The sequence below is a fragment of the Nocardioides sp. genome (assembly GCF_030149505.1).
GTDB lineage: Bacteria > Actinomycetota > Actinomycetes > Propionibacteriales > Nocardioidaceae > Nocardioides.
On record NZ_JASBRN010000021.1, the window covers coordinates 1 to 40,513 of the forward strand.

Below are 40,513 nucleotides of genomic sequence, written 5' to 3' on the forward strand. Positions count from 1 at the left end.
TCGACGTGCTGGCCCGCGCCCAAGCCGTCGACACCATCGTCGAGGAGGTGACCACCGAACCCGACCTCCAGGCCCTCACAGCCTGACTGACACCCCCAACCGAGGGATCAACCTCGTACACCACCCCAGCGGACTTGACCTGGCTAAAGCCTCACTACTGTCCTGTCTGCCCACCCGGCTGGGGCCTCCCTTCAGCGAGTGGAAGGCACCATCCAGCATGACATCAGCAGAAGCGCCCGAGCAGGTCTACGGCGGCATCGACACCCACGAAGACACCATCCACGTCGCCGTGGTCAACGACCGCGGCCACGACCTCGAGGACCGCGAGTTCCCCACCAGCCCGGCCGGCTACAAGCGGGCGCTCGCGTTCATCGCCAGCCACGGCGAGCCGATCGCGATCGGCATCGAGGGGACCTCCTCCTACGGCGTCAGAATCACGACTGCGGCCGTCGCCGAGGGTCTGGTCGTGGTCGAGGTGATCCGGCCGGAACGGGCAGAGCGTCGCCGACTGGGGAAGTCGGACCCGATCGATGCCTACCAGGCGGCGCGGGCCGCGATGGGCAGCCACCGGGTCGCGCCGGTGAAGAACACCGCCGCGATCGAAGGTATCCGCGGTTGCACAACGCACGCCGCTCGGCGATGAAGGCCCGCACGTCGGCGATGCGGCAGATCCATCAGCAACTCGTCACCGCCCCGAGCGCGATTCGGGAGAAGTACCGCGACCTGTCCAGCGACAAACGGCTCGTCGTGTTGGCCCGTATGCAGGTGCCAGCGAACCGGACTCCGGTCGAGCGGGCCGTGCTGTTGGCGCTCAAGACGCTGGCGCAACGCTGCAACGAGCTGCTGCGTGAGCACGAGCGCCTCGGGGCCGAGCTCGACAAGCTGGTCACCGAAGCCAACCCCACCCTGCGCGCGGCCTACGGCGTCGGACCGGACACCGCCGCCCAGTTGCTCCTCACCGCTGGCGGCAACCCTGAGAGGCTCAGGTCCGAGGCGGCGTTCGCGGCACTCTGCGGCGCGAGTCCGATCCCGGCGTCCTCGGGCAAGGTGACCCGACACCGTCTCTCACGCGGTGGGGACCGGGCGGCGAACAACGCGCTGTACCGGATCGCGATGGTTCGGTTGGCCAGCGACCAGCGAACCAAGGACTACGTCGCACGGCAGCGCGAGGCCGGGTTCAGCAATAAGGAGATTCTGCGCAAGCTCAAGCGCGCCATCGCCCGCGAGGTCTTCCGGCTCCTGACCACGCCGGTCGCCGTGCCGGGCGTTGATGACCTACGACCGCTGCGGCAGTCCAAGAACATCACACTCACCGCCGCGGCGAACAATCTCGGCGTCTGGCCGGCCACCATCAGCGAGCTGGAGCGCGGCATCAGGCGCAACGACACACTCGCGAAGAGCTACCGCGACTGGCTCCTCGCTGCTTGAACTGAGTGGGACTCTGCCGACTTGCGCTGTAGAACCGAAATTGCGCCCGCAACCGGGCGAATGTCAGCCCACTCGGTACGGTGCCGTGGCATCGATCGCTCACAGCCAGCCGACAGCGAAGGGAAGTGCGGATGCAGATCCTCGTGGCGGGTGGAACCAACTTCATCGGTCGCTCCATCGTGTCCACCCTAAGTCGTCACCACACCGTGAGCGTTCTCAACAGAGGTAGTCGTCCGGTCGCCGACGGTCGAATCCGGCACCTAATCGCAGATCGAAACGAGCCCGACGTCCTGCGCGAGCTCTTCGCGGACAGCGATGCGTTTGACGTCGTGGTCGATGTATCCGCCACGGATCCGAATCACGTTCGCGGACTCCTCGGCGGGCTCGGGGAGCAACTGCCGCGTGCGTACGTGCTGATCAGTTCAGCGGCGGTCTACACGCCTGGAGCTGCCTATCCAATCCGTGAGGACTCGCACGTTGGCGGCGACCCTGTCTGGGGCGGCTACGGCGAGGACAAGGCCGCATGTGAGGAACTGGTCCGGGCCTCCGGAATTGAGGAGGTAACAATCCTCCGCCCGCCCTACGTCTACGGACCCGAAAACAATGAGGACCGCGAGAAGTGGCTCTGGGCGCGAATGGCGGCGGGTGAGCCGATCTTCGTTCCGAGTGACGGACGCGCATTGATCCAGTTCTGCCATGTCGACCACCTCGCCAGCGTCGTAGAGGAGGTCGTGGACCGAAGGGCAACGCCAGGAACGTACAACGTCGGCACTGCCACTTCTTACACGTTCAACGACTATCTCGCGCTGCTCGCCGAGGTCAGCGGGCATCCTGCCCACCTCCTTCACACCGGGGAAGCAGCCGTCGCGGCTAGGAGCTACTTCCCGTTCCGGGACATGGACCTCGTGCTCGACATGGATCGACTCACGCGCGTGGGATTAGCTACCGGCCCGGACCTTCGGACGGGACTCCAACAGACGTGGGAATGGCTGAAGAGGTCAGGCGTCCCAGACTACGTGCCTACCAAGCAGGAGTCGGAATGGGCAAAAGCACTCCTTGACGGCCAATAGGAGCATCACTTCGCTGTCGGACCGGCGAAGGGCGACGGGGGCAATGTCGTCAGGAGTCGGCTGGCCGGACAGGGTCTCTGGTCCGCCTGGTCGACTCGGGGTAGGAGCTCAGGAGCCATTGCACGCGGGAGAGCGCTGCGCGGAGGGCGCGCTCCTCGCGGTAGGTCACTGCGGATTCATCCAACCGTCCCTTGAGTTGGTCGACCTGGCGCTCAAGGTGCCCGGCGGCACTGATCGCGCGCTTCCGGCATGCGGCGGAGCAGAAGAGTTGGGGCCTCCCACGCTGGCCCGACCAGTGGATGCGAGCGGGGCAGTCAGGGTTGTCGCAAGCTCGGCCAGCGGCCATCTCCACCTCGGCGTGCACATTTGTAACTCCGTCTGCCATGGGCGACTCCATTCTGGCTTGGGTGCTCTGCATGGTTTGGTCCCCTGCGTCGGCGGCGCCAGACGGCTAGGACGAGCGAGACCGGGCGTTAATTGTGCACCCCAGGCGCACATTTGGCGACCAAGGAACAGTAAGAATAGAACTCATAGAGCCTGACGCATGCCAGTAAATGGGCGGTCGATCCCTTGCCGCAATGCCATTGCCGGGCCTACTCTCAAGCGAGTCGACAGAGGTGAGAAGCGCCCTCCCCAGAGATGGGATGGGGCGCACCCGCAGCAACGGGCACGCCCCTGAACGACTCCCGATGCACGCTTGAAAGCGAGGGAATCGCCTTGCGTGATTCTAGTGGCGACGACTGGCGATGGTCAGCCCCCAGGCCAACCGGTACGGCGTGGACCTTCCGGACCGCGGGAAACGCCGGAGTGTGGAGCTGGGACGACGGCGCGCCGGATCCCCGGTTGCTCCTCCCAGTGCGGAGACCTCGCTCGGGTGCCTTGAGCCGACACATCCCGGTTCGGGCATTCAGCATGACCACCGGCGCCCACATCGCTCTGGAGTCCGGTCTCGAGCACGACCTACTTCGCCTGCTTGACCGCGACGGGGACGCCTCGTGGCTGGTGCCCCAGCCATGTCGAGTCGAGTGGCCATTGGATGGGCGAACGAAGGGGCACGTCCCCGATCTGCTCACTGCAGACCGGGCGGGGGCCGTGACAGTGTGGGACGTCAAGTCCCCCGATCGAGCTCACTCGCCTGCGTTCGCCGCCGTTGCGGAGCTCAGCTCCGACGCCTGCCGGGAGGTCGGTTGGGCCTACCGGGTCTTCACCGGGCTGACGCCGGTCCATCGGCACAATCTGTTGTGGCTGCACGGTCACAGACACAACCCGGCGGGCAACCCTCACCTCGAGGCGGAAGTCCTCCAAGAATGCGCATCGGGGGCGGTCCTGGGAGCCGTCCTTGGCGCGTCGTCCCCGGAGCGTCGTGCGGTCGTGTGGCATCACGTCTGGACGGGCAAGATCCGGGTCGATCTGAGCCAACCGTTGACCGCGGCGACGTTGGTCGTGGCATGACCAACATGCATGGTCTTCTGCAGCTGGCGGTTGGTGCCCGCATCCTTGGCGATGACCGGTATCTCCTGGTCGTTGCCGTTGGACGTCACGCCGTCACGGTACCCACCCGAGTCACATTTCCGAATCTCCTGCGCGGCCGCAGCGACGCATGCTCTACTGCATCCCGAGCCCCAGGTGACCCGAGACGCCTGGGGCTTTCCCCTAGGGTCAGGCACCCCACCGGGCCGGCTATCGCCCAGCCGTCCCGGCCTTGATCCGCCCGGAGCGAGAACAGGTCCCCGTCCTGCTCGAGGCCGGGGACCTGTCTCTGGGCGCTCAGCGCTTCGCGCCGACGATCACTGCGTCAGCACCTGGGCCTCACCGATGCGGATCGGCAGCGGCTCGGTGGTGATGTCGAACTCGATGGTTCCGGACTGGCCACCACCGCTCCACTCGACGACCCAATGGCTCGTGGCGGTGACCTGGTAGGCGTCGTCTGGCTGGTCGTCGCTCATCTGCTCGTAGCGGTGCCCGCACGTCGGGGAGTCCTGTTTGCCGTAGCGGTCCTCGTACGGGGTGCCGGGGCCGGTGCAGGTCTTCTTGGTGCCGTCGCCCATGTCCCACACGATGCTCGACACCTTCGCCGTGGCGGTGACCGAGACCGGGCCTTGGCTGGCTGAGGCCGTGATCGGCCCGTAGGTGTTCGGCGCCTGGTCCTCGACCCACATCCACACCGGCAGGCCGACCAGGCCGACGCGATCGGGCCCGGGCTCCGGGACGATCCCGATCGTGATCGGGTCCAGGTTCATGGAGGCGATAGCACGTTGGGCGAGGACCGCGGGGTCGATCAGTGTCTCGCCGGCCTCCACCCATACCGGTTGATTCGATCCCAGGTAGCCAGCCGGCTGGATGCAGTTATGCCAGTCCCCGTCCTGGTCAGTCTGTCCCGGCGGCGGAGCCGGCTGAGGCGACACGGGCGTCGGAATGACGTAGCAGGCGTTCTTGCTACTCCACTGCCCGCCACCCAATGAGCACGGGATCTCACTGCCTGCGTACGTGCACGTCGACGAGCCGCCGCCGGGGTTCTGGCCGCCGCCGCCAGGATCGCCGCCGCCGTTCTCGCACACCCACTTCACCTCGTTGGTGATGGGGTCTACCACCTGAGTGCACTGGCCATCGCCCTCGGCCGCCGCCAACGGCACGGGAGCGACCACGAGCCCGACCAGGGCCACGATCGCGGCCGCCACGACTCGCGCTAGCACGATTCCTCCAGGAGGCCGTTCTGCTCGCTGACGAGCCAGCGGCCCTTCTCCTTCACGAGCGTGTACTCGATCGGGAGCGGGTTCGGCACCGGCTTGCCGTCGGGGCCGGTCGGCTCTGGGACGAGCTGGCCAGCCTTGTTGGTGCGCTCGACCCCCGACCGGTCCTCACAGTCGATGATGAGGATGTACGCGCCTCGGTCGCGCGGCTCCCCGAGCGTGTGGACGTACTCCCCGGTGACCTTGCCGCCGGAGCGCTCGATCGCTGAGACGTGCTGCTGGACGTTCAGGAACTCGCTGCCGGTGGCCACCTTGTTGAGGCGCTTGAAGTCGATTGTCGCCTGTCGGTAGAAGTCGTCCCGCACGTCGAGGTAGGCCGTCAGCTGCGCGGCCGCCTTCTCCTCATCCGTCTTCGGAGTCGGCGAGGCGGCGGGCGTCGTCGGTGATGGGGACTGGCTCGGGGTCTCCTGGACCGTGGGCTCGTTGTCGTCGCCGCCGCAGCCCGTGAGAGCCAGGGCGAGGGCGAGGGCCACTCCCCCGAGTGCGGAGTGGTGCTTCCTCATGCGGTGTCTCCTCCTGTGGTGGGCGGGGCCATGACGGATCGCTGGCTGACGTCGTTGGCGATGTGCTCGAGGTGTTCTTCGGCGGCGTCGACGAGCTCGGCGAGCGAGCCGTTGTCGGCCGGGTCGAACCCGAACTTCTTGTCGGCGTTGTAGAGCGTGCGGATGGTGTCGCGCACGAACACGGCCCGGGCGATGCGGCGGGCGTCGAGGTCGGCGTGGTCGGCGCCGGCCGCGGCGTAGCGGCCGGTGAGCTCTTGGTCGAACGTTGCCATGTGCTGGTGCTCCCTTCCCCGAGTCAGCTCGCGAGCCAGCCGTGCGTACGGATGATTGTCTTCGTGCGCTCCGACAGTTCCATGGGGGCGTCGCCGTCGTCGGACCGGTTGCAGATCTCCTCGCGCAGGATCCGGTCGGCCCCGAGCTCGTCGCCCTCGGCCTTCATGACGGCGGCCAGGCACAGGCGGGTGCTCTCCCCGTCGGGATCGGCATGGTTGGCGACGTAGGCGGCCGAGCGGGCCTTGACGAGGTCGCCGGCGGCGAGGGCCTCGGTGACCACGATGAGCGCGACGTCGGCGATCCAGCCGGGGACCATCAGGTCGAGGCGGTTCGGCAGGGTGGCGAGCCACTCCCAGCCCTCCTCACGCAGCTGGCTGAACGGCTGGGCCTCTCCGACCAGCTCGAGCGCGGTGCACAGGTCGGCGAGACCCTCCGCGCCACCGCGGGCTCGGCCGCGCTTACACAGCCGCTTGAACAGGTCGAGGTCGACGAGCAGGCCGTCGTCGACCTGGTAGACGTTGACCCCGGTGACCTTGGCCGCCGGCGCCTTGTCTGCGTACGGCAGGTGGTCCTCGCCGGTGCGGGGGTTGGTGCCGAGCCAGTCGCGCACGATGTTGGTGTAGTCGCGCACCTTGCCGTCGGAGATCGAGAACGCCTCACGGATCTGCTCGCGGGTGGCGCCCTGCTTGCGGTGCAGGGCCAGGAATGCCAGCAGCTCGGTGAAGTAGGGCTTGCGCTTGGCCAGCGCCTTGCCGTGGGTGCGGGCGGTGACCGGGCCGAGCAGGATGAGCCGCGGACGGTCGCAGTCGGTCGAGAACCAGTCGGCGATGTCCTGGTCGAGGGTGGGGTCCTTCTCCTCGACCTCGGCGCGGACGTGGGCGGGCACCTTGGGTGCGAGGACCTCGAGGTCCTCCTGGAGGATCGCGCTCTCCCGGATGTACTCCTCGTCCTCACCCTCGAGCAGGGAGGACATCGGCTCGTCGACGGCGTCCTCGGGGGTGTTGCGCGGCAGGGTGTACTCCCGGCGCAGCGCGCCGGCCTCGTCGGTGTAGGCCTCCCAGCCGTCGGTGGCGGTCTCGTCCACCGGGGTGTCGACGTACTCCGGGGTCTCGCTCTGGGCGTAGACCAGGGCGCATCCGCGAGCCTCGTCGCTGGTGAGCCCGACCGCGATCAGGTTGAGGCCGGCGTGCTCGAGGATGACGCGGCCGGTGTTGGTCATGTGCAGCACGGCGCCAGGAGTGTTGGGGCGCTCGCCGGCGACCACGATGGAGGTCGCGGACTGACCGACGTGATCGTTGACCAGCTGCAGCAGCTGCTCGAGGTCGGCGGGGTCTCCGGCCGCGGCGTCCAGCAGCAGCATCCGCGCGGGCCAGGTGTCGTCGTCGACGCTGCCGGTGCGGGCCGTGGACACGTCGGTGTCGTGTCGCTTCGCCCGGTCGACGGTGGTCACCGCCGCGGCGAGGATCTCCGCGGTTGCGGGCGTCCCGGCCGCGCCGGTCGGGTAGTAGGTGATCCGCTCGTCCATGGCCACGGTCTCCTCGGCCACGCCGATGCAGTCGACCTGGACGCGGCGCGACCACGGGTTGACGGCCAGCTGGGCGGCGAGGTGGCGGGCGAAGTCGCGGCCGTAGGTGGGGTCGCCGCTGATGGTCAGCGTGGAGAGCTCCTCGCAGTTCAGCAGCCAGGTCTCGCCGGTGTCGCTCATGCCTATGGTGGCCAGCAGCGGGTAGGGCGGTTCGACGTTGCCGGTGTCGGGACCGAGGTCCTCGAACGCGGTGTCGGTGGTGACGTGCCAGTGGGTCTGGTCGGGGCTGCCCACCCAGGGAGCGGGGACGTCGGCCGGAGCGCTGAGGTGCAGCGTCAGCTTGCCGTGCCCGAGCTCCACCGCGGCGAGCGGCGGCATCGTGGTGCCCTGGGCTCCGACCGCGGCCGCGAGGCGGCGCAGGGCCTCGTCGGCGAACTCCACGGTGGCGGCCGCGGCGGCGCCGGTCGCGTTCAGGGTCATCTCCACCGGCGCGAGCTCGGGCGGCGGGGCGGCGATCGCGCGGCCCGGCGGTCGGTTCCGGAAGGCGGAGCGCCGGCGCGACCGCAGGGCCATGAGCAGGGCTCCGGACAGCAGGACGCCCCCGCCGGTGAGACCGGCGAGGACCCAGGGTGCCTCGAGGATCGAGTCGTCGGTGTCGTCGACCTGGTCGACGGCGGCGGCCGGCGCCGCCGGCTCCTCGGCCTGCGGGACCTCGGGTGCGGCGGTCTCCGGCGCCGGGGTCTCTTCGGCGGCCGGCGGGGTCTCCTCGCCCGGCGGGTCGACCGGCGGCTGCTCGTCCTTGGGCTCCGCTGGGGTCTGCGGCTTGTCCTCGCGCGGCTGCGGCTGGTCCTGCCGGTCGTCGACCGGCGTCTCGGCGCCGGGGATGTTGAGCTTCCAGCCCACGTCGATCACGTCGGGGTCGGTCAGCTGGACTCCGCCTGGCTGGGTGATCGCGGTGGAGGCCTTGTAGATCTCCGGCCACCGGTCAGCGTCGCCGAGCTTGTCCTGCGCAATGTCGCTGAGGGTGTCGTTGGGCTGCACGGTGTAGCCGTGCGCCGGTGCTGCGTCGGCGGGCGCCGGCAGCTTGAGCACCCATCCGGGCTCGAGGAAGCTCGGCTGGGTGCCGAGCAGGTCGCGGTTGAGCTCGGCGATCTCCTTGTAGCGGGCTCCGTCGCCGAAGTGGTCCTCGGCGATCGACCAGAGGCTCTCCCCCGGCTTCACAGCGTGGTCGACGGTCTGAGGTCCCTGGCGCTCCTGCGTCGTCTCAGCCTTGACGTCCTGCCGGGCGGGTGCCTGCTGCGCAGCATGGTCGGCGCCGGCGGTGACGTGCCCCACCGTCGCCGGGGCCGCGGCGACCGAGCTGATCGTGGTTGCCTGCGCGGCGATGGGGGCGGCGATGAACAACAGGGCGGCCAGGCCGATCAGGCCGCGCGCTGCTGCCTGGGGCCGACCCAGGCCCGGCAGTTGGGGTGCCTGGACCTTGCGGAGCGCCGCGATGGCCTCCACGACGAGGCTGAGAGCCATGAAGGCCCACGCGACCCAGCCGATCACCTTGAACAGGCCGAGAACGAGCGTGCCGTCATCGGGCGCCAGAAGAGCGTTCTTGACGCTGTCCAGGGTTGGCATCTGCTCGGGGATCGGGCTGGCGCCGATCGCGAGGAAGAGGGCGGGCAGGCCGAGGACGATGCCCAGCACGGCGAGCGAGGCGGCAAGGCCCGTGAGTCGCTGGCCGATGGTGGGGTGGGGCGTGGTCATCGTTCGATGCCTCCTTCGGCGCGGATGAGCCGCGCGGACGCCTCCCCGGTGACCTGCATGGAGTCCAGGCCGATGATCCCGAGGAACTTGCTGGTGTAGGTGTCGGTGGTGGTGACGATCAGGGTGTCGCCGTTGACGACGCGCGCGGTCCCTTCCACGCCGGCGGCGTGGAGGTAGTCCTGGGCGGCGGCCTTGGCCGCGGCGATGTCGACCCGGAGGTCCTCACCGCGCACCGCGGTCGAACCCTGGACCTCCTGGGCGCCGGTGCGGGCGGCCTGGGCGGCGGCGCTGCGGGCCTGCTGCTGGGTGTGGACCTTGCCGCCGAGGTCGACGGCCATCCCCACGAGGATGATCATCGCGAAGGACGCGGTGGCGAACCAGACGCTGATGGAGCCGCGCTCATCGCGCGCACGGCGCGTTCCGAGGCGCCGCAGGTGGCTGATCATCGGCGCTCCCGGTAGGCGTCGACGGGGCTGCTGGCGGTCGCGGTGATCGTCCTGGTGCCGGGCAGACCGGGGATGGCCAGGTCGGCCACGTCGACCTTGCAGGTCACCGTGGCGGTCACCTGGGCGGTGGTGCCCAGCGGGGCGTTGAACCCCGCGGCGTTGACCGTGACGTTGGTGGTCGCGCACTGCAGACCCTGGTCGTTCAGGCTGCTGTTGGCCGCGGACTTGCCCGAGCTGATCGCCTCGCTCTGGGTCCGCTCGATGGACGCTGCTCGAGCTGCCTCGTAGGCGGCGGCCTCCACCGACTGCTTGGCGATCTCGACGCGTCCGCCGAGGATGATCATCGCGATGAACAGGCCGAAGGCCGGGACGCCGATCGCTGCCTCGATGGCCACGGATCCGCGCTCGTCCTGGCTGCGGTTGAAGGCGCGTGCCCAGATGCTCTGCCCCCTCATTCGGTGAGCCTTTCGACCGGGACGCTGGCGCTCTGCCTGACGGTCACCTGCCAGCCGGGGATCACGCTCAGCGACTTGCCGGTGACGATGATCGTTGCCGTTGTCGTGGTCCGTGACCCGGAGACGCTGGTCGACGTCATCACGTCAGAGCCGCCGGCGTCCTGGAGGAAGCCGTTCGCGGTCGCCACTCCGGACTCGCGGGTGCCGTTCTCGCTGCCCGCCTCGCGGGCGCCCTCCTGCGCGGCCGCGAGCGCTACCTGCTTCGCGTGGTAGTACAGGGCTCCCTGGACACCGAGGAACATCACCGCGAACAGCGCCGGCATCAGGAAGACCATCTGGATGGCCACTGAGCCGCGCTCGTCCCGGCGTCGGCGGCGAGAGCTGGAGAACATGGACGGGTCCTACTTGATCTTTCCGGCCTCGTTGGTCACGAACGCCCTGATCGCGGCGACGACGATGCCGACGATGAGGATGACCGCGCCGGCCCAGATGACCTGCTCGATCGTGACCGAGCCGCGCTCGTCGCGTCGGTGCTTGACGGTGCGGTCCTCCATGCTGGCGATCACGGCGAGGGCCGTCACCTGGAGGGTGATGAAGAGCTTCAACATCGGGTTGTTCCTTTCTGGGTGGTGGAGTAGGGGGTGTCCCGGGATTGACGTCGGTGTTAGGTCGCGAATCGGAGCATCGACGGGGTGACGAGGATCGCCATGAAGACGATGCCGAGCAGGCTGGCCGGGATGTACATGCGCTCGGAGGCGGCGTTGGCCTTGCCGAGCTCGGCGCTGAGCATCGCCGAGCGAAGCCCCGCGGCGCGGGCCCGGAGGTTGTTGTAGATCTGGGCTCCGTCCTGGCCGGACTGCTGCATGATGTCGGCGAGGTCGTCGAGCTCGGGGACGCCGAGCTCGTCGGCCAGGCTGTGCAGGGAGTCCCATGGTGCGCGGGTCATGTAGCGGGCGCGGCGCAGCTCGCTCTCGATGCGCTTGAACACCCACTTGTCGCCGACCTCGGCTGCGGAGCGCAGCGCCTGCTGGCCGCTGGATCCGTCGCGGACGCCGGTGGCGACCATGTCGATGTAGGCGCCGAGGGCCCGGTTGAACTCGATGCGGGCCTTCTTGGCGTCGTCGGTGGCGTTGTAGTTGGGCATGAACCAGAACAAGGCAGCCAGGGCCAGCGATCCGAGCGTGGGGATCGCGAACGGCAGCGGCAGGCCGATCAGCGAGAAGAAGGTGGCCAGCAGCGGCGGCATGATGAGGCCGAGCAGGGCCCAGACGACCTTCTCGCCGTAGAACCGGGTCTCACTGATCTGCAGGATGGCCAAGTCCTTGCGGGGCGTGTGTGCCCACGCGCCGCCGGGCAGGTTCTTCATCGCCCACAGGCCGATCCGGTCGACGGCCGAGCCGGTGTCGGTGCCGGCGTCGTCGACGACGGGGGTGCCGCGGCGGGGCACGACGCGGTCGGGCGAGAGCCGGTCCAGGGCGTCGACCAGGTCCGGGTCAGAGGGCGCGAGGCGCCACACGAGCAGGGCGAGGGCCAGTCCGAGGAGGGTGCCGCTGGCGAGCGCGAGCTGCAGGCCGGTCATGCCAGTGCTCCTTCCTTCTCGCTGTGCGCTGTGCGCTGGGCGGCGCGGTGGGCGTTGCGGGCCTCGAGGTCGAGGAACCGCGGGAGCGGCTTGGCAACCGCCATCCGGCGCATCCAGAGCAGGGTGGCCACGTACGCGGTGAGCAGAACGGCGAGGACCACCTGACCCAGCGGAGTGCCGTAGGGCTCGATGTAGTCGCCGGTGAAGGCGAGGATGCCGAGCACACCGAGGGTGATTACAGTGACGGTGCGGGCGGTGGTGCGGGGCTTGGCCTGGTCGGCGGCGATCTGGCGTCGGGCACGGACGTCGGCCGCGACGGTCTCGGCGAGGGCGTCGAGTGCCTTCGACAGTCCAGCCTGCCCGCGGCCCCTGGCGGCCAGGATCAGCTGGCTGGCCACGACGTCGCCGGTGGAGTCGTTGAGGTCCTCGGCGAAGGCGCGCAGGACGTCCTCGGTGGAGGAGGTGTTGTTCCACAGCCGGGAGACCATCAGCCCGACCTCGCGCTCGATCGGCTCCGGTGTCGACTGCAGCGACTTGATGAGCGCCGAGCGCAGGGACTGGCCGGCGGTCAGCTTGCCGGACAGGGACCGGGTCCACTCCTCGAGCGCCTCGAGCTTCTCGATGCTCGCGGCCGCCGGCGGGGGTGTGAGCAGCAGCGGGATGCCGACGATCGCGGCCGGGACGAGGACGATGGCGATCACCCAGCCGGTCACCAGCGCGACCAGGAGGCCGGCCGCGGCGCCGCCGATCATCAGCATCCGGGTACGATCGTCGAGCCGGACGAACCAGCTGCCGAGCCGTCCGAACGGGGTGGTGGTCCGGGCCGGCTTCGGCGGCTTGGGCGGCGCCGGGATCATCGCGTAGACCATGCCGATCAGGCCGATGACGATGAGGGCGCCGAGCACGGCGGGCAGGAACCCCGATGACATTGGGCTCATGAGGTGGCCACCCCCGGGTTGGCCTGGGACTCGGCCTTGTACGCCTCGAGGTCGAATCCGTGGCGTGCCAGCTCCTGGGCGAGGAAGTTGTCGAGCTTGCCGGTCGCGACGGCCTGGCCGAGCTGGTTGGGCGCGAAGATCGGGGTGGTGGCGTACCCGCGGGCCGCGTCGATGCTGGGCTGGACGACCAGGACCTCCTCGACCCAGCGCTGCTTGCGGAAGGTGCCGTCGCCGTTGGAGACGACCTCGGAGCGCAGGTACATCACGATGTCGATCGCGGCGGCGAGCTTGCTGATCGCGAGCTCGCGGGTGACCTGCGGGCCCTTCTCCATGGCGCAGGAGACGAGCTTCTCGATGGTGTGCTCGGCGCTGCGGGCGTGGGTGGTGCTGATCGAGCCGGGGCCGGACTCCATGGCCTTGAGCATGTTCCAGACCTCGGGGCCGCGGACCTCGCCGACGATCTGGCGGGCGAGGTTGAACCGGAAGGAGTGGTGGATGGCCTCCTCGAGGCTGAACTCACCGGCCTGGCGGCCGTCGATGCCGACCTCGCCGGATCCGGGGCGGTGCTCCCAGGCGTGGACGATCTTGTGCCGGTCGGCCAGCTCGTGCAGGTGCAGCTCGAACTCGGTCTCGAAGGTGCCGATCATTTCCCAGGGCGGGATGCACGAGCACAGGGCGCGGACCCAGGTGGTCTTGCCGGAGCCCTGGACGCCGGAGACGACGATGCTCTTGCCGGCCCGCACGCAGGCGGCGAGGAAGTCGGCCAGGACCACGGTGCAGGCCTTGCGGTCGTAGACCATCTCGTCCATGGAGACCTCGCGCATGCCGTGGCGGCGGATCACGACCGAGGTGTAGGCCATCACCCAGGAGCCGGCCGCGAGGCGCGCTCCCCCGGGCAGCCGGAGGTCCAGGTGCGGGCGGGCCTCGGTGAAGGGCCGGTTCTGCCGGGCGCCGAGGTCGGCGAGGAACTCGCGCAGCTCGTCCTCGGAGTCGGCGATCGGGTCGGCCTCGACCAGGGTGCCGTCGACCAGCTCCAGCCACACCACGCATTCGGGGCCGCGGGCGATGACGATGATGTTCTCGACGTCCTCGCGCTCGACCAGGGGCTGCAGGCGGCCCAGACCGAACAGGGCGGCGTGGAGGGCGGACTTGAGCGCCTTCTCCTGGTCCTTGGTCCACGGGGGCCGGCCGGTGGAGACCAGCGTCTCGGCCTCGGACTTGATGAGCTCCTCGATGACGTCGAGGCCCATCTGCTCGCGGTCCTCGTCGGTGACCCGGCCACCTTCCTTGTCGAGCCGGGCGGTCAGCCGCGAGGAGATCTCCGCGCGGTACTGCGCGATCAGCTCCCAGTCCAGCTCGACCCGGCCCTCCGCGCCGGGCACGTTGTGGTGGTGCTCCTCCGGTGCGGGCGCCACGAGCGGGCGCAGGCTGAACTCCGAGCGAGCACGGCCCGGAAGCTCCTGCTCGCTGGTCCAGGCGCCGGCGAAGATCGGCAGGGAGGTCGGGTCGTGGTCCTCGACGACCGGCGGCGGGGGCGGCGGGGTGCCGTTGGTGCTGCGGCCTCGGGCGAAGGGCGAGGTCTGCTCCCGGTTCGCGGCGTGACGGGCCTCGAGCCACTCGTCGGCGCGCAGCGGGTCGCGGCCGTTGGTGTCGGAGTGGTGTCCGTTGGTGCTCATGCGTGGCCTCCGTTCGTGGGAGCGAGGGCGGCCTGGTTGGCGCCGAGGATGGACTGGATGGCCGCGGCGCTGGCCCGGTAGCCGCGCAGCAGCCCGGAGGACTCGAACTTGCGGGGCTTGCGGGCGCCGTGGGAGTAGACCTCGGCGACCTCGGGCTCCCATTCCACGGAGGCGACGACGGGGAGCTGCAGGGCCTTGGCAATGTGTCGGGCGCTGTAGGGCCGGACTCGGGCGCCGGTGGGCATCGCGGGCCAGCGTCGCTCCTCGTCGACGAGGAGGACCCCGAGCCGTGACAGGCCACCGACGCCGGCGAACTGGGCGCGCAGGGTCTTGGCCCAGCTGGTGGCGCCGGCCAGGGCCGGCAGCGAGCTGCGGGTGACGAGCAGGGTGAGGTCGGAGGCGGCGATGAGCGGCTGGGGCCAGCCGGCGAGGCCGAGCCGTCCGGCGTCGACGATGACGTCTTGGCCGTTGCGCTCCAGGGCGCGCAGCTGCTCGGTGAGCGGCTCCCATAGGGGCAGCAGGCTGGGGGCCTGCTCGTGGGCCCGGATGCCGGGCAGGAACCACGCCGAGCGCTCGGCCGGCGCCTCGGGGTCCAGCAGCAGCGTCTCGCGCGGCAGCGCCTCGGCCAGCGTTCCCTCGCGCAGGGAGAGGGCGAGGTTGATCAGGCCGCCGGTGGGCTCCTGGGTGCCGTGGAAGTAGCCGGCGAAGACCGAGGAGGAGCCGGTGGGGTCGGCGTCGACCAGGAGCACCGGTCGGTGCCAGTTGAGGGTGAGCCCGAGCGCCGTGGTGGAGACGCCGGGCGACCCGCTGGCCGAGGCGAGGACGATCAGCGCCATCGCTCAGCGCTCCCGAGTGTCCAGGACCAGTGCGACCCGCCCTGTCGCGGCGCGGGCTGCCAGGTCGGCGGCGTCGCCTTCGGGGACAGAGACGTCGACGACGGTCTCCCCCGTCTCCTCGACGCGGCTAACACCAACCACGACTGCCTCGACCGTCACCGGCTCCTCGTCGGTCACCTCGCCCTGGTCGCCGGGCGTAGTGACGATCCGGACGGCGTCACCGGAGTAGAGCGGCTCCGAGGGCATCTGGGCAGGAGTGAGGCTGATGCCCACCAGGGACTCCCCCTCCCCCGGCACCAGGCTGTCGGTGACGGCCTGCTCGCTGAGCAGCGTGCCGGCCCACAGGTCGACCGCCGCGCGGCTGCCCTCGAGCTCGGCCCTCTGGCTTCCGGGGACCGGGGTCAGCGCGGGGTCGACGCTGACTCGGACGACGGTGAGGTCACCGGCGTCGATGGTCTCGCCGCGCTTGATGTCGTTGGCGACGACGAGGACCTCTTGGGTGTCGTTGACCGAGGTGAAGGCGAACGCGGTGCCCAGGGCGCCGGCGGCGACCAGGGCGGCCATCAGGGCGAACACCCACGGCCGGCGGCGTGCCTTGACCCGCGCGGTCGCGGCGGGCCCAGCCTGCGTCTGGGTGGGCGAAGGCGGGGGCGGTCCCCCTGCGTTGGTCTGTGCGGTGTCCAGCGACATCAGTCCGAGTCCTCTCGTCTCTCGATCACCTATGTGTCGAGACGGGCCGGGGCGATCAATACGACCCATCTTCGTAGCGAGACACTAGTGCATTGCTATGGCGTCCTGTAGGTTCTCCACAGGTCGCGGGAAGTCGAGGTGCCATCGCCCGAGTCCTCTGCGGGAGATGGGTCGCGGCCCACTCCCCCGATGGAATTGAGCGACATCGCGTCCAGGCGAACTGCCGAAGGGCCGTCCTGCCCGGTTTCTCCCGGTGCCGATTGTGCCCTGCCTGTCCAGCGGGCAACTCCGGTAGAGGTACTCAGTTGCCCCGGTGCGCTACTGGCCCTTGCGGCGGCGGTGCAGGCGTTGTGCCTCGTTGAAGGCTGCGGCGACCACGTCGGCCGGCTGTTGGAAGACCTTGGCGAGGGTCTCCAGGGTTGCGGCGCTGGGGAGTCGGGTGGCCCGGCCCTGTTCCCACCAGGAGTAGGTGGGCGCGGAGAGGCTGGCGCGGGCGGCCAGCTCGGGCACGGTCAGCCCTACTTGGAGCCGCAGCGCCCGCAGGTCGGGGATCTCTCCGTCGAGGTGGATCAGGCGCAGGGTGGGGATGTCGAGGGCGCGGGCGAGCTTGACCAGGAAGTCGGGCCTGGGCACCGAGGTGCCGAGCTCCCAGCGGGAGACGCGCTCTCCCCCGGCCGCCCCGACGAGTCGCGCGAGCTCGTGCTGGGTCAGGCCCGCGCGCTCGCGGGCAGCCCGCAACTCTGAGGGGTCAACACCGGAAACCATCAGCGACGAACCCTAGCGGCCGGCGGCGCTAGGGGCGTACGCCTGACGGTCGGCACGCCGGTGTCAACAGCGGCCGCGTCGCCACCGCGGCTCTAGGCCTGCGGGCTCAGCTGGCTCCGAGTACCTCACCCAAGACAACCCTGACCAACTGGCTGCGCGAGACGGCTCCACTGTCAGCCACGAGGGTGTCCACCACCTTCATGTTCTCCTCGGCCGTGTCGAACGAGATCGTCGTCAGCTTGCCGACGTTGACTCGCGGCGCAGTGGTAACTGGGAACAGCTCGTTACCGACACTCGCGCCGTTTTCCGCCGCGACCAGCTCCTTATGCCGAGGGGCAGTCTGCGCCAAGGCGTTGAGAATGAACTGCACCTGGCCGACCTTGGGCGAGGACTCTCGCCGCTCGGTCATCAAGTCGACCAGGTTCTGCGGGAGGCTCAGCGTCGTGCGCTTCGTGCCACCGGTTGACTCGCTCACCTTGGCCGGCCTGGCCTTCGCCTTGCCCTTGGTCTTCGGCTCCTCGGGCGTCGCCGTCACCGTCGGTTCGGCGACGGTCTTGGCGAAGGCTTCTTCCTTCGCACGTTCGGCAGCGCGAGCTTCCTCGACGCTGACGGCGGGCTTGGCCTGAGGTGCCGCAGACGCAGCGGGCGCAGCAGGCTTACGGGAGGGCAGCGTGCTTACTCGGTCGCGGACGAGACCGAGAGCCGGCTTCATCGGTACTCGCTCCTCGCTCATGCCGTCACCGCCTCGAGGTCAGCACCCTCAGCCTCTTCGGCGGCGCCGATGCGCTTGATGAGCTCGTCAGCGAACAGCACGTAGTCATCACACAGTGCCAGGGAGGATCCAGCCGGGCGCTCGGGACGACGCCCCGCCTTCAGCGCGACGTACCAAGGCTCAGCGTTGTGCACGACCTCGGCTAGCTCGTGGATCAGCTTGCCCTTCTCGCGTGCATCGCCGGCGGCCGCCTCGGCGTGGCGAATGATCGACTCGAACAGCAGCGCGGAGTCACCGAGGACACTGCGGACGTCGTCTGCGGCGAAGCGACGCCGGACGGTCGCGGCGCTGCCCATGCCGAACAGGATGGCGCCGAGGACGTCGATGGTCGGGTTGACCTCACGGATCCGCACCACCTGGTCGGCTAGGACGCTGAGGCCCTTGATGCTGGCGCGGTCGGACTTGGTGGGGATGACGATCCAACGAGCTGCCGCCAGAGCCAGCATGACCAGAGCGGACCGCTTCGACGGCGGGGTGTCAATGATGATCAAATCGTAGTCAGGGGCCAGAGGCTTCAGAGCGTTGGCCAAAAGGATGCTGCCGTCCTCACCTCGACGCTCGCGGCCCAGGACCAGGTCCTCGAGCTCATCGAGCTTGCCGCCACCAGGGATGACGTCGAGGTTCGGCCGCACGTTCTTCAGGACGGGCTCGAGGACACCGTCGGTGAGGAGGGTGCTGACGAGGTGCTTGCCCTCGTCTCCCTTGTCGACGTAGCCAAGGTCGAACTCAAGGTTGCCCTGGGAGTCCAGGTCGACCAGAAGAACCTTCATGCCCGCCTGCGCAGCGAGACCGGCGACGTTGGCCGCACAGCTGGTCTTGCCGGTTCCACCCTTGCCGGTGGCGAAGACGATCACTCGGGACAGTTCGTTCATGGCCGAGAGTCTGCTCTACGTGACGGCTACGGGTCCGTTACGACACGCCTAGGGGGTAAATATGTTTGCGCTAGGGCTTCCTTAGCGGCGCCGGTAGCGGCAGCGGTAGGTGGTCCATATTCGCTTGCTAGGCCCCCGTTAGGTGTTCTCTAGGGTTCGCGTTACCGGCTCCCTTACCGGCTTACTACCGTCCCGCTAGCCTTACGCTAACGGCCCCACTATGTGCTTCCTAGCGGAAGCGGTGCCGGGGGTGTACCGAACAAACTATGCCCTCTGCTAGCGGCGCAGTAGCGGAACTTGAGCCCCACCCCACTGCCAGACCCTCCGAGCCCAGCAGGAACGGGGCGCAGGAGGCCCGTAGAAGGCATTCTGAGCGCCCAATAGCCGGGGAGCGGGGGAGTGGGGCGTCTCGCCGGCCGTTGGGGCGTCTGGTGCGAATGTGGTGGGAGTCGATTAACTGACGGCACGATCGGTTCCCTCGCCCGAGAGAGGCAACGAGAGCTGGCGTTCGAGGAAGATCCGGTCGCGTTCGTCGGGTCCATTCGGCAGCACGGATCGCCCGTCGATGGGCGTTGTGGTGGCAGAGGGGAGGCCGAACACAGCTCGGTGTCGGGCCCAGGACGCCACAGCCAGCCCGCGTTCGCTCTGGCTCAGCATCTTGAAGCGAGCCTTTCGGTCATTCGAACGTCGGGCGAACTCATCGGGCGTCAGGCTCTCCAGCCACGATCGGTACTGCTCGAGCTCTTCGACACCAGCGTTTGCACGTGCCGCAGCCAGCCTGGCCTTCCTTGTTGCCTGCTCGGTGATCGAGAGCTCGTCGAACGCGTTGCGCCACTGGTCCCTGCGGGCGGCTCGTTCGCTATCGGAGAGGCCCGCCCACCAGGCGGCTTCCTTTTCCTTCTGGGCCTTCAACGCTCGTGCTCGATCCAAAGACCAGCTCGACGACATGCTCTCCCGGTACGCCACCCGCTCAGCCTCGACCCGGGCGTCCAGTACGACGTACGCCTGCGCAGCTCGTTCTTCGACCCTTATCGAGCGAGGACCGGTGGCTGCGAACCAGCGGCCCTCCTCGTCCACCCGAGCAAGCCCTGCATGCGCCAGCGCGGTTGCAGCCTTCTTCACCGCCGCAAGGTGGCTACGAGTCGGAGCGGCGGCTCGTGTCTCCACCAGGCCGGCCTTCACAGCCAGATCACTGGGGGACAGCGGACCTTCAGAGCTCAGCAGGGTGCGCCAGAGGCCGTGGGCGGCACGGGGGAGCGTGGCCCAGAGGCCGCGGGGCGCGTGGGGCGGGTGAAAACTTAGTGGGGGGATTTCACTGCAGTCCTCAGATGGCGCTACCTCGAACTCGAAGCTCGTCGAGTCTGGCTTGAGAGGAGAGAAGCAGTCGGTGTGCAGGCTGCCGACAGACCCGTCGAGCAGCCTCAGAGCGGCTCTGATGGTTTTGCGGTCCCCAAGGCCCGTGCTCTTGACCAGGTCGCGCTCCGGGCATGGAACACGCAGTGAGCCGGCGGTCAACATGCGATCGAGCAGGTGGTGACCGACGAGGAGCAGCGAGGCGCGCGACCGGGCCGACTGGGTCCACATGAGGTCCTCGAGGCGGACGCGGGCGGCCTGGACCGCAGCGGCAACGCCGGGGGCGGTGTGCGGACGCGGCGAGGACTCGGCCGTGGGGGAGAAGGCCCTGGCGTCTTCGACGCACCGGTTCCACACGTACTTCAGCCACCAATCGGGGCGCTGGTGCTTCGCCTTCTGCATCGCGGTGGGGTGGGACTCCCGGATAAGGCTCCAGGCGATCTTGGGGTCGCCGACCGCCCACACCAGCTCGCGGGTAAGGCCGAGCTCGGGGAGCGAGCGGTCACCTCTGGTGGGCTTGTAGGAACCCAGGGCCGAGGTGTTACCGGTGGCGAGGTACCGACGCCACTGCGGGGCGATCTCGCGCTTGTAGCGCTGCAGTTCCAGCGGCGTGACGGCACCAGACCAGACGCCGCCGGCGGCCGCCTGCTTCTTGGGGGAGCGGAGCGGCTGCAGCGCTGGGGCATCGGGGAGGATCTTCTTCAGATTCCGCAGCGCGTCACGAAGGTCCCCACGGGGACGAGTGACCGTGCCCCAGCGGTGAGGCGAGGAGAGAGGGCGCACCGAGTCACGGAGGTCGAGTTCGGTGCGGTCGATGTTGACGTCGGCGGCGAGGGCGTCGAGGTACTTGCTGATTTCCAGAGCGACCCCGGAGCGATGCTCAGCGGAGGCGTAACGGAAGTCGGCGCGCGCGAAGAAGATGTGAGAGCGCCCGGGAGCGCCACCGGAGGGCCGCTCGAGCACCCAGCAGCCACGTCGACGTAGCCAGTCCGCGATCTCGGGAGCGAGGTACTCGCCCATGTTGGCGTTCTTGGTGTCGAGGTCGATGACGCCCGCGCCTGCGCGGAGCCGGCCGAAGATCGCGGTCACTCTCCCCTTGCCGATCAGGGCCAGGCCCTGGTGGAGGGAGGGGACCGTAATGGGGAGTCGACCATTGCTGGCAGCACCGAGCGCATGCCAGCCCGTGGGGGAGAAGAGCCACTCGTCGAGAGCGAGGAGGTTCTGGGCAGGAGACAGCGCGGCGTGGTCATCGCCACGCGACACGGCGAAATCGACAGGGCCGATTTCCGGTTCGTCTGGGTTGGGCGCTGTTAAGGTGGGCAGCACGAAGCCATCCCAATCATCTCCTGGTACGAGTGAGTCGGGTCTTTGCTTCTTGGAAGGGCGACCGTTGGCGCGGTCGCCCTTCAAGCATTCAGGGCACTGCCCTGATCGGCGTCAGACGGCTACAGGCAACATCTCCTGCTGGCGAGCGGCACGCTCGGCCGCGATGGCCCGACGCATCTCGTCGGCGTCGTAGGGCTTGACGCCCTCGCCGAGGAGATACTCGAGGATGTTCTGGTACGTCAGACCGGTCTCTTCCTTGATGGCGAAGACGATCCTGGCCTGAGCCATGGGCAGGTGGAACTTGATCTGCTCACGCCGGCCCTTGTACGGCTTGAACGCCGTGACCGCCGTGACCAGCTCGGCGAAGTCAGAGCCGAGGGCATCAGAGGTGACGGCCTCAGCGACCTCCGCCTGAGGGCGGTTGTCGGTAACCTCAGCGATGAGCTGAATGTGCTCGATCGTCTCGGGGGAGAGCTTGATGAGGAAACCGTGGCGCTCGCCCTTGGAAGGACGACCTGCTCGGCTCTCCTTACGCGGCTTCTGCTCCTGGTCCATGCCGGCGATCCTGCCGCAGGCTGAGTTTTCGTCAACGAAGGCGCGCCGAAAACATTTCTGGAAATATCCTTTACCCTTCAACGCTCTGGGGCTTCCGCACGCACCTGTTAGGGGCTCCGAAGCCGGCTCATCGAGTTGGCGTGTCACTCGGGGGGTGTCTGGCGCGGTCACCGCCGAGGTCCTGCGCTGAGCCTCACCGGCTCGAACTGCGGCGCGTCGGGCCGCGGGCCAGCTGGCTGCCGCTTAGCGTCGCTGGCGGTACTCGCGAGAGCGCGCTCTACCAGGTGCAAGGAGGCCATCGACGACGCTGTGCTCGCCGCGTCCATCGTGGCGTCGCTGGCCGCTCGTAGCGTTTCTGTGACCGGCGGGGGGAGCGGAACCAAGCGCTTGGCGAGGATGTCGGCCGGGGAGACCCACACGACGTCGCCCTCCGCGGGCGGGGTGGCCAGCCCGGACTCGACGTCGTTGTGAGCTCGCCGGGACAGGGCCCGGGCGGGGCCGGTGAGACTGGGGTTGTCGGCTCTCTCGGCGACCACGACCGCGAGCTCCGAGCCGGCGCCGACGGCGCGCAGCGTCGCGGTCACGGCCTGCGAGAGCCCTGGGCGCCCGGCAATGACCTCGGGGCCGGCGAGGGTGGTGGTGTCGTGGGTGATCTGGCGGTAGGAGGCGCGGACCTCCGCGGCCGCGCGAGCCAGCGGCTCCTGGATCCGGGCGCCCGGGGGAGCGAGGTCGCCCCAGCGGCTGGCCAGGTTGCTCCAGGAGCGGCCGGCGTCGGCGATCGCGGGGACGAGCCGGTCGGAGGGTTCGAGGATGCCGGCAGTGGCGGCGGCGTCGACGAGCACCATGCTCGCGCCGGCGATGAGGCCCTGGGTGCGGGTGATGAGGAGGATGTTGGAGGGCTCGAGCTGACGGGCCAGGGCGCGGTGGGACTGGATGTCCCAGTTGGCCAGCGCGTGGGTCAGTCGACTGGGGTCGGCGACAGGTCGGATCGCTTCGCCGGCGAGGGCTTGGGCGAACCGGTCGCTGAGGTAGCTGCGCGCGGTGTTCTCGCACGCAGTCATGCGGTCGATCCAGGCTCCGGTGGGGGCGACGGCGTAGGGGGAGTGGTGCTGGGCGAGGTGGACGCGGCGGCCGGACTGGCGGGCGTCGTTGACGCGGTCGCGGCCGTTGTCGTGCAGGGCGACGTTGACGGCGTGAGCGGTCAGGTACAGCCCGTGCATGATCCTGGTGCGGGCTGCCTCGAGGTCGCGGTGGGCCTCGGTCTGCTCGTGGGGGATCTCGGCGCCGTAGCGGCGCACGAGGGCCGCGGCGTTGAGGAGGGTCTGGGTCATTTGGTCGAGATGCGGGTTGGTCGGGCCCTGACCTGGCCAGGCCTTCCGGCCGGTCAGGCTGGCCTCGATGGTGGCGGCCTGCGCCGAGAGGCTGGTGATCGGGCGGTCGCGCTCGTCGACGCCCGGGCGGCGGCCGGGCAGGGAGGCCCACAGGTCCTCCGCGGCCGCGACCATCGTGGGCCAGCTGCGCAGCAGGGCGCCGGCGTCGTCGCCTCCGACGTCCATGAGCAGCTGGCGGGCTAGGTAGTCGACGTCGAAGAGCATCTCGCCGACGCTGCGCACGTCGCGCGTGGTCATCGGGATCTGGTCGACGTCGAAGAGCTTCTGGTCGATGTCGGCGTACGCCGGGCGCAGGTCAGTAGCCAAGGCCGCGGGCTTCCCGGATGAGGTCACACAGGTCGACGACCAGCTGCGAGCCGTGGATCAGGTCCGGCTGGTGCAGCGGCAGCGGCCGGGTCAGCTCCTCGGCCTCGGTGAGCAGCTGCAGTGGCGTGCGTTCCTCGAGTTCGTCGGCGTCGACGTCGGGGAGCTCGTAGTCCTCAGGCAGCAGGGCGCTGGCCTGGGAGTGCGCGAGGTAGACGCCGAGCCCGAGGTCGTGCAGCGGCGAGTCGGCGGTGGCCCTGTCGGCGTCGCTCCACACCTGGGTGGCGGCCTGGTGCAGCAGGTGCGCGATCGAGCCGAGGCGGTCCCAGGTGCTGTCCGGGTTGAGGGTGTCCACGGGTGTTCCTTTCGGTTGGAGGTCGGTCTGGCCCATGAACCCACGTCCGCGTCGGTCCTCGCTCCGCTGAGCGGCGGGCTGTGGATAACTCGGGGTGGTGTCGGCGGCTGGGCACAAACTGGTCTCGTTCGCCTATGTCATGCGGCGGTCGCCGAACGATCACCGCGAGCAAAGTCAAGAGATTCGCACTAGTGCTGATAGATGAAGGAGGGTCGTGATGATGAGGTTCCCGATGACCGTGCTCAGGGTGGTGACGCTGGCGCCGGCGCTGCTGGTGAGCTTCGTCCTCACCGTGGTGGTGTGCGCCCTGCTCCCTCCGGCACTGGGCTTGGTGGCGTTCATGGCTGCCGGCGGGGTCCTGGTCGCTCTGGCGATGGGGCGGCTGCAGCAGCCGGCGATGGCGGTGCTGACGAGCTCTCGACCGGCGACCGAGGCCGAGTTCGGGGTGATGGCGCCGGTGCTGGCAGAGCTGGGCGGCCGCGGCGTCGACATCGCGACGCTGTTCGTACGCCGGGCTCAGCGTCCAAGCACCCCGGTGGCGGTGGCGATCGGGCGGCGCACCGTGGTGGTCAGCCCTGGCCTGGTCGACGCGACGTACCGCGGCGGCGTGACCGGGGCGGAGGCGGCCGCGGCGCTGGCCCATGCGGTCGGCCGACACCGGGCTGCGCGGCCGCGGCTGGAGCTGGCGGTGCTCGCGGCGACGACGCCCTGGCGGCTGATCATGGCTACGTTCCGCGGCATCGGCCGGGCCTTCGCCTGGCTGCCGTTCATGCGGCTGGCCTGGACGCTGCGCGGCGTCGTGGGCGTGATCTGCGTGGTGCAGTCCATGGTCGAGGGCCGGGCCTGGGCGGGGCTCCTCGGGAGCGTGGTCATCGCGCTGACCTACCTGGTGCCGGCGGCCGGCCGGCGGATCGACCTGCGCACCGAGGCGGCGGCCGACCAGTTCGTGCTCGGACTCGGGCTCGGGCCCCTCCTTGCGGGGCTGCTGCGGCGTTACAGCCACCCGGTGACGCTCGAGCGGATGCAGCGCCTGGAGACAGCCGCCGAGCAGCCTCAGCGGCCGCGGCTGCACTTGGTGCACGGCTGAGGCTGTTCTCGGACGGTTTCAGCTGCTGACGTCGGGCTACTCGTCGTCCTGGAAGCCGGACGTGGAGTGGTGCACGCAGCCGCGCCCGTTGCCCTCGTGGGGCTTGTGGTTCATGCACGGCAGCGATCCCAGCTTGTGTGAGCAGTCGACCCAACGGACGTTCGAGACGTTCGAGGAGCTCACGGCCGGCGCGAGTGCGGTTGCCATGGCTGCCTCTTACCGGCGCGGGCCGCGGCGGCCGAGCTGGGGCCGCTGGTAGGCGGCCGTGTCGGTGTGGTCGTGCTGGCGGCCGGACCGGTGCACCTGCGCGATCTCGGCGTCAGGGGAGGGGCCGGTTGCGGCCGCGGCCTGGGCAGCGGCCGCCTCGGTGGCACTGATCTCCTGGGCGCGCTGGCGGGCCTCTTCCTCGAGCGCGGCTTCCTCGCGAGCGGCTTCACTCATGTGAACTCCTGGATCCCGTGGACCGGCACCGGCTGCGCCAGTCCTCCTTGGTCTCCTAAGTGCGGGCCGGGGTCCGGAGCGATCACCTCGGCCGATCCGTGTTGTCGCCCGGCGGGTCAGGCCGACTGCGCCAGCAGCGTGGCTCCCAGCAGCTGCGCGGTGTGCTCGAGGACCGGCCGGGATCCGCTCGTACCGGGCCGGTCACACGAAGGGTGGGTGTCGAAGCCCTCCTCGACGACGATCCGGTGCAGCTGGCCACCGCAGGTACGACAGCGCCGGTCAGTGTGAGTGGGGCACTCCTCGACCGACACGGCGCACGGCAGGCATGCCGCGGTCGGCGGAGGGCTCACCTGGTGGTCGCGGTCCCAGTCGCGCCGCTGGCGCAGCAGCGTGGCGGTCTGTTGCCACAGCGCGTGCTCGAGGTGGGCCGGGGCCGGGGCGCCGAGCGCCTGGTCGACCGCGGCCTTGCGCAGCTGCTCACCGCACCCGAGTACGCGTTCGTCGACGCCGCGGCGGTAGCACCATCGGGCCAGTGTCTTCGCCGCGGTGGCCAGCTGCTCGTCCATGTCGGTCTCCCGGCTCCTAGCAGCTGCCCCACAGGCCGCGGCCAGCGTCCTGGGCATCGTCGACGGCCGTGGAGTAGGACTCCTCGCGGGCGAGTGCTGGTCCGGCTTCGTAGCGACGGGCGGCGCCGCTGGCCAGGAGCTCGCCGGCTACGTCGACGTCGCCGGCGTTTGTCGAGCGGTCGACGTAGCGCAGCAGCCGGTCATAGCGATCACGGTTGGGCTGGCCGGTGTCGGTGACGAGCTCGACGGTGCTGCCGACCGGAGCAAGCTGCTCGAGGAGCCTGGTGGCGTCGTCGGCGTAGCACTCGGCCGGCTCGGGCGGGTGGGCGTCTTCGGGGGCGTCGATCCCAAGCAGCCGGACTCGGGCGAGCTGGCGGCCGCCGAGCGTCTCGGCGCGGATCGTGTCGCCGTCGACGACGTGGGTCATGCGCACCTGGGTGGTCGCGCCCTCGGTCGGCTCGGGGCCCGTCTGGGTGCCGGGTAGCGCGGCCTTGATCCCGCCGGCGGTCAGCGCGACGATCACGGCCGCGACCAGGCCGATCAGGGCCTTCACCGGGCGACCCTCAGCTGGGAACGCTCAGCGGCGACAGGGACCGCTCGCTGCTGCTCGCGCAGGCCGGGGGAGCGGTGACCGGGCTCGGGAACATGCTCGACGACGTCGCCGATGCTGCTGGCTGGCTGCTCGGGGAGATCCGCAGCGATCTTCGCGGCCAGGTCCCGCAGCGGCGGGGTCTTCTCGATGCGCCGGGTCGCGGACAGCACGGTGGTGTGGTCGCGGTCGAAGTGACGCGCGATCGCCGGCAGGCTGTGGCCGTGGATGCGGGCCGCGGTCATGGCCACGGCACGAGCGTCCGCGGCCGCCCGGCTGCGGTCGGCCCCCAGGAGGACCTCCGGGGTAGTGCCGAAGGCCTCAGCGGCCGCCACAACCGCATGCTCGACCGGGCCGTCAGGCTCGAACGTCGACGCCGGCGGGTGCAGGGGGACCACCGTGGCTTCGGGGCGGGGGAGTTGGGCGGTGTAGCGGTCGTTGACGTGCGCGGTGATGCGCGCCGCGGCGTCGGCCAGGCGCGGTCGCTCGGCCGTGCGGCGTACGGCGTGGATCACCGAGCCGTGGTCCTTGTCGAAGTGCTCTGCAATCACCGGCAGGGACAGACCGACCTCGCGTGCGGCGGTCATGGCCACCGCCCGGGCGTCGCTGACCGGTCGGCTGCGCTCGGCGCTGCGGATCGCCTCCGCAGTGGTGCCGAACATCGGGGCGGCAGCGTTGATCGCCAGCTCGCACACCGCGGCGGGGCCGGTCGCGGAGGAGGTGGGTGCGCTCTGGTCGACCTGGACGGCCAGCACCGTCACCAGGGACCGCAGCTGCTCGGCGTCGAGCGGTGCGATCAGCTCGGCGACCTGGTCGTGCTCGCCGTTGCTGGCGGCATCGAGGATGAGGCCCGCCAGCTGGCGGCCGCCCTGGTCGAGGTCCATGACGCGCCTCCCGCCTACCGCGCCGGGGATCCGACGCTCGGTGCGGCCTGACGCGGGATCTGGACGCGGCCCTGCTCGGCCATGCGCCGGCGGGCGTTGTCGGTGATCTCGGTCGCGATGCCGGCCGACTGGCGGGCGCTGGCTGCAGCGTGGTCGACGACGTTCTCGAGCAGGCGCACGTCCTCGTCGGCGCGGCCCAGCTCCTTGCCGGCGGTCGCGATGCTCCGCTCGAGGGTGACCGGCTCCAACAGGGACGGCGGAGTCGCCTGCTGAGCGGCCAGGTGCGCGCTCTCGACATGCTGCGCGGCCAGCCGGGCCATCGGCTTGGCCAGGTCGATCATCTCGCCGACAACCGCAAGCCGCGGCTTCAGTTGCGCGACGTCGCGGGCGAGCACCGGGTCGGTGGTGTCGGCGTCCCGGAGAACGTCGTGGGCGTCGGCGACCGCCTGCGAGGCGCGTTCCAGGTGCCCGGTGAGCTCGTCGGTCAGCTCGGCGTTGTCGCTGCAGCGGCGCTGCAGGCGGCTCAGGTGCTCGCCGGCGGCCTCGAGGTAGTAGTCGCCGCGGTCGGAGAGCCGGGCCTTGGCAGAGTCGAGCTCGGCGTCGTCGAGCACCCCCAGCGCGGAGTTGATCGTGGTGTGCAGCTCCTCGACGACATGGCGGGCCCGTCCCACCGCCTGCTCGGCCATGAAGACGGCGTCGGCGGCGTGGAGGGCGGTGTCGGTGGTGGTCATGCCGGGTCACCGCCTCGCGCCTCGGGCGGGGGAGTGCTGCCCGCTGGGGGCAGGACCTCGCGGAGCCGATCGAGCGCGGCTAGCGCCTGCTCGAGGTGGTCGCGGGCCTCCTGGACCGGGTCACGGTCGGCCGCGGCGGACGTGGATTCGGTGGGCGTGCTCACGGACAGCTCCTTGGTGGACCGGGGTCATCTCTCAGTCACCAATGGAAGGTCGACCCGTCGGGGCGATCACCGACGCGAAGAAATCTCGCGGGCCGCTCGGCGGGGGCCTGGGTCAGGGCTGGTCCCAGGGCATCGACTCCTGCCCGTCATCGACGCCCTGGCTGATGACGTGGGCCGTGGCGTTGCGCGCGGCGTCGAGGTGCTTGTGGAGGTCGACCGCGAGGCTCCGGGCCTCCTCCAGGTGAAGGCGCGCCACGCCGATGGCCATGGCCGGGTCGGACTCGTCGGTCATCGTGTCCATGCTGAGCACCTGGTGGGCCTGGGCCTGCTCGAGCGTGCTGGACAGCTGCGAGAACGCCTGGGGGAGCGCGGCCGCGAGGTCGGCGAACTCCGCGAGCTGGTCGGAGGTCTCGGACGGGATCTGGTCCTGCTCCCACATGGTGGCGCGGTTGAAGCCGTAGACGTTCTCGCGGGCCGCCTGCGCGTGCCCGCCGGCGCCGAGCTGGTCGTTGTCGTCCACCGTGGTGCCCTTCCTGCCGTGAGGTAGGGCTTGAGTCTCTCGGATCTCGTCGCACGGTGCGCGCGGCCGGCGCCGAGGCTGTGGACAACTGCAGGGGTTCGCTCTGGGCGCGCGGGGCGGAAGACTGATCGGCCATGGGTGACCAGGCGGCCCTGATCGCACGGCGGGTCGCGCTCGCCGCGGCGGCCTGGTTCCACGAGCCCGCCGACGTCGAGGCCTACCGTCGGCTCGCCGCGGCGGTGGGGGAGTGGAACGCCTACACCTCACCGCAGATCGAGGCCGGCGACGTCGACGAGTTGCTCGACGACCTTGCCGACCTCGCCCCGCCAACTCCGCTGGGGCAGGGCGTTGCCGAGCTGGAGGCAGTCCTGCGCCGACAGGCCCGGCGCGAGCTCTGAACTCAGCTGACCGCGAGGCAGGCCGAGGCCCTGCTTGAGCTGCAAGCCGAGGGAGCGCCGATGGAGTGGATCGGCGCCTGGGGCGAGCAAGCGGGAGAGGTCGCATGAGCACGGCTGCCTCGGCCTCGATGCACGCAGTTCACGACAGCTGCGACGCGGCCCGCAACGTCTGCACCGGTCAGGGTCGGCCGCGCAGCTACCGGTGGATCGACCGGGTCGGCGGCTTCGATGACGTCCACGACGCCACGACCGGTGGCTACGAGGAGTACTGCTACGCCTGCGGCGAGACCTACGAGCTGGCACGGAGCGGACCCGACGACCTCATCTTGCCCTCCGAGTACACGCCGCCCGGCTACGCAGTTCATTGCCGGGAGTGCGGCGCGGGCGACGACCCGGACGTCACGTGGGCCTCATGATGCCCGCTCAGACTCACCGCCTGCTCATCGGGTTTCGGCCCGATCAGGTCACGGCTTTGCAGGCGGCTTCAAATCACGAGGGAGCTTCGGCCGCCGCCGTCGTACGAGACGCCGTGGACGCGCACCTCGGCATCACCGGCGAGCCTGTCCGGGTTGGCGGCCGGCAGCCGGTTGCCAGGAACCGCCGAAGCCGAGCGGATCACTCTTCGTAGTGCAGTCACGAATGGTTCCCGGCCATAGACGAGCGGCCTAGACAAACGGCGGTCGAGGCGGCCGAACCCGGATAGCCTCGCCCCACACCCTCAAGGAGCTCCCTCATGCGTCACCGCCTCATCGGCTTGTTCACTGCTGCCCTCTTGGCAGTCGCCGGCATGACTGCTGTTCTGGCGACGCAGACCGCCGAGGCCTCCGATCCGCCGCGCTACGGCGACGCGATCATGCCGTCCGGCTTCCAGCCCATCCCAGCGCAGTGGATGTACCTGGAGTTCTGGATGTCGCGTTTCCCCGACAAGCCGATCCTGAAGGTCGACACCGAGCACGCCACCTCAGAGGGGTTCTACTACGCCGTTCGCTCTGGTGGCGTTGGTAGCCGCGACGTCATCTGGGTATACCAGCGCTACGGGGTCGGTTGTGACAACGAGGAGTATTTCAACCTCGTCTTCAACCCGTGGATGAACTCCTACTGGTGCGCAGAGGACGGCCGCGCTATTCAGGCCGTTAAGCCCGAGTACGACCAGAAGACAGAGGTTTGCCGTGTTGAGCAGGGCCAGCCGTGGAAGTCTGCCCGTCTGGACGGCAGCTGGGAATGTTGGAACCGAGAGCTGTACCGCAATACCTCTTCCGCTCTTATGATCCAGCACAGCACCCAGTCCTCCCACCTGGCTCCGTGGGAGACTGGGGCAGAACTGAACGACACCAGCTGGAATGCCCTTCCCGCACTGAACTACTGGGTTCCCGCGCCGGACGGCTGCACCGGCGTTCCGACGAATGGCAATCGACTCAACATCGACCCGGCTGAGCCCGTCGGCAACACCAACGTGCCCAACTGCCTCGGCCAGGACCTCGCTCCGAACTGCACCGCAGCCACGGCGACTGACCCGGCTTGCGGCGGCCCGATCTGGCCCAACGGCGCTGCTTCGCCGACGCCTCCCACGCCGACTGCTACGCCGACGCAGCCGACCACCACTCCTACGGCTACCCCGACACAGCCGACCACGTCGCCCAGCACGCCCGGTTCGGTCACGTCCACGCAGTCCGTCACCGACTCGTTCTCCGTCACCGGCGTGGCGACGCGCACCGAGCAGGCCACCGTGCGGCTGAAGCGCAAGACGGTCCGAGTATCGGTCACCAAGACGATCAACGGTCGCCAGGTGACCAAGACCGGCGAGGCGTCGATCTACGTCAAGCGCAGCGCGCAGGCTACGGCCGAGGCGATGCTCACCGAGCAGTTCAGCTCCACCGGCACTGCGACCTGCACGCTGCCCACCCAGCAGGAAGCTGACAACTGCGCCCTGGCAGCGGCGCGGGAGAACGCTGCTGCTATCGCAGCCGACACGTACACGTCGGAGATGTACTCCCGCGCCGCAGCGGAGGCATCAGCAGATGCGCTGGCCGAGGCCCGGAGTCGAGCCACCACCGCGGCTCAGGACACCGTCATCACTAAGAAGATGATCCGCAAGGCCAAGCGGCAGGCGCGCCAACGGGCACTGGCGCAGTTCTGAGTTTTGCCTTCACCGCATTGAGCATTGCGGCAATCTTGCCTGCGTGACAGATGCCCGTGGCGATCAGGTGAGCAGCGACGCCGACCGGTTAGTCCAACTGCATAACGCACTGACGGTTTTGGCGACGGCGAGGAGAAAGCGTCCGGCAGTTCTTCGTGAGTTGGACCGTATGCCGCTGGGAAGAATGGCCGCACTGCTCAGCAATGGAGGCGCGGGTCTGCCTGGCGGGATGATGGGGCGAGTCCTCGCTAAGCATCATCTGATGATCGCGGTCCTGGCCGGTGACCTGGACGCGAGCCTCAGCTGAATCAGCGGGCATTGCCCGGGCTCCGGCTACCGGGGGTGTCGCCGGCGTGCGGCGCCCTCGGCGAGAGCCGCCGGCGTGCCGCCTCGTCGGGGCTCTCGGCCGGCGGCCCGACCTCCTCGACGTCGAGACCGACCAGGGATGCGCGGCCAGCTGGTTGGGCTGCCTCGCTCAACGATTCGGCCAGGTCCTTGATGTCGGCCTCCAGGACCCGCTCAAGGATGTCGGCGATGCTCGTGGGGGAGCCGTCGCAGTCGGCCGCCAGGGCCTCGGCCAGCTGGTCGAGGGCGGCGTTGCCGCGGGCGGTGAAGGTGACGACTCCGGGGACCGGGTTCTCGGCTGGGGAAGTGCTCATGATCCGCCTCGCTTTCCTGGTCACCTACGTGCACAGAAGGGCCGGGAGCGATCAGCCGCAGGGGACGGGGTCACCCTCGACCCGCAGGGCGATGATCCGCCAGCCCTCGGGGACGCGCCGGCGGGCGGCCTTGAGCGCCTGGTCGTAGTCGACGTCCTCGACGATCAGCTCGTCTCGGCCGAGGGTGTAGCCGCCACGATGGTCGGGCGGGATCTCCTGCACCGTGGCGTAGAGCGTCAGCGCGGTCCCGCCAGCTGTGGCTGTCACTGCTGCTCCTGGCTGGCCATGGTGCGCAGCAGGTCGACATCGCGGCGGAACGCCGAGGGGAGTCCGGCGCTTTCCTGAGGGTCCGCCTCGTAGCCGATCAGGCCCGCTTCCACCAGGTCGGCTGCGGTCTCGAGGACGCGCGCCAGGCGCAGCAGTAGTGCCGGGGGCATTTGGACCGACGGCTCGTCGTCATAGAAGCCGGTGGTGCCGACCTGGTCGCGGATCAGCAGGCCGAGGTAGCTCTGGGCGTGGGCGACCTGCGCCACCCGGTCACGGGTGTGCTCGAGGTCGTCGCGTTCAACGAGGAGGATGCGGATGACCTCGCCGAGGCCGGCGAACACCGTGCCTGCGAACCTCACGGGAACGGCGGCGGTGCGCGGTGCGGCCATCAGGTCCGCTCCCGGGGTCTCGTCGGCGAACCCGAAGACGATCTCCCTGGCCATGCCGGTCAGTGCCTCATCGGTGAGGTAGGTGCGGGCGGTGGCGGGGGTGACGCGCATCTGCTCGGCGACGAGCTGGACCCGCGCGTCGAGGAGGTCACCGGCGGCCGCGCGGGACATCGTCATGCCGAGGTCGGAGACAGCAGCGAGGAGGTCGTCGATGCGCTTCTCGCGCCAAGGTCGAGCTGCCAACCTCGTCAGCTGGCCTCGGGCGAGTGGGGGCGCAGCTCCTGGTGGTCGCGCCAGACCTGCTCGCCGTCATCGAACTCGACAGTCCACTCGTCGACGGCGGTGCGTTCCACGATGGTGCCGGGCACCCAGCTGTCGGCGTCATGGCGGCCTTGGACGTCGACGCGGAGCCCGTCGGGGAAGGGGTTGTGGCCACCGAGGTACTCGCTGATGGTGTCCCCGAGCGGCCCGGGCCCATCGGGGGCCGCGTTGACCCAGCGCTCGAGCGGATCACTGGCGGCCCACTCAATGGGGCTCTACTTACCTGCGGTGGGGGCAGTGAGCGACACGACCTGAGTGCCTGACCCGGAACGGGGTCGAGGCCTTCCAAAGTTTGGTGCGACCAAGCAACCAACCGGAAGGCCTCGACGGTGCTCGAGCCTACGGCGTGCGACCGCGCGCGCCCACGTTCTCAACGTCCTTGCTACTGCGAGCGGTGCGACCTCCTCGTCGGCCTTGAGGGGTTCCACGTCATCGATGTCGCCGATCAGGCCGGCGTGGTCCGCGTCGTGGTCGAGACACCACCCGAAGCCACCGGCTGCCGCACGTGCGGGGTGATCGCGCACAGCCACGGACGGCGCGAGGTGCGGTTGATCGACGTGCCCTGCTTCGGGCGTCCGGTCCGCCTGATCTGGCGCAAGCGGACCTGGCGCTGTGCCGAGGAGAAGTGTCCGACCAAGAAGTTCACCGAGCAGCGCGACGACCTCGCCGGCCCGCGAGCGTTGCTGACGGCGCGGGCGTGCTGGTGGGCCATCAACCAGCTGCGTCGCGAGCACGCCTCCGTGGCTGGCCTTGCGCGCCAACTCGGCACGACCTGGCGCACGGTGTGGCGCTCGATCCAGCCGCTGCTCGAGGCCATGGCAGCCGACCCGACCCGGTTCGAGCACGTCTCCTCCCTCGGGGTCGATGAACACATCTGGCACCACGTGAACACCAAGCCCATCGCCGAAGGCGGACGCGGACCCAAGGAGCTCACCGGGATGGTCGACCTGTCCCGTGACCAGCAAGGACGCGTCCGTGCCCGACTGCTGGACCTGGTGCCGGGCCGATCCGGGAAGGCCTACGCCGACTGGCTGGCCGAGCGCGGCGAGGGATTCCGATCCGGGGTGAAGATCGCGGCCCTGGACCCGTTCCAGGGCTACAAGACCGCGATCGCCGACCAGCTCGAAGACGCCGTCGCGGTCCTCGACGCCTTCCACGTCGTCAAGCTCGGCACCGCCGCGGTCGATGAGTGCCGCCGCCGAGTCCAGCAACAGACCACCGGCCACCGCGGCCGCACGGGCGACCCGCTCTACGGCATCCAGAAGCTGCTGCGCGCGGGTGCGGAGAAGCTCACCGACAAGCAGTGGGCCCGCCTGGAGAAGGCGATCGCGGCCAGACCAGAGGAGCACCTGCAGGTCTGGATCGCGTGGTCGTGTGCCCAGCAGCTCCGCTCGGCCTACCGCCACCGCGACCCCGTCGAGGGCCGCAAGATCGCACTCAAGGTCCTCGCTGCCTTCCCGACCTGCCCGGTGCCCGAGATCGCCCGCCTCGGGCGAACGCTGAAGCGCTGGAAGGAAGCGTTCTTGGCCTACTTCGACACCAACAGGTCGAACAACGGCGGCACCGAGGCCATCAACGGCCTCATCGAGCTGCACCGCCGCGTCGCCCGCGGATTCCGCAACCGCGACAACTACCGCCTACGCATGCTGCTGATCGGTGGCGGACTCGCTCACCCCCACCTCAAGTAAGAGGAGCCGAGAAAGCTCCACGGTTCATTGGACACCGTGCCAGCATGTGCCGGTGCACGATATCTCCGCCGTAGGCGACCGCCGTCGCCCCCAGGGACCGTACAGGCCAGCGGAGATCACTCGATGAGCCACTCACCCGTCCGCACGGTCGCTGGGGTGCTGGAAGGATTCGAGCACGGCTTCTCTGAGTTCGCCGCCTCCTTCACGGCTGGGGACTACGTCCTGTGGCTCGGATCGGGCATCTCGCGCGACGTGGTGCCCAACGTTCAAGAGCTTCTCGTCCGCGTACTTGAGATGCTCCGCACCAATATCGACTATGCCAACCCTGCATGCCCCTACTCGGCAGCGCTCAAGGAGGCGCTGGTCCTCGCCGGCCTGTCTCAGGGCGATATCGACGCGATCGACCTCGCCGTGCCGGTTGAATCGTGGGCAGACCGCGGCGGGATCACTTGGCGATTGACCTCCAGGTATGCCGAGGTTCTCGACATCCCCGTGTCAGGGCAGCCCTCGGACTATCTTGTCTGGTCCGGTTTGGATGTCCCTGGCACCTACGGCGATCCTGCGCTCGAACCGGATGTCGAGCACCTCTGCATCGCACTGCTGATCTTGGAGGGCGTCGTCGGCTCTGCCGTCACTGCGAACTGGGACGGGCTCATCGAACAGGCACTCGCAGCCTTGACCAATGAACCAGACGCGATCATCCGTGTCATCGTCCGCGGAGAGGACTTCCGGCAGCGCAATCGACGTGCGGAGCTGATCAAGTTCCACGGATGCGCGGTCCGTGCGCGCGACGACGAGGCAACGTACAGAGCCCTTCTCATCGCTCGGCAGCAGCAGATCTCCGGCTGGACCGAGCGGAACGAGAACGGGGTCATGCGTAAGCACCTTGAGCTCCTCTACACGGACTCTCCCTCCCTCGTGGTGGGCCTCTCGGTCCAGGACGCGAACATGCACACAATGATCGCTCGGTCAATCGAGGACCTCCCGCGGCCATGGCCACACGCGCCGCCAGCGGTTGTGCTGTCCGAGGAACAACTACAGGCCCACCACCGCCATCTCCTTCAGATGACCTATGGGTCCGCCGAGTACGAGACTCACGCGGCCGAGATCAACGACTCGGCAGTTCTCGGCTCGTACGCGAAGCCGACCTTGCTGGCGCTCCTGTTCTGGACCCTGACCGACAAGCTCCTCGCGGTCCTCTCGTGCCTGCCAGGCAACTCGTCCTGGAGCGGGACCGAGACTGAGCGTCTGCGCCTCGACCTCCGACAACTCCGCGACAACGTGGCCGAGCACGCGGAGCCCGCCAATCGCGCATTCCTCTTTCAACTGGTCGATCTGAGCATCCTCATGCTTGGCATCTTCCGGACTGGACGCGCTCCAGCCAGTGGTGCTGCCTACGAACCGCTCTCCGACCGCCCCATCCGCGATGCCTTGCAGAGCCCCGACTTTCCGGGCGCAGCGTTCGGGCGCCTGGCGGTGGCGATCTCACTACTCGGCCGCGGCCATTCCGATGGCGACTGGACGCTCCTTCCGGGGACGACCGGGGCAGCCGAAGAGGGGGTCCTCAGACTCGTCGCGCCGCCGAGCGCCCCAACACCACGCGAGGTACGCGTCTTCCTCGTCAAGGACACCCACGCTGCGATCGCACTTACGATGGATGGCCTCGCCGACGAGGACGACCCCAGCACGCTCATCGTGCTAACCGAACGAGAGCCGACCCCCGTCGTACGTTCGCCGCGGCCCAGGTACGGGCGCGTGGGCTCAACTGGCGCGGGCCGGGTCAGTATTGAGGATCTGTACGAAGCGGCTGATTCGGCGGACGATCTCTACGCCACCTTCAAACTTGCTGGAGGCCTCTAGTGACCGACCCACAGACCACGCCGCTCGAGCTGGTAATGACCGTCCTCGAGCGCGGCGGCTACCAGCGGCTCCCCAAGCCATTGACCGTCGCCGGTATGAAATTCGACTTCGAAGCGGCCGCGCGCGGCACACAGCGTTCCCACGACCTCGTCCTGGTCACCACCGACCGGCTGCCAACGCTTCGTCTCCAGCGTCTCCTCGCGGGACTGGCGCGTTCTCTGGATCTGGCGCAGTCCAGGCGGCCAGTTACTCTGGTGATCGTCGGTGATCTCTCCGCAATCGACAGAAACGAGCTCGAACGCCACGCCCGTGTGCTGCACGTCGAGTCCGCCGATCCCAGCCAAGCGGAGGTCGAACGCGCGATCGCCATTCTCCTCCCGCTCGACCTTCCCGCTGCCGCAATCATGCATGGAAGCGACCCCGTCAACGAGGTCCTGGCAACTCTGGGACCCGGGCCGGACACCACCGAGCACATCACGCTGGTGCGCGCGGCCACCGGGGGTGCCGACGAAGTTCGGGAGGCCCTCCGCAACTACGTCAACGCCGGTGTCGTCGAGACTTCACCCGGGGGCGCCCTCGATGACTGACGTCCCCATCCGCAGCATCACGATCTCCGACTTCCGACGGCTCGCCGGCACCCGGACGCTGCCACTCGACGCACCCATCGTGCTGATACACGGATCCAATGGCGCAGGCAAAACCAGCGTGCTCTCGGCCCTCGAACTTGGCTTGACCGGACAGATCCGAAGTTTGCAACGACAAGACCCTCGCTACACCGCTCACCTGCCCACTCTGGGACAGGACTTCGCCACCGTCCGCGTCGAGGTCGATTCCTCCTTCACCATCAACCAAGGCGCCGCGGCACCTCTCACCGCCGGCGGAAGCAGAATCGAAGGCAACCCCGCTCTCACACCTGAGGCCGCCAACTTCTACGGCGAACGCTGCTACCTCGACCAAGCCTCCCTGGGTCGCCTCCTTGAGCTCTACCAGCACCGAGAGGGCAAGCAGGAATCAGCCCTTGCCCAGTTCGTCAACGAACTCCTCGGTCTCGAACAGCTCGATGCCCTCCGCACCGGCTTGAGCGCCGCCAACGACCTTCGATCCCTTAAGAAGCTCGCCGATCGCCTCGATGACGCCGCCACTCGAGCCGACCATGCCGAAGCGGCGCTCACCGAGACCACCCGCGACCTCACGGACGCCAGAGCCGAGATCGACCAGGCCCGTGCCGCAGCCCGCGCCGCTGCCCGATCCCTCGGCCTCGACCCGCCTGAAAGTCCAAAGGCTGAGAGGACCGCCGGTCATATCGATGAGGACGCGGACGACCGCCTCATCGGTGCCATCCGCCGTGCGGTAGCCGACCAGGACCTCGACACCGAACGTACCCAGCTACTGGCTCTCCAGCGGGACCTCATCGCCCTCGGAGGACGCCTCGATGCAGCTGCTGCACGACCCTCGACCCTTGACCTCACGCAAGCTCGTGACGAGCTGAACGAAGCCACGCAGCAGCTCGAGCTCTGGGAAGGCGGAGTCGGGCCTGACATCGAGGCTTGGCAGCGTGCAGCTCGCGCGGCCGGAGTCGCCCTCGACACTGATCATGGAGCGGACATCCACCGGGCGCTGAATGAGGTGCAGCGCCTCCTTGACTCCCAAACGGCGTTGCAGACCGAGCAGCAGGCCATCCAGTCACGCCTTGACTCTGATCAACAACACCTGGATTCGCTGCAGGAGCGCCTTCTCGACGCTCAGGAACACGCGACGGCGCTGGTCGAAGGCCTTGCGTCCATCCGCACGGCCGTCACGAGCGACATCTGCCCCGTCTGTGATCGCGACTATGCCGAACTCGGGTTAGGGCACCTGGGTGCTCATGTCGACGCCAAGATCACTCAACTCAGCCAGCGGGGACAACGTCTTCTCGATCTGCGGCAGGAACGCGATGCCCTCCGGGTCACGATCGCGCGGACCCAAACCGAGCTGGAAGCGACCACGGCCGCTCTGCTCGAGCCCGTGCAGGCAGGAGAGCTGGAGGTGCGTGCCGCCGAGCTCGCACGCCTTCGCGACGCATGGCAGCTCTTGGGTCCGGCAGCCGAGACCGGGCGCACCATGCGTACGGCCGAGGCCCAAGCACGGCGCCGTGTTGAAGAGTTCGAAACGGCCTCGATCGAGGATCAGTTCGCCCGAGCCGAACTCGCACGATGCGCTGCGATCCTGGGGCGCCCGATACCCGACGGAGACACGATCCGAGCGATCTGGGAGATCCTGTCCGGCGCCGTGAGATCCCGTCTCGAAGAGATCGGCAAGCGGGCGGCCACGCAGCGCGACGGGACTTCGGCTGCAGAGCGGATGGAGCAAGCTCTCCGGCGCCAAGCCGATGCCGTGGCACGAGTGGCCGACGCGGCACAGCACAAGGGCGAATGGGATGCCTGCCTCAAGGAGGGGCGCCGGCGTCAGGCGGTAGCCCGCGCTGTCTTCGATGCGGCCACCGAGGTCAGAACCAACGTCGTCCAGCGGGTCTTCACTCAATCGCTCAACCGCGTCTGGATGAGCCTCTTCTCCCGCCTCGCCCCAAATGAGGGGTTCATCCCGTCGTTTGGCATCCCGACGTCGTCAAAAAGCGGCCTGGAACTGACGCTTCGCACGGTTCACCGCGAGGGGCGGGAAGGGGGTTCTCCGCAGATGATGCTCAGCGCGGGCAACCTCAACACCGCTGCCCTATCGCTCTTTCTCGCTCTTCACCTCGCCGTGGATCCCGTGATCCCCTGTCTCGTCTTCGATGATCCGGTCCAGGCGATGGACGAGGTGCATGTCGCTCAGTTCGCCGGACTTATCCGCGTGCTGGCCAGACAGCACGAGCGTCAAGTAATCATCGCGGTCCACGAACGCGAGCTTTTCGACTACCTCGCCCTTGAACTCAGCCCGGCCTACGAGGGGGACGAACTGCTCACCATCGAGCTCGGCGAACGATCCCTTGAGCAAGATCGCGGGATTACTCGACACATCTGGACCCCCGATCCAGCGATCGCGGGCTAACCGGGACAGCGCAGAAGAGCCGGGCCCCATGTCCGGTGGCTATGGGGCGGGCTCATCTTGTGCTTCCTGCGTAGGTGGTCCATCGGGCGCCGGCAGCAGCGCTCCAGGCTTCAGCGGTGCTGATATGGATGCCGAGCAGATCGGCGAGCACGATGCTGGGGAGTTCGGCACCGAGTTGCAGGAGTGCGGTGTTGCGGGCGGCGCGTAGTGGGATGCCGAGGTCGCGTAGGCGCTTGGCGAGTCCGGTGGCGTCCATCGGGTGGCCGGGCCGGCGTCCGGGGAAGAGCCATTGATCGGCGTCGGCGAGGTGGCCGGCCATCCCGGCGGGGACTTGTTCGGGGAGCTGCTGGGCCAGCTCATCAAGTGGTGGCGGGAGCCGGACAGCGTCCGCTCCGAGCCGGAGAAACACCTGCCCCTCCTCGTGTTGGATGTCGGCACTGGTCAACCGCGTGATGCGGGCGGTGGTTTGGCGGCTCTTCGTACTTCAGGTGGGGATGAGGGTGTCGAGTCCTCCGCCGATGAGCAGCATGCGTAGCCGGTAGTTGTTGTAGTTGCGGAAGCCGCGGGCGACGCGGCGGTGGAGTTCGATGAGTCCGTTGATGGCTTCGGTGCCGCGGTTGTTGGAGCGGTCGGTGTCGAAGTAGGCCAAGAAGGCCTGGGATCACCGCTTCAGGGTGCGGCCGAGCCGGGCGATCTCGGGGACGGGGCAGGTCGGGAACGAGGCCAGGATCTTCTCGGCGATCTTGCGGCCGGCGGCGGGGTCGCGGTGGCGGTAGGCGGCTCGGAGCTGCTGGGCGCACGACCAGGCGATCCAGACCTGCAGGTGCTCCTCGGGTCGCGCGGCGATGGCCTTCTCCAGTCGGGTCCACTGCTTGTCGGTGAGCTTCTCAGCCCCTGCCCGTAGCAGCTTCTGGATGCCGTAGAGCGGGTCACCCTTGCGGCCGCGGTGACCGAGGGTCTCTTGCTGGACCCGGCGTCGGCACTCATCGACCGCGGCGGTGCCGAGCTTGACGACGTGGAAGGCATCAAGGACCGCGACGGCGTCCTCGAGCTGGTCGGCGATCGCGGTCTTGTAGCCGTGGAAGGGGTCCAGGGCGGCGACCTTGATGCCACCTCGGAACTCCTCGCCGCGGGCGGTGAGCCAGTCGGCGTAGGCCTTGCCGGACCGG

The 40,513-nt window shown here is 69.1% G+C and carries 47 protein-coding genes and 1 pseudogene; 13 read left to right on the forward strand and 35 right to left on the reverse strand.

The genetic code is table 11. The features are described 5' to 3' along the window. Positions 1-217 precede the first annotated feature (217 nt). From Q1V71_RS04015 to Q1V71_RS20020, 4 genes are all read left to right on the forward strand, one after another. Positions 218-643 carry a transposase gene (locus Q1V71_RS04015; protein WP_300640975.1) on the forward strand — a complete coding sequence of 142 codons (426 nt, stop codon included), beginning with the start codon at positions 218-220 and terminating at the stop codon, positions 641-643. Next, positions 640-1,428: a transposase gene (locus Q1V71_RS04020; RefSeq protein ID WP_300640976.1), complete on the forward strand. Its 789-nt coding sequence runs from the start codon at positions 640-642 to the stop codon at positions 1,426-1,428. The genes Q1V71_RS04015 and Q1V71_RS04020 overlap by 4 nt, the downstream gene beginning before the upstream one ends. A 131-nt stretch (positions 1,429-1,559) precedes the next feature. Further along, positions 1,560-2,498: an NAD-dependent epimerase/dehydratase family protein gene (locus Q1V71_RS04025; RefSeq protein ID WP_300640977.1), complete on the forward strand. Its 939-nt coding sequence runs from the start codon at positions 1,560-1,562 to the stop codon at positions 2,496-2,498. Positions 2,499-3,137: 639 nt separating this feature from the next. Beyond that, positions 3,138-3,950 (forward strand): TnsA-like heteromeric transposase endonuclease subunit, encoded by an 813-nt coding sequence (locus tag Q1V71_RS20020; protein ID WP_367280121.1) that lies wholly within the window; start codon positions 3,138-3,140, stop codon positions 3,948-3,950. On the opposite strand, the gene Q1V71_RS04030 is transcribed toward Q1V71_RS20020, so the two are convergent. From Q1V71_RS04030 to Q1V71_RS04130, 21 genes are all read right to left on the reverse strand, one after another. Beyond that, a complete protein-coding gene (locus Q1V71_RS04030; protein WP_300640978.1) occupies positions 3,878-4,039 on the reverse strand; it encodes a hypothetical protein in 162 nt (53 codons plus the stop codon). The genes Q1V71_RS20020 and Q1V71_RS04030 overlap by 73 nt on opposite strands. A 246-nt stretch (positions 4,040-4,285) precedes the next feature. Beyond that, positions 4,286-5,176, reverse strand: a complete 891-nt coding sequence (locus Q1V71_RS04035) for a hypothetical protein (RefSeq protein ID WP_300640979.1) — start codon at positions 5,174-5,176, stop codon at positions 4,286-4,288. Positions 5,177-5,184: 8 nt separating this feature from the next. Continuing rightward, positions 5,185-5,751 (reverse strand): hypothetical protein, encoded by a 567-nt coding sequence (locus tag Q1V71_RS04040; RefSeq protein WP_300640980.1) that lies wholly within the window; start codon positions 5,749-5,751, stop codon positions 5,185-5,187. Beyond that, a complete protein-coding gene (locus Q1V71_RS04045; protein WP_300640981.1) occupies positions 5,748-6,023 on the reverse strand; it encodes a hypothetical protein in 276 nt (91 codons plus the stop codon). Before Q1V71_RS04045 ends, Q1V71_RS04040 begins: the two co-directional genes overlap by 4 nt. Positions 6,024-6,046: 23 nt before the next feature. Then, positions 6,047-9,304, reverse strand: a complete 3,258-nt coding sequence (locus Q1V71_RS04050) for a LysM peptidoglycan-binding domain-containing protein (RefSeq protein ID WP_300640982.1) — start codon at positions 9,302-9,304, stop codon at positions 6,047-6,049. Further along, complete coding sequence (locus tag Q1V71_RS04055) at positions 9,301-9,750, reverse strand: pilus assembly protein TadG-related protein (RefSeq protein ID WP_300640983.1); 450 nt, start codon at positions 9,748-9,750, stop codon at positions 9,301-9,303. Before Q1V71_RS04055 ends, Q1V71_RS04050 begins: the two co-directional genes overlap by 4 nt. Continuing rightward, positions 9,747-10,205: a TadE/TadG family type IV pilus assembly protein gene (locus tag Q1V71_RS04060; RefSeq protein WP_300640984.1), complete on the reverse strand. Its 459-nt coding sequence runs from the start codon at positions 10,203-10,205 to the stop codon at positions 9,747-9,749. The genes Q1V71_RS04055 and Q1V71_RS04060 overlap by 4 nt, the downstream gene beginning before the upstream one ends. Then, positions 10,202-10,552: a TadE family protein gene (locus Q1V71_RS04065; RefSeq protein ID WP_300640985.1), complete on the reverse strand. Its 351-nt coding sequence runs from the start codon at positions 10,550-10,552 to the stop codon at positions 10,202-10,204. The genes Q1V71_RS04060 and Q1V71_RS04065 overlap by 4 nt, the downstream gene beginning before the upstream one ends. Before the next feature lie 54 nt (positions 10,553-10,606). After that, positions 10,607-10,813, reverse strand: a complete 207-nt coding sequence (locus Q1V71_RS04070; protein WP_300640986.1) for a hypothetical protein — start codon at positions 10,811-10,813, stop codon at positions 10,607-10,609. 56 nt (positions 10,814-10,869) lie between these two features. Further along, the gene (locus Q1V71_RS04075; protein WP_300640987.1) at positions 10,870-11,784 is read right to left on the reverse strand and encodes a type II secretion system F family protein; all 915 of its coding nucleotides are present in this window, start codon (positions 11,782-11,784) and stop codon (positions 10,870-10,872) included. Further along, positions 11,781-12,722, reverse strand: coding sequence for a type II secretion system F family protein (locus tag Q1V71_RS04080; protein WP_300640988.1), 942 nt, complete (start codon positions 12,720-12,722; stop codon positions 11,781-11,783). Before Q1V71_RS04080 ends, Q1V71_RS04075 begins: the two co-directional genes overlap by 4 nt. Next, positions 12,719-14,398 (reverse strand): CpaF family protein, encoded by a 1,680-nt coding sequence (locus Q1V71_RS04085; protein ID WP_300640989.1) that lies wholly within the window; start codon positions 14,396-14,398, stop codon positions 12,719-12,721. Before Q1V71_RS04085 ends, Q1V71_RS04080 begins: the two co-directional genes overlap by 4 nt. Next, entirely contained in the window at positions 14,395-15,234 is an 840-nt protein-coding gene (locus Q1V71_RS04090) for a hypothetical protein (RefSeq protein ID WP_300640990.1), read from the reverse strand. The genes Q1V71_RS04085 and Q1V71_RS04090 overlap by 4 nt, the downstream gene beginning before the upstream one ends. Positions 15,235-15,237: 3 nt before the next feature. Further along, positions 15,238-15,924 carry an SAF domain-containing protein gene (locus Q1V71_RS04095; RefSeq protein ID WP_300640991.1) on the reverse strand — a complete coding sequence of 229 codons (687 nt, stop codon included), beginning with the start codon at positions 15,922-15,924 and terminating at the stop codon, positions 15,238-15,240. Positions 15,925-16,242: 318 nt separating this feature from the next. Further along, positions 16,243-16,689: a helix-turn-helix transcriptional regulator gene (locus Q1V71_RS04100; RefSeq protein WP_300640993.1), complete on the reverse strand. Its 447-nt coding sequence runs from the start codon at positions 16,687-16,689 to the stop codon at positions 16,243-16,245. A gap of 106 nt (positions 16,690-16,795) precedes the next feature. Continuing rightward, positions 16,796-17,422 (reverse strand): hypothetical protein, encoded by a 627-nt coding sequence (locus tag Q1V71_RS04105; protein ID WP_300640995.1) that lies wholly within the window; start codon positions 17,420-17,422, stop codon positions 16,796-16,798. Continuing rightward, on the reverse strand, positions 17,419-18,333 hold the full coding sequence (locus tag Q1V71_RS04110; RefSeq protein ID WP_300640997.1) for a ParA family protein: 915 nt from the start codon (positions 18,331-18,333) through the stop codon (positions 17,419-17,421). The genes Q1V71_RS04105 and Q1V71_RS04110 overlap by 4 nt, the downstream gene beginning before the upstream one ends. A 453-nt stretch (positions 18,334-18,786) precedes the next feature. Next, complete coding sequence (locus Q1V71_RS04115; protein WP_300640999.1) at positions 18,787-21,012, reverse strand: hypothetical protein; 2,226 nt, start codon at positions 21,010-21,012, stop codon at positions 18,787-18,789. 111 nt (positions 21,013-21,123) lie between these two features. Further along, entirely contained in the window at positions 21,124-21,567 is a 444-nt protein-coding gene (locus tag Q1V71_RS04120; RefSeq protein ID WP_300641001.1) for a hypothetical protein, read from the reverse strand. Positions 21,568-21,734: 167 nt separating this feature from the next. Further along, the gene (locus Q1V71_RS04125) at positions 21,735-23,264 is read right to left on the reverse strand and encodes a hypothetical protein (protein WP_300641003.1); all 1,530 of its coding nucleotides are present in this window, start codon (positions 23,262-23,264) and stop codon (positions 21,735-21,737) included. Beyond that, the gene (locus tag Q1V71_RS04130) at positions 23,254-23,616 is read right to left on the reverse strand and encodes a hypothetical protein (protein ID WP_300641004.1); all 363 of its coding nucleotides are present in this window, start codon (positions 23,614-23,616) and stop codon (positions 23,254-23,256) included. The genes Q1V71_RS04125 and Q1V71_RS04130 overlap by 11 nt, the downstream gene beginning before the upstream one ends. 232 nt (positions 23,617-23,848) lie before the next feature. On the opposite strand from Q1V71_RS04130, the gene Q1V71_RS04135 reads away from it, so the two are divergent. After that, entirely contained in the window at positions 23,849-24,703 is an 855-nt protein-coding gene (locus Q1V71_RS04135) for a hypothetical protein (protein WP_300641006.1), read from the forward strand. 36 nt (positions 24,704-24,739) lie between these two features. On the opposite strand, the gene Q1V71_RS04140 is transcribed toward Q1V71_RS04135, so the two are convergent. The 8 genes from Q1V71_RS04140 to Q1V71_RS04175 form a co-directional block, all read right to left on the reverse strand. Beyond that, positions 24,740-24,910: a hypothetical protein gene (locus Q1V71_RS04140; RefSeq protein WP_300641008.1), complete on the reverse strand. Its 171-nt coding sequence runs from the start codon at positions 24,908-24,910 to the stop codon at positions 24,740-24,742. Positions 24,911-24,919: 9 nt separating this feature from the next. Next, a complete protein-coding gene (locus Q1V71_RS04145) occupies positions 24,920-25,144 on the reverse strand; it encodes a hypothetical protein (RefSeq protein WP_300641010.1) in 225 nt (74 codons plus the stop codon). A 116-nt stretch (positions 25,145-25,260) separates the two neighbouring features. After that, complete coding sequence (locus Q1V71_RS04150) at positions 25,261-25,710, reverse strand: hypothetical protein (protein WP_300641012.1); 450 nt, start codon at positions 25,708-25,710, stop codon at positions 25,261-25,263. A 16-nt stretch (positions 25,711-25,726) separates the two neighbouring features. Then, positions 25,727-26,263, reverse strand: a complete 537-nt coding sequence (locus tag Q1V71_RS04155; protein WP_300641014.1) for a thermonuclease family protein — start codon at positions 26,261-26,263, stop codon at positions 25,727-25,729. Further along, complete coding sequence (locus tag Q1V71_RS04160; RefSeq protein WP_300641016.1) at positions 26,260-27,183, reverse strand: helix-turn-helix domain-containing protein; 924 nt, start codon at positions 27,181-27,183, stop codon at positions 26,260-26,262. Before Q1V71_RS04160 ends, Q1V71_RS04155 begins: the two co-directional genes overlap by 4 nt. A gap of 14 nt (positions 27,184-27,197) precedes the next feature. Continuing rightward, positions 27,198-27,914, reverse strand: a complete 717-nt coding sequence (locus tag Q1V71_RS04165; RefSeq protein ID WP_300641018.1) for a hypothetical protein — start codon at positions 27,912-27,914, stop codon at positions 27,198-27,200. After that, the gene (locus Q1V71_RS04170; protein WP_257754568.1) at positions 27,911-28,078 is read right to left on the reverse strand and encodes a hypothetical protein; all 168 of its coding nucleotides are present in this window, start codon (positions 28,076-28,078) and stop codon (positions 27,911-27,913) included. The genes Q1V71_RS04165 and Q1V71_RS04170 overlap by 4 nt, the downstream gene beginning before the upstream one ends. Positions 28,079-28,190: 112 nt before the next feature. Beyond that, positions 28,191-28,598, reverse strand: coding sequence for a hypothetical protein (locus tag Q1V71_RS04175; protein WP_300641022.1), 408 nt, complete (start codon positions 28,596-28,598; stop codon positions 28,191-28,193). A 134-nt stretch (positions 28,599-28,732) separates the two neighbouring features. On the opposite strand from Q1V71_RS04175, the gene Q1V71_RS04180 reads away from it, so the two are divergent. The 4 genes from Q1V71_RS04180 to Q1V71_RS04195 all read left to right on the forward strand — a co-directional run bounded on the left by Q1V71_RS04180 (position 28,733) and on the right by Q1V71_RS04195 (position 31,440). Continuing rightward, a complete protein-coding gene (locus Q1V71_RS04180; protein WP_300641024.1) occupies positions 28,733-28,996 on the forward strand; it encodes a hypothetical protein in 264 nt (87 codons plus the stop codon). A 104-nt stretch (positions 28,997-29,100) separates the two neighbouring features. After that, positions 29,101-29,412: a hypothetical protein gene (locus Q1V71_RS04185; RefSeq protein WP_300641026.1), complete on the forward strand. Its 312-nt coding sequence runs from the start codon at positions 29,101-29,103 to the stop codon at positions 29,410-29,412. Between the two features lie 317 nt (positions 29,413-29,729). Next, complete coding sequence (locus tag Q1V71_RS04190) at positions 29,730-31,133, forward strand: hypothetical protein (RefSeq protein WP_300641028.1); 1,404 nt, start codon at positions 29,730-29,732, stop codon at positions 31,131-31,133. 43 nt (positions 31,134-31,176) lie between these two features. Then, positions 31,177-31,440: a hypothetical protein gene (locus Q1V71_RS04195; protein ID WP_300641030.1), complete on the forward strand. Its 264-nt coding sequence runs from the start codon at positions 31,177-31,179 to the stop codon at positions 31,438-31,440. A gap of 1 nt (position 31,441) precedes the next feature. Here Q1V71_RS04195 and Q1V71_RS04200 read toward each other — a convergent pair whose 3' ends face one another. The 4 genes from Q1V71_RS04200 to Q1V71_RS04215 are packed head-to-tail and all read right to left on the reverse strand — an operon-like array spanning position 31,442 to position 32,816. Next, entirely contained in the window at positions 31,442-31,792 is a 351-nt protein-coding gene (locus tag Q1V71_RS04200; protein WP_300641032.1) for a hypothetical protein, read from the reverse strand. Between the two features lie 51 nt (positions 31,793-31,843). Then, a complete protein-coding gene (locus Q1V71_RS04205) occupies positions 31,844-32,059 on the reverse strand; it encodes a hypothetical protein (protein WP_300641034.1) in 216 nt (71 codons plus the stop codon). Beyond that, positions 32,056-32,691 (reverse strand): hypothetical protein, encoded by a 636-nt coding sequence (locus tag Q1V71_RS04210; protein ID WP_300641036.1) that lies wholly within the window; start codon positions 32,689-32,691, stop codon positions 32,056-32,058. Before Q1V71_RS04210 ends, Q1V71_RS04205 begins: the two co-directional genes overlap by 4 nt. Before the next feature lie 5 nt (positions 32,692-32,696). Then, the gene (locus tag Q1V71_RS04215; protein ID WP_300641038.1) at positions 32,697-32,816 is read right to left on the reverse strand and encodes a tudor domain-containing protein; all 120 of its coding nucleotides are present in this window, start codon (positions 32,814-32,816) and stop codon (positions 32,697-32,699) included. Between the two features lie 408 nt (positions 32,817-33,224). Here Q1V71_RS04215 and Q1V71_RS04220 point away from each other — a divergent pair, with 408 nt between their 5' ends. The 4 genes from Q1V71_RS04220 (at position 33,225) to Q1V71_RS04235 (ending at position 39,344) form a co-directional block, all read left to right on the forward strand. Further along, positions 33,225-34,457, forward strand: coding sequence for an ISL3 family transposase (locus Q1V71_RS04220; protein WP_300641040.1), 1,233 nt, complete (start codon positions 33,225-33,227; stop codon positions 34,455-34,457). A gap of 156 nt (positions 34,458-34,613) precedes the next feature. Further along, positions 34,614-36,317, forward strand: a complete 1,704-nt coding sequence (locus Q1V71_RS04225; RefSeq protein ID WP_300641042.1) for an SIR2 family protein — start codon at positions 34,614-34,616, stop codon at positions 36,315-36,317. After that, positions 36,317-36,904 (forward strand): hypothetical protein, encoded by a 588-nt coding sequence (locus Q1V71_RS04230; RefSeq protein ID WP_300641044.1) that lies wholly within the window; start codon positions 36,317-36,319, stop codon positions 36,902-36,904. The genes Q1V71_RS04225 and Q1V71_RS04230 overlap by 1 nt, the downstream gene beginning before the upstream one ends. Further along, on the forward strand, positions 36,897-39,344 hold the full coding sequence (locus tag Q1V71_RS04235; RefSeq protein ID WP_300641046.1) for an AAA family ATPase: 2,448 nt from the start codon (positions 36,897-36,899) through the stop codon (positions 39,342-39,344). Before Q1V71_RS04230 ends, Q1V71_RS04235 begins: the two co-directional genes overlap by 8 nt. A 52-nt stretch (positions 39,345-39,396) precedes the next feature. On the opposite strand, the gene Q1V71_RS04240 is transcribed toward Q1V71_RS04235, so the two are convergent. Both Q1V71_RS04240 and Q1V71_RS04245 read right to left on the reverse strand, forming a co-directional pair. Next, on the reverse strand, positions 39,397-39,789 hold the full coding sequence (locus Q1V71_RS04240; RefSeq protein WP_300641048.1) for a hypothetical protein: 393 nt from the start codon (positions 39,787-39,789) through the stop codon (positions 39,397-39,399). A gap of 39 nt (positions 39,790-39,828) precedes the next feature. Beyond that, positions 39,829-40,452 (reverse strand): annotated as a pseudogene (locus Q1V71_RS04245) (transposase). Between the last annotated feature and the right edge of the window lie 61 nt (positions 40,453-40,513).

What these genes read in the sequence shown, in the direction of transcription:
- Q1V71_RS04015 (WP_300640975.1), top strand. Translation starts at nt 218, where the DNA reads ATGACATCAGCAGAAGCGCCCGAGCAGGTCTACGGCGGCATCGACACC.
- Q1V71_RS04020 (WP_300640976.1), top strand. Translation starts at nt 640, where the DNA reads ATGAAGGCCCGCACGTCGGCGATGCGGCAGATCCATCAGCAACTCGTC.
- Q1V71_RS04025 (WP_300640977.1), top strand. Translation starts at nt 1,560, where the DNA reads ATGCAGATCCTCGTGGCGGGTGGAACCAACTTCATCGGTCGCTCCATC.
- Q1V71_RS20020 (WP_367280121.1), top strand. Translation starts at nt 3,138, where the DNA reads ATGGGATGGGGCGCACCCGCAGCAACGGGCACGCCCCTGAACGACTCC.
- Q1V71_RS04040 (WP_300640980.1), bottom strand. Translation starts at nt 5,751, where the DNA reads ATGAGGAAGCACCACTCCGCACTCGGGGGAGTGGCCCTCGCCCTCGCC.
- Q1V71_RS04045 (WP_300640981.1), bottom strand. Translation starts at nt 6,023, where the DNA reads ATGGCAACGTTCGACCAAGAGCTCACCGGCCGCTACGCCGCGGCCGGC.
- Q1V71_RS04050 (WP_300640982.1), bottom strand. Translation starts at nt 9,304, where the DNA reads ATGACCACGCCCCACCCCACCATCGGCCAGCGACTCACGGGCCTTGCC.
- Q1V71_RS04055 (WP_300640983.1), bottom strand. Translation starts at nt 9,750, where the DNA reads ATGATCAGCCACCTGCGGCGCCTCGGAACGCGCCGTGCGCGCGATGAG.
- Q1V71_RS04060 (WP_300640984.1), bottom strand. Translation starts at nt 10,205, where the DNA reads ATGAGGGGGCAGAGCATCTGGGCACGCGCCTTCAACCGCAGCCAGGAC.
- Q1V71_RS04070 (WP_300640986.1), bottom strand. Translation starts at nt 10,813, where the DNA reads ATGTTGAAGCTCTTCATCACCCTCCAGGTGACGGCCCTCGCCGTGATC.
- Q1V71_RS04075 (WP_300640987.1), bottom strand. Translation starts at nt 11,784, where the DNA reads ATGACCGGCCTGCAGCTCGCGCTCGCCAGCGGCACCCTCCTCGGACTG.
- Q1V71_RS04080 (WP_300640988.1), bottom strand. Translation starts at nt 12,722, where the DNA reads ATGAGCCCAATGTCATCGGGGTTCCTGCCCGCCGTGCTCGGCGCCCTC.
- Q1V71_RS04085 (WP_300640989.1), bottom strand. Translation starts at nt 14,398, where the DNA reads ATGAGCACCAACGGACACCACTCCGACACCAACGGCCGCGACCCGCTG.
- Q1V71_RS04090 (WP_300640990.1), bottom strand. Translation starts at nt 15,234, where the DNA reads ATGGCGCTGATCGTCCTCGCCTCGGCCAGCGGGTCGCCCGGCGTCTCC.
- Q1V71_RS04095 (WP_300640991.1), bottom strand. Translation starts at nt 15,924, where the DNA reads ATGTCGCTGGACACCGCACAGACCAACGCAGGGGGACCGCCCCCGCCT.
- Q1V71_RS04100 (WP_300640993.1), bottom strand. Translation starts at nt 16,689, where the DNA reads ATGGTTTCCGGTGTTGACCCCTCAGAGTTGCGGGCTGCCCGCGAGCGC.
- Q1V71_RS04105 (WP_300640995.1), bottom strand. Translation starts at nt 17,422, where the DNA reads ATGAGCGAGGAGCGAGTACCGATGAAGCCGGCTCTCGGTCTCGTCCGC.
- Q1V71_RS04110 (WP_300640997.1), bottom strand. Translation starts at nt 18,333, where the DNA reads ATGAACGAACTGTCCCGAGTGATCGTCTTCGCCACCGGCAAGGGTGGA.
- Q1V71_RS04120 (WP_300641001.1), bottom strand. Translation starts at nt 21,567, where the DNA reads ATGGACCAGGAGCAGAAGCCGCGTAAGGAGAGCCGAGCAGGTCGTCCT.
- Q1V71_RS04135 (WP_300641006.1), top strand. Translation starts at nt 23,849, where the DNA reads ATGACCGTGCTCAGGGTGGTGACGCTGGCGCCGGCGCTGCTGGTGAGC.
- Q1V71_RS04140 (WP_300641008.1), bottom strand. Translation starts at nt 24,910, where the DNA reads ATGGCAACCGCACTCGCGCCGGCCGTGAGCTCCTCGAACGTCTCGAAC.
- Q1V71_RS04145 (WP_300641010.1), bottom strand. Translation starts at nt 25,144, where the DNA reads ATGAGTGAAGCCGCTCGCGAGGAAGCCGCGCTCGAGGAAGAGGCCCGC.
- Q1V71_RS04150 (WP_300641012.1), bottom strand. Translation starts at nt 25,710, where the DNA reads ATGGACGAGCAGCTGGCCACCGCGGCGAAGACACTGGCCCGATGGTGC.
- Q1V71_RS04160 (WP_300641016.1), bottom strand. Translation starts at nt 27,183, where the DNA reads ATGGACCTCGACCAGGGCGGCCGCCAGCTGGCGGGCCTCATCCTCGAT.
- Q1V71_RS04165 (WP_300641018.1), bottom strand. Translation starts at nt 27,914, where the DNA reads ATGACCACCACCGACACCGCCCTCCACGCCGCCGACGCCGTCTTCATG.
- Q1V71_RS04180 (WP_300641024.1), top strand. Translation starts at nt 28,733, where the DNA reads ATGGGTGACCAGGCGGCCCTGATCGCACGGCGGGTCGCGCTCGCCGCG.
- Q1V71_RS04185 (WP_300641026.1), top strand. Translation starts at nt 29,101, where the DNA reads ATGAGCACGGCTGCCTCGGCCTCGATGCACGCAGTTCACGACAGCTGC.
- Q1V71_RS04190 (WP_300641028.1), top strand. Translation starts at nt 29,730, where the DNA reads ATGCGTCACCGCCTCATCGGCTTGTTCACTGCTGCCCTCTTGGCAGTC.
- Q1V71_RS04200 (WP_300641032.1), bottom strand. Translation starts at nt 31,792, where the DNA reads ATGAGCACTTCCCCAGCCGAGAACCCGGTCCCCGGAGTCGTCACCTTC.
- Q1V71_RS04235 (WP_300641046.1), top strand. Translation starts at nt 36,897, where the DNA reads ATGACTGACGTCCCCATCCGCAGCATCACGATCTCCGACTTCCGACGG.